Annotated in this window: 53 protein-coding genes (1 of these 53 running past the window's edge); 26 read left to right on the top strand and 27 right to left on the bottom strand. The window is 60.8% G+C overall.

Annotated elements, in window-relative coordinates; all coding sequences use genetic code 11:
- A protein-coding gene (leuS, locus tag J3364_RS06160; protein ID WP_349557832.1) for a leucine--tRNA ligase crosses the window boundary here: on the bottom strand, positions 1-2398 show its 5' portion. Its footprint begins 188 nt before the window's first position; only the first 2398 of its 2586 coding nucleotides appear in the window; its start codon is at positions 2396-2398; the stop codon falls past the left edge of the window.
- Positions 2399-2916: 518 nt separating this feature from the next.
- Here leuS and J3364_RS06155 point away from each other — a divergent pair.
- Entirely contained in the window at positions 2917-3483 is a 567-nt protein-coding gene (locus J3364_RS06155) for a zinc ribbon-containing protein (RefSeq protein WP_349557503.1), read from the top strand.
- Positions 3484-3494: 11 nt separating this feature from the next.
- Here J3364_RS06155 and lnt read toward each other — a convergent pair whose 3' ends face one another.
- Genes lnt through miaB form a run of 5 tightly spaced genes read right to left on the bottom strand, consistent with a single transcriptional unit; the run spans position 3495 to position 8725 of the window.
- Positions 3495-5036, bottom strand: coding sequence for an apolipoprotein N-acyltransferase (gene lnt / locus J3364_RS06150; protein WP_349557502.1), 1542 nt, complete (start codon positions 5034-5036; stop codon positions 3495-3497).
- Positions 5026-5871 (bottom strand): CorC family transporter, encoded by an 846-nt coding sequence (locus J3364_RS06145; RefSeq protein WP_203141712.1) that lies wholly within the window; start codon positions 5869-5871, stop codon positions 5026-5028. The genes lnt and J3364_RS06145 overlap by 11 nt, the downstream gene beginning before the upstream one ends.
- On the bottom strand, positions 5868-6326 hold the full coding sequence (gene ybeY, locus J3364_RS06140) for an rRNA maturation RNase YbeY (protein WP_502882487.1): 459 nt from the start codon (positions 6324-6326) through the stop codon (positions 5868-5870). Before ybeY ends, J3364_RS06145 begins: the two co-directional genes overlap by 4 nt.
- A gap of 11 nt (positions 6327-6337) precedes the next feature.
- Complete coding sequence (locus J3364_RS06135; protein ID WP_203141714.1) at positions 6338-7327, bottom strand: PhoH family protein; 990 nt, start codon at positions 7325-7327, stop codon at positions 6338-6340.
- A 57-nt stretch (positions 7328-7384) separates the two neighbouring features.
- Positions 7385-8725, bottom strand: coding sequence for a tRNA (N6-isopentenyl adenosine(37)-C2)-methylthiotransferase MiaB (gene miaB / locus J3364_RS06130; protein ID WP_349557500.1), 1341 nt, complete (start codon positions 8723-8725; stop codon positions 7385-7387).
- A gap of 189 nt (positions 8726-8914) precedes the next feature.
- Here miaB and J3364_RS06125 point away from each other — a divergent pair, with 189 nt between their 5' ends.
- Both J3364_RS06125 and trmH read left to right on the top strand, forming a co-directional pair.
- On the top strand, positions 8915-9244 hold the full coding sequence (locus J3364_RS06125; RefSeq protein WP_203141716.1) for a DUF1820 family protein: 330 nt from the start codon (positions 8915-8917) through the stop codon (positions 9242-9244).
- 18 nt (positions 9245-9262) lie between these two features.
- Positions 9263-10000, top strand: a complete 738-nt coding sequence (gene trmH / locus J3364_RS06120; RefSeq protein WP_349557499.1) for a tRNA (guanosine(18)-2'-O)-methyltransferase TrmH — start codon at positions 9263-9265, stop codon at positions 9998-10000.
- A gap of 4 nt (positions 10001-10004) precedes the next feature.
- On the opposite strand, the gene J3364_RS06115 is transcribed toward trmH, so the two are convergent.
- The 7 genes from J3364_RS06115 to gatC form a co-directional block, all read right to left on the bottom strand.
- Complete coding sequence (locus J3364_RS06115) at positions 10005-11033, bottom strand: nucleoid-associated protein (RefSeq protein ID WP_349557498.1); 1029 nt, start codon at positions 11031-11033, stop codon at positions 10005-10007.
- Between the two features lie 84 nt (positions 11034-11117).
- Positions 11118-12779 carry a sulfate adenylyltransferase subunit CysN gene (gene cysN / locus J3364_RS06110; protein WP_349557497.1) on the bottom strand — a complete coding sequence of 554 codons (1662 nt, stop codon included), beginning with the start codon at positions 12777-12779 and terminating at the stop codon, positions 11118-11120.
- Between the two features lie 41 nt (positions 12780-12820).
- Positions 12821-13768: a sulfate adenylyltransferase subunit CysD gene (gene cysD / locus J3364_RS06105; RefSeq protein WP_349557831.1), complete on the bottom strand. Its 948-nt coding sequence runs from the start codon at positions 13766-13768 to the stop codon at positions 12821-12823.
- Between the two features lie 224 nt (positions 13769-13992).
- Positions 13993-14382: a PilZ domain-containing protein gene (locus tag J3364_RS06100; protein WP_236012113.1), complete on the bottom strand. Its 390-nt coding sequence runs from the start codon at positions 14380-14382 to the stop codon at positions 13993-13995.
- Positions 14383-14637: 255 nt separating this feature from the next.
- Positions 14638-16089, bottom strand: a complete 1452-nt coding sequence (gene gatB, locus J3364_RS06095; RefSeq protein WP_349557496.1) for an Asp-tRNA(Asn)/Glu-tRNA(Gln) amidotransferase subunit GatB — start codon at positions 16087-16089, stop codon at positions 14638-14640.
- A 23-nt stretch (positions 16090-16112) separates the two neighbouring features.
- The gene (gatA, locus tag J3364_RS06090) at positions 16113-17561 is read right to left on the bottom strand and encodes an Asp-tRNA(Asn)/Glu-tRNA(Gln) amidotransferase subunit GatA (RefSeq protein WP_349557495.1); all 1449 of its coding nucleotides are present in this window, start codon (positions 17559-17561) and stop codon (positions 16113-16115) included.
- Between the two features lie 53 nt (positions 17562-17614).
- On the bottom strand, positions 17615-17902 hold the full coding sequence (gene gatC / locus J3364_RS06085; protein ID WP_203141721.1) for an Asp-tRNA(Asn)/Glu-tRNA(Gln) amidotransferase subunit GatC: 288 nt from the start codon (positions 17900-17902) through the stop codon (positions 17615-17617).
- A 295-nt stretch (positions 17903-18197) separates the two neighbouring features.
- On the opposite strand from gatC, the gene J3364_RS06080 reads away from it, so the two are divergent.
- From J3364_RS06080 to J3364_RS06050, 7 genes are all read left to right on the top strand, one after another.
- Positions 18198-19241: a rod shape-determining protein gene (locus tag J3364_RS06080; protein ID WP_004581576.1), complete on the top strand. Its 1044-nt coding sequence runs from the start codon at positions 18198-18200 to the stop codon at positions 19239-19241.
- Between the two features lie 159 nt (positions 19242-19400).
- On the top strand, positions 19401-20273 hold the full coding sequence (mreC, locus tag J3364_RS06075) for a rod shape-determining protein MreC (RefSeq protein WP_502882486.1): 873 nt from the start codon (positions 19401-19403) through the stop codon (positions 20271-20273).
- Positions 20270-20749: a rod shape-determining protein MreD gene (gene mreD, locus J3364_RS06070; protein WP_123632569.1), complete on the top strand. Its 480-nt coding sequence runs from the start codon at positions 20270-20272 to the stop codon at positions 20747-20749. Before mreC ends, mreD begins: the two co-directional genes overlap by 4 nt.
- 12 nt (positions 20750-20761) lie before the next feature.
- Positions 20762-21379 carry a Maf family protein gene (locus J3364_RS06065; protein ID WP_349557494.1) on the top strand — a complete coding sequence of 206 codons (618 nt, stop codon included), beginning with the start codon at positions 20762-20764 and terminating at the stop codon, positions 21377-21379.
- The gene (rng, locus tag J3364_RS06060; RefSeq protein ID WP_123632567.1) at positions 21376-22854 is read left to right on the top strand and encodes a ribonuclease G; all 1479 of its coding nucleotides are present in this window, start codon (positions 21376-21378) and stop codon (positions 22852-22854) included. Before J3364_RS06065 ends, rng begins: the two co-directional genes overlap by 4 nt.
- Positions 22855-22924: 70 nt before the next feature.
- Positions 22925-26809 carry a YhdP family protein gene (locus J3364_RS06055; protein WP_349557493.1) on the top strand — a complete coding sequence of 1295 codons (3885 nt, stop codon included), beginning with the start codon at positions 22925-22927 and terminating at the stop codon, positions 26807-26809.
- A 102-nt stretch (positions 26810-26911) separates the two neighbouring features.
- Complete coding sequence (locus tag J3364_RS06050) at positions 26912-27745, top strand: carbon-nitrogen hydrolase family protein (protein WP_349557492.1); 834 nt, start codon at positions 26912-26914, stop codon at positions 27743-27745.
- Positions 27746-27767: 22 nt separating this feature from the next.
- On the opposite strand, the gene yjgA is transcribed toward J3364_RS06050, so the two are convergent.
- From yjgA to J3364_RS05985, 13 genes are all read right to left on the bottom strand, one after another.
- The gene (yjgA, locus tag J3364_RS06045) at positions 27768-28295 is read right to left on the bottom strand and encodes a ribosome biogenesis factor YjgA (protein ID WP_349557491.1); all 528 of its coding nucleotides are present in this window, start codon (positions 28293-28295) and stop codon (positions 27768-27770) included.
- Between the two features lie 40 nt (positions 28296-28335).
- The gene (gene mgtE, locus J3364_RS06040; protein WP_349557490.1) at positions 28336-29697 is read right to left on the bottom strand and encodes a magnesium transporter; all 1362 of its coding nucleotides are present in this window, start codon (positions 29695-29697) and stop codon (positions 28336-28338) included.
- Between the two features lie 303 nt (positions 29698-30000).
- The gene (locus J3364_RS06035) at positions 30001-30270 is read right to left on the bottom strand and encodes an HPr family phosphocarrier protein (protein ID WP_349557489.1); all 270 of its coding nucleotides are present in this window, start codon (positions 30268-30270) and stop codon (positions 30001-30003) included.
- On the bottom strand, positions 30267-31157 hold the full coding sequence (rapZ, locus tag J3364_RS06030) for an RNase adapter RapZ (RefSeq protein WP_349557488.1): 891 nt from the start codon (positions 31155-31157) through the stop codon (positions 30267-30269). The genes J3364_RS06035 and rapZ overlap by 4 nt, the downstream gene beginning before the upstream one ends.
- 28 nt (positions 31158-31185) lie before the next feature.
- On the bottom strand, positions 31186-31653 hold the full coding sequence (gene ptsN / locus J3364_RS06025; RefSeq protein WP_123632560.1) for a PTS IIA-like nitrogen regulatory protein PtsN: 468 nt from the start codon (positions 31651-31653) through the stop codon (positions 31186-31188).
- Positions 31654-31681: 28 nt separating this feature from the next.
- Positions 31682-31990 (bottom strand): ribosome hibernation promoting factor, encoded by a 309-nt coding sequence (gene hpf, locus J3364_RS06020; RefSeq protein ID WP_123632559.1) that lies wholly within the window; start codon positions 31988-31990, stop codon positions 31682-31684.
- A 108-nt stretch (positions 31991-32098) separates the two neighbouring features.
- A complete protein-coding gene (locus J3364_RS06015) occupies positions 32099-33622 on the bottom strand; it encodes an RNA polymerase factor sigma-54 (RefSeq protein WP_349557487.1) in 1524 nt (507 codons plus the stop codon).
- A 287-nt stretch (positions 33623-33909) separates the two neighbouring features.
- Complete coding sequence (gene lptB / locus J3364_RS06010; protein ID WP_349557486.1) at positions 33910-34635, bottom strand: LPS export ABC transporter ATP-binding protein; 726 nt, start codon at positions 34633-34635, stop codon at positions 33910-33912.
- Positions 34635-35183, bottom strand: a complete 549-nt coding sequence (gene lptA / locus J3364_RS06005; RefSeq protein ID WP_349557485.1) for a lipopolysaccharide transport periplasmic protein LptA — start codon at positions 35181-35183, stop codon at positions 34635-34637. Before lptA ends, lptB begins: the two co-directional genes overlap by 1 nt.
- Complete coding sequence (lptC, locus tag J3364_RS06000; protein WP_349557484.1) at positions 35161-35754, bottom strand: LPS export ABC transporter periplasmic protein LptC; 594 nt, start codon at positions 35752-35754, stop codon at positions 35161-35163. The genes lptA and lptC overlap by 23 nt, the downstream gene beginning before the upstream one ends.
- Positions 35754-36302 carry a KdsC family phosphatase gene (locus tag J3364_RS05995; protein ID WP_349557483.1) on the bottom strand — a complete coding sequence of 183 codons (549 nt, stop codon included), beginning with the start codon at positions 36300-36302 and terminating at the stop codon, positions 35754-35756. Before J3364_RS05995 ends, lptC begins: the two co-directional genes overlap by 1 nt.
- Positions 36303-36348: 46 nt before the next feature.
- Entirely contained in the window at positions 36349-37317 is a 969-nt protein-coding gene (locus J3364_RS05990) for a KpsF/GutQ family sugar-phosphate isomerase (protein WP_123632555.1), read from the bottom strand.
- Positions 37318-37331: 14 nt separating this feature from the next.
- Positions 37332-38294: a calcium/sodium antiporter gene (locus J3364_RS05985; RefSeq protein WP_349557482.1), complete on the bottom strand. Its 963-nt coding sequence runs from the start codon at positions 38292-38294 to the stop codon at positions 37332-37334.
- 378 nt (positions 38295-38672) lie between these two features.
- Here J3364_RS05985 and J3364_RS05980 point away from each other — a divergent pair, with 378 nt between their 5' ends.
- The 11 genes from J3364_RS05980 to J3364_RS05930 all read left to right on the top strand — a co-directional run bounded on the left by J3364_RS05980 (position 38673) and on the right by J3364_RS05930 (position 47420).
- Positions 38673-39485 (top strand): ATP-binding cassette domain-containing protein, encoded by an 813-nt coding sequence (locus J3364_RS05980; protein WP_349557481.1) that lies wholly within the window; start codon positions 38673-38675, stop codon positions 39483-39485.
- Complete coding sequence (gene mlaE / locus J3364_RS05975) at positions 39482-40264, top strand: lipid asymmetry maintenance ABC transporter permease subunit MlaE (protein ID WP_349557480.1); 783 nt, start codon at positions 39482-39484, stop codon at positions 40262-40264. Before J3364_RS05980 ends, mlaE begins: the two co-directional genes overlap by 4 nt.
- The gene (gene mlaD, locus J3364_RS05970) at positions 40264-40713 is read left to right on the top strand and encodes an outer membrane lipid asymmetry maintenance protein MlaD (protein WP_349557479.1); all 450 of its coding nucleotides are present in this window, start codon (positions 40264-40266) and stop codon (positions 40711-40713) included. The genes mlaE and mlaD overlap by 1 nt, the downstream gene beginning before the upstream one ends.
- Before the next feature lie 27 nt (positions 40714-40740).
- On the top strand, positions 40741-41394 hold the full coding sequence (locus J3364_RS05965) for an MlaC/ttg2D family ABC transporter substrate-binding protein (RefSeq protein ID WP_349557478.1): 654 nt from the start codon (positions 40741-40743) through the stop codon (positions 41392-41394).
- Positions 41391-41717 carry an STAS domain-containing protein gene (locus tag J3364_RS05960; protein ID WP_349557477.1) on the top strand — a complete coding sequence of 109 codons (327 nt, stop codon included), beginning with the start codon at positions 41391-41393 and terminating at the stop codon, positions 41715-41717. Before J3364_RS05965 ends, J3364_RS05960 begins: the two co-directional genes overlap by 4 nt.
- A gap of 194 nt (positions 41718-41911) precedes the next feature.
- Positions 41912-42154, top strand: coding sequence for a BolA family protein (locus tag J3364_RS05955; protein WP_123632548.1), 243 nt, complete (start codon positions 41912-41914; stop codon positions 42152-42154).
- 72 nt (positions 42155-42226) lie between these two features.
- Positions 42227-43489, top strand: coding sequence for a UDP-N-acetylglucosamine 1-carboxyvinyltransferase (gene murA, locus J3364_RS05950; RefSeq protein WP_123632547.1), 1263 nt, complete (start codon positions 42227-42229; stop codon positions 43487-43489).
- Between the two features lie 20 nt (positions 43490-43509).
- Positions 43510-44154, top strand: coding sequence for an ATP phosphoribosyltransferase (gene hisG / locus J3364_RS05945; protein WP_349557476.1), 645 nt, complete (start codon positions 43510-43512; stop codon positions 44152-44154).
- A gap of 60 nt (positions 44155-44214) precedes the next feature.
- Positions 44215-45540 carry a histidinol dehydrogenase gene (gene hisD, locus J3364_RS05940; protein ID WP_349557475.1) on the top strand — a complete coding sequence of 442 codons (1326 nt, stop codon included), beginning with the start codon at positions 44215-44217 and terminating at the stop codon, positions 45538-45540.
- Positions 45537-46592 carry a histidinol-phosphate transaminase gene (gene hisC, locus J3364_RS05935; protein WP_349557474.1) on the top strand — a complete coding sequence of 352 codons (1056 nt, stop codon included), beginning with the start codon at positions 45537-45539 and terminating at the stop codon, positions 46590-46592. The genes hisD and hisC overlap by 4 nt, the downstream gene beginning before the upstream one ends.
- A 69-nt stretch (positions 46593-46661) precedes the next feature.
- Complete coding sequence (locus J3364_RS05930) at positions 46662-47420, top strand: Nif3-like dinuclear metal center hexameric protein (protein WP_349557473.1); 759 nt, start codon at positions 46662-46664, stop codon at positions 47418-47420.
- A gap of 63 nt (positions 47421-47483) precedes the next feature.
- Here J3364_RS05930 and J3364_RS05925 read toward each other — a convergent pair whose 3' ends face one another.
- The gene (locus J3364_RS05925) at positions 47484-47924 is read right to left on the bottom strand and encodes a Z-ring associated ZapG family protein (RefSeq protein WP_123632542.1); all 441 of its coding nucleotides are present in this window, start codon (positions 47922-47924) and stop codon (positions 47484-47486) included.
- A 367-nt stretch (positions 47925-48291) separates the two neighbouring features.
- Between J3364_RS05925 and zapE the strand changes: the two genes are divergently transcribed.
- The 5 genes from zapE to J3364_RS05900 all read left to right on the top strand — a co-directional run bounded on the left by zapE (position 48292) and on the right by J3364_RS05900 (position 57481).
- Positions 48292-49389: a cell division protein ZapE gene (gene zapE, locus J3364_RS05920; protein WP_349557472.1), complete on the top strand. Its 1098-nt coding sequence runs from the start codon at positions 48292-48294 to the stop codon at positions 49387-49389.
- An 83-nt stretch (positions 49390-49472) separates the two neighbouring features.
- Positions 49473-50657, top strand: a complete 1185-nt coding sequence (locus tag J3364_RS05915) for a thiolase family protein (protein ID WP_349557471.1) — start codon at positions 49473-49475, stop codon at positions 50655-50657.
- Between the two features lie 498 nt (positions 50658-51155).
- On the top strand, positions 51156-53021 hold the full coding sequence (locus J3364_RS05910) for a DUF1302 domain-containing protein (protein ID WP_349557470.1): 1866 nt from the start codon (positions 51156-51158) through the stop codon (positions 53019-53021).
- Between the two features lie 32 nt (positions 53022-53053).
- Complete coding sequence (locus J3364_RS05905; protein WP_123632538.1) at positions 53054-54415, top strand: DUF1329 domain-containing protein; 1362 nt, start codon at positions 53054-53056, stop codon at positions 54413-54415.
- A 357-nt stretch (positions 54416-54772) separates the two neighbouring features.
- A complete protein-coding gene (locus J3364_RS05900) occupies positions 54773-57481 on the top strand; it encodes a LuxR C-terminal-related transcriptional regulator (protein ID WP_349557469.1) in 2709 nt (902 codons plus the stop codon).
- Positions 57482-57671: the final 190 nt, after the last annotated feature.

The following is a 57671-nucleotide window of genomic DNA, read 5'->3' as shown; positions in this document are numbered from 1 at the left end:
TCGAGCGAACCATGGCGGATTCGTCGGCGTCCGGCCAGTTGGCATCCACCACCGCTTCGGGGTGACCCAGGGCCTCCCAGAGGCTGTGGCAGACGTGCGGCGTAATCGGCGACAGCAACAGCACCGCGGTATCCAGGGCTTCCTGGACGACGGCGCGATCCGAGTCCGCTGTCACTTCCAGCTTGCTGACTTCGTTCAGCAATTCCATCACCGCGGCAATGGCGGTGTTGAACGTCAGGCGGCGACTCACGTCATCGCTGACCTTGGCGATGGTTTCGTGCGTCTTGCGACGCAGGTTGCGCTGGGAGTCGGTCAGGTCTTCAACATTCAGGGGCGGAGCGCTGCCGCCGCTGGCGTGCTCGTGGACCATGCGCCACAGACGCTTGATGAAGCGGTGTGCGCCTTCCACGCCACTGTCGGACCACTCAAGCGACTGCTCCGGCGGCGCGGCGAACATGATGAACAGGCGAACGGTGTCGGCACCGAACTGGTCGATGATGGCCTGCGGGTCGATGCCGTTGTTCTTCGACTTGGACATCTTGGAAATGCCGCCGGATTCGACGGGTTGTCCATCCTGCTTGTGCTTGGCGCTGACGGGCTGGCCCTTGTCGTTGCGTTCGACTTCCACGTCGCTGGGCGAGATCCATTCCTTGCCGCCGTTGGCGTCGTCCCGGAAATAGGTCTCGGCCAGCACCATGCCCTGGCAGAGCAGGCGCTTGAACGGCTCGGAGCTCTCCACCAGACCCACGTCACGCATCAGCTTGTGGAAGAAACGCGCGTAAAGCAGGTGCAGGATGGCGTGCTCGATACCGCCGATGTATTGATCGACCGGCAGCCAGTAGTTGGCGGCGGCCGGGTCCAGCATGCCTTCCTTGTAGTCGGGGCAGGCAAAGCGGGCGTAGTACCAGGATGACTCCATGAAGGTGTCGAAGGTATCGGTTTCCAGGGTGGCCGGCTGACCGTTATAGGACGTCTTGGCCCATTCCGGATCCGCCTTGATGGGCGACTTCACGCCGTCCATTTCCACGTCTTCCGGCAGGCGGACCGGCAGCTGGTTTTCGGGGACCGGCATTTCGGTGCCGTCTTCCAGCGTCATCATCGGAATCGGTGCGCCCCAGTAACGCTGGCGGGAAACACCCCAGTCGCGCAGGCGGTAGTTGACCTTGCGCTCGCCGATGCCGGTTTTCTCCAGGTGATCCGCGATGTCCTCGAAGGCTTCCTCGCTGGTCAGACCGTTGTACTTGCCGGAATTGACGAGATAGCCCTTTTCAGTGAAGGCCGCTTCCTGGATGTCGATTTCCTTGTGGTCTTTCGAGGAAATCACCTGACGGATCGGCAGGCGGTATTTCAGGGCGAACTCGTGGTCGCGCTCATCGTGGCCCGGTACCGCCATCAAGGCACCGGTGCCGTAATCCATGAGGACAAAGTTGGCCACGTAAACCGGAATCAGGTCCTGGGTCAGCGGGTGCACGGCCTTGAAGCCGGTATCGATGCCCTGTTTTTCCATGGTCGCCAGGTCGGCTTCGGCCACCTTGCTGTTGCGGCAGCTCTCGACGAAGTTGCCGACTTCCCGGTTGCGTTCGGCCGCCGCCTTGGCCAGCGGGTGCTCGGCGGCCACCGCCATGTAGGTCACACCCATCAGGGTGTCCGGGCGTGTGGTGTAGACCCGCAGCTCGTCGTCACGGCCGTCGAGCGGGAACGTCAGCTCGACACCGGTGGATTTGCCGATCCAGTTGCGCTGCATGGTGCGCACCTGTTCCGGCCATTCGTTCATGGCGTCCAGGTCGTCCAGCAGTTCTTCGGCGTAGTCTGTGATCTTGATAAACCACTGGGGAATTTTCTTTTGCTCCACCAGGGCACCGGAGCGCCAGCCGCGACCGTCGACCACCTGCTCGTTGGCCAGAACCGTCTGGTCCACCGGATCCCAGTTGACGGTGGCCATCTTCTTGTAGACGAGGCCTTTCTCGTAAAGCTTGGTGAAGAACCACTGCTCCCACTTGTAATAGTCCGGCGAGCAGGTGGCCAGTTCCCGCTTCCAGTCATAGCCGAAGCCCAGCTGGCGCAGCTGGTCTTTCATGTATTCGATATTGGCGTAGGTCCACTTGGCAGGCGCGGATTTGTTCTTCACCGCGGCGTTTTCCGCGGGCAGGCCGAAAGCATCCCAGCCCATCGGCTGCAGGACGTTCTTGCCCTGCATGCGCTGGTAACGGCTGATGACATCGCCGATGGTGTAGTTGCGGACATGCCCCATGTGCAGCTTGCCGCTGGGGTACGGGAACATGGACAGGCAGTAGTACTTCGGTTTGCCGGGCTCTTCCTTCACCGAGAAGGTTTCATTGGTTTCCCAGAACTGCTGGGCCTTTTTCTCGATTTCCTGCGGGCGATATTGCTCGTCCATTCCTGCCATTACTGAGGTTACCCTGTTGTCGGTCGGTGTTGGCCATATCGGTTCAATACGCGTGACGCTGGCGTTTCCGTCACGGGGAGACCGCGCATTTTAACGCACACGAGGCCCGACAGGTAGCCTGCCGCGTATGATCCGGCTCCCATACCGCAAAAGGGCCTCGGCAGTCGCGCATGGAGTGTGCCAAACTTAAGGAGCCTCCACTCATCTCCTGAATCGCCTCTGGCATTCAGAGCGATTCACAATCGAGGCGCAACTTTGAAGTAAGGCCGATCGCCTTTCAAAAAGTTGCAACGTGGAGTGTGTGTCGCTCTGAAAGCCCCGGAGGGCACGTTCTGAAGGCTGTATCTGCTACGTTGTGATTCTTGCAAAGGGCTGCGGCCATTCACTGCGAACCACGCCTTGCACCTACAGCCTTCAGAGCGTGCAGAGACGACTCAGGAGATGAATGGAGGCTCCTGGATGCCAAGAAGGGTGTATCCACTGATGGTTTTCCGTGCGAGGAGATGGTCATGAGTGAGAACGAGAAACCGGCCTTTACCGGACAGGCTCTGAAAGTCTACAACCGCATGCTTGAGCGCGTGGTGAATCGCCTCAATCAGATGGAGCGCAAGAGCTGGGACAGTTTGCGTGACGCGGTTGACGAGGCGGTGGAATTCGAGAACGGCCTGGAGGAGTTGACCCGGGAGGAGGTTGACTTGCTCGCGGCCTATGTCCGTCGGGATGTTTCCCACCTCATGCACTTCGTGGGTGAAACCGGTGAGGGGGTCGGGGAGTGGTTGCGACTGGACCTGGCGCTGATCGAGCATCAGTTGCTGGATCTGCTGTTTTCAGTGGCCGACAAGACCCGTCTGGATACCCTGGAGCTGGACCACAAGCTGCATCATCAGCCGGGACAATACATCAGTGGCGAGATCGCCACGGCCGGGGTGCTGCGTTGCGTGTCTTGCGGTCACATGGTCTGCCTGGTTGAAACCAGCCACATCGAGCCTTGTGAAGCGTGTGGCTCGCACTACTTCGAGCGGGTGACCGCGCGCTGGCCCCACGATCCGGAGGTCAGCGGCGATACGGCAGAGTAGTCCTTGGCGTCTCAGCCGGCATGGGTCTGGCGACTCGGCTCCGGTATGATCCGGGGCCGGGCAAACACCACCAGGATCATGGCCAGGATCAGGATCGGCCAGGACCCGGTCGTCATGAAAGGCGTGGCACCCGTCACCGGATAGACCTCCCCGCGCATAATCCCTTTCTTGAACTGTGGAATCCGATCAACGATCTGGCCGCGATCATCGATGATGGCGGTCACGCCGTTATTGGTTCCACGAAGCACAAAACGACCGGTTTCCAGCGCGCGCATTCGCGCAATCTGAAGATGCTGCAGCGGTCCGATGGAATGGCCAAACCAGCCATCGTTGCTGATGGTGATCAGCAGGTCGGTGTCGGCGGCGTTGCGCGCCACGAAATCCGGATAGGCAATCTCGTAACAGATGAACGGCATCACCCGGTGGCCGTTGGCGATCAGCGGTTGCTGGTCGGACGGCCCCGGTGAAAAGCTCGACATGGGCAGGTCGAAGAAGCCGATCAGCCCGCGCAAATATTGCTGCAGTGGGACGTATTCTCCGAAAGGCACCAGCTTCTGCTTGTAGTACATGCCGTTGCCATTACCGATCGCCATGATGCTGTTGCGGAAGGTGAAGTCTTCCAGCTTGTCACTGAAACCGTACCAGGGAATGCCGGTAATCAGCGTGGATTTGGGCCCCAGTCGGCTCGCCAGGTTTTCGATCAGCGGGCCGGCCTGGTCCTGGGTCACGGGAATGGCGGTTTCTGGCCAGAGAATCAGGTCCCGGTTCCAGTCGTCCTCGGTCAGATCCAGGTAAGTGGCAATCTGTTTCTTGAGGAAGTTCGGATCCCATTTAATCTGTTGCGGGATATTGCCCTGCACGGCCGTGATCCCCATCGGGGTGTCGTCCCGCTGGGTCCAGTTGAGCCCAGCCAAGGCCGGACCCGCGATCCAGGTCAATATGGCCAGAACGGCGGTGACCGCGGCGGCGGCCATGCGACGGTGGGCCAGCATTATGGCGGCGCCGAACAGTGCTGTTGCCGAGGCGACAATCAGGAACGTCACCCCATGCACGCCGGTTACTGGCGCATAGCCGGCGAGAGGGCCATCGACCTGTGCCGTGCCGAGGTAGAGCCAGGGGAAGCCGGTCAACAGCCAGCTTCGGACCCAGTCGCCAATAACCCAGAAGGCGGGAAACAGAATCAGTCGACGGGCCGGGTGGTCACCGGCCAGCTTGCCCCAGGCCCAGAAGGTAAGGGCCGGAAATAGGGCAAGCCCGGCTGCGAACAGGGCGGTAAGCACTACTGCCAACGGCGCCGACGTGTTGCCGTACTGGCTGATGGAAATATAGACCCAGGAGGCGCCACTGCCGAACAGGCCCAGCCCGAACAGCCAGCCTTTCAGGAACAGCCGGTGCGGGCCGCCGGGCATGACGGCAGCAAGGATCAGCAGGATCGACAGCGGTGCCAGCCACTCGTAGCCGAAGGGCGCAAACGTTAGCGTCTGAAGCCCGCCGGCCACCACCAGCGCCAATAATCGGAGCGTTCGTGCGACGGGATTTGTGTCAGGACTCACGGCGGCGGACCTGAATCAGTCGTATGACACGATTGTCCGCGTTCAGGATGGTGAACTGGAAACCGCCAAACTCAATTTCTTCGCCGCGCCGGGGCAGGTGGCCGAATTCCCGGAGGACGAGGCCGCCAATGGTGTCGAACTCCTCTTCGTCCAACTCCGTGTCGAAGAAGGCGTTGAAGTCATCTACCGGCGTCATGGCCTTGACGGCATAGCTGCCATCGGCCCGGGCCTTGATGTGGGTTTCCTCGTCGAAATCGTGTTCGTCCTCGATCTCGCCGACGATCTGCTCCAGCACGTCCTCGATGGTGATCAGGCCAGCGGTACCGCCGTACTCATCCACCACGATGGCCATGTGGTTGCGAGTTTCCTTGAATTCCTTGAGCAGCTGGTTCAGCCGCTTGCTCTCGGGCACAAAGGTGGGCGGACGCAGGATCTCGCGGATCTTGTTCCAGGTCAGGTCGTTGTTCATGGCCAGCGGCAGCAGGTCCTTGGCCAGCAGAACGCCAATCACGTCGTCCTGGTTGTCGCCAATGACCGGGAAGCGGCTGTGAGCCGATTCGATGATGTCGTTGAGGAACGTCTTGGGCTCGGCGCTGGCCTTGACGGTGACCATCTGCGAGCGGGGGATCATGATTTCATCGACACGCATGTCGGTGACCTGCATGGCCCCTTCGATGATGCTCATGGCATCGGCATCGATGATGTTTTCGGATTCGGCATCCCGCAGGACTTCAAGGATGTCGGTGATGGATTCCGGCTCGTTGGAGAAAGCCTGGGAAATGCGTTCCAGCCAGGACTTGTTGCCCTGACTGCGACTCGAGTGATCGTCGCTCATGAGTCTTGATCCGTGTCCTCTGCAAGATAGGGGTTGCTGAAGCCCAGTTCCGCAAGCAGGCGGATCTCCAGGGTTTCCATGATTTCAGCATCCCGGTCATCGATATGATCATACCCCTGAAGGTGGAGCATGCCATGAATCACCATGTGTGCCCAGTGGGCGTCCAGGGTTTTGCCCTGTTCCGCGGCCTCGCGGGCCACGACGCCCGCGCAGACCACCAGATCGCCGGCCAGAGGAACGGTGATCCCCTCTGGCTGCTCGAAAGGAAAAGACAACACGTTGGTCGGGCGGTCTTTCTGGCGATACTGGCCATTCAGCGTGGCGCTCTCGTCCTCGTCGACGATGCGCAGCGTCACTTCCGACTCATCCTCGCTCTGCCAGCCCTGGTTGGCCCAGCTGGTCAGGCTTTCGACGTCGGGAAGGCCCGATTGTTCCGAGACGACCTGGATATCCACCGCTAATCGTGTCACGAGGTCTTGCCTCCGGCGGTGGCTTCATCGTGATCGTCATAGGCCTCCACGATCCGCTGGACCAGCGGGTGGCGCACGACGTCCCGGGCGTCGAAGCGGGTAAAACCGATGCCCGTGACTTGGCTCAGTACGGCGGCTGCATGCACAAGGCCGGAATGCTGGCCACGGGGCAGGTCCACCTGAGTGGTGTCACCGGTAATCACCGCCGTTGAGCCGAAACCGATCCGGGTCAGGAACATTTTCATCTGTTCCCGGGTGGTGTTCTGGCTTTCGTCCAGGATGATGAACGCATTATTCAGGGTTCGGCCGCGCATGAAAGCCAGTGGCGCGATCTCGATCACGCTCTTCTCGATCAGCTTGGTGACCTGCTCGAAACCCAGCATCTCGTACAGGGCGTCATAGAGTGGGCGAAGGTACGGGTCCACCTTCTGTGCCAGGTCGCCCGGCAGGAAGCCCAGCTTCTCGCCCGCTTCTACCGCCGGGCGGACCAGCAGGATGCGCTTGACCTGTTCGTCCTTCAGCGCTTCCACGGCACAGGCCACCGCCAGCCAGGTCTTGCCGGTACCGGCCGGACCGATACCGAAGTTCACGTCGTGGGAACGGATGCTGTGAACGTAGCGCTGCTGGTTCTTGCCGCGCGGACGGGCCTGGAGCTTCGGCGTCTTGATAATGATCTGGCTGCCATCGAAGGCCTTCTCGTCGGGCAGGCGCTCAAACCCGGATTCCCGGATATACAGGTGCACCATGTCCGGGGAGATATCGTCCAGCGCCTCGGTTTCCCGGTACAGGTGGCGCAGGACTTCCGCGGCGGCGCTGGCGTGTTCGGCTTCGCCTTCGACCCGGAAATGGTGGCCGCGGTAGCCGATGCGCACGCTCATGCGCCGCTCGATGTGTTTCAGGTGCTCGTCGAACTGACCGCACAGGGTGGCCAGCCGGCGGGGATCGGCAGGTTTCAGATCAAACTGTTTCGCGTCGTCGCTGTTCAAGCAGTCCTCACGGATAGAAAAGTGGATGACCGCACCGGTTGGTGCGGCGCGGATCGATCAGTACAACCGGTCGTCCACCGGTCTGCCCCTTAATGAATTGGGGAGCGCTTCGACAATTTCAACGTCAATGAAATGGCCCACCACGTCGGGATTGTCGGTGCGGAAGTTGACGATCCGGTTGTTCTCGGTGCGCCCGGCGTATTCGCCCGGATCTTTCTTGGACAGCCCGGTGACCAGGATGCGCTGGGTCGAGCCCACCATCCGGCGGCTGATTTCCTGGGCCTGCTGGTTGATGCGCTGCTGCAGGATGCTCAGGCGCTGCTTCTTGACATCCATCGGCGTGTCGTCCGGAAGGTCGGACGCCGGCGTGCCCGGGCGCTGGCTGTAGATGAAGCTGAAGGACACATCGAAGCCAATGTCCTCGATCAGCTTCATGGTGGCCTCGAAGTCCCGGTCGGTCTCGCCGGGGAAGCCGATGATGAAGTCTGATGAAAAACTGATGTCCGGCCGGATCTTGCGCAGGCGGCGCAGCTTGGATTTGTACTCCAGCGCCGTATGACCACGCTTCATGGCCGCCAGGATGCGATCCGAACCGCTCTGGACCGGCAGATGCAGGTGGCTGACCAGCTCGGGCACGGTTTCGTAGACGTCGATCAGTGCATCGGAGAATTCCACCGGGTGGGAGGTGGTGAAGCGGATGCGGTCGATGCCGTCGATGGTGGCGATCATGGTGATCAGCTCGGCCAGGTCGATCGTGTCGCCGTCGTAGGTTTCGCCCTGGTAGGCATTGACGTTCTGGCCCAGCAGGTTGACCTCACGCACGCCCTGGGTGGCCAGGTGCGCGACTTCGGCAATCACGTCGTCCACCGGGCGGCTGACTTCCTCGCCGCGGGTGTAAGGTACGACGCAGAAGGTGCAGTATTTGGAGCAGCCTTCCATGATCGACACGAACGCCGAGGCGCCTTCCGCCCCCGGGGAGGGCAGGTTGTCGAACTTCTCGATCTCCGGGAAGCTGACGTCGACCACGCCCACGCCGCCCTTGCGGGATTCCTGGATCAGTTCCGGCAGGCGGTGCAGGGTCTGCGGGCCGAACACCATGTCGACATAGGGCGCCCGGTCGATAATCGCCTGACCTTCCTGGCTGGCCACGCAGCCGCCGACGCCGATCACCAGATCCGGCTTGCGGGACTTGAGCTGCTTCCAGCGCCCCAACTGGTGAAACACCTTCTCCTGCGCTTTTTCGCGGATCGAGCAGGTGTTCAGCAGCAGGATGTCTGCATCGTCCGCGTTGTCGGTCATTTCGACGTCTTCGCCGGATTTCAGCAGGTCGGCCATACGTGATGAATCGTACTCGTTCATCTGGCAGCCGTGGGTCTTGATAAACAGCTTCTTGGTCATGGAACTCGACAGATCGTTGGATGAAGGTAAACGGGCTATTATAACGGTCTGATCAAACGGCAACCAGAGGCGACAGGGTGATTACGTACAGGCCCTCTCCGGAGAGCGCCCGTTGCCGCGGCATCGTGTTACCATACGCGCCCTTTTGTGGGCCCGAAAGTGGGCGTGAACATCGCCGGAGTTGTCTGAATGGTTGCCAAGAAGTGCTACAAGATCATTTTCTACAATCAGGACGAGGTCTTCGAGATCTACGCGGGGCATGTGTATCCCAGCGAAATGTTCGGCTTCCTGGAAGTGGAGGCGCTGACATTCGGTGAGCGCAGCCAGGTGCTGGTGGATCCTTCCCAGGAAAAGCTGCGGACCGAGTTCGAGGGTGTCCAGCGCACCTACATTCCCATGAACGCCATCGTGCGGATTGACGAAGTCGAACCCGCGGCGGCGGAGCATCCGCTGGGGCGGGTCAAGAGTGGCGTTACGCCGTTCCCCGGGAACCCTGGCCACAACCGCAACAAAGACTGAGCGACGCTGTCACCTGCCATGACCCCTGAAAGACTCGCCCGCATCAAGGGCACCCTCGAACGCCGTCAGCCGGACCTGCACGTGCTCACGGACCAGATCCATAAGCCACGCAACGTGTCCGCCATCATACGCTCCTGCGATGCCTTCGGCGTGGCCAATATGCACGCGGTCTGGCCGCGGGAAGGTTATCGCGCCTTTCGCAAGACCGCCGGCGGCAGCCACAACTGGGTGACAACGCATACCCATCCGGATATGGCGGCCGCAATCGGTGAGTTGCGCGGCAAAGGTCGACGGATCTATGCCGCACAGTTGTCCGAGCGGGCCATCGATTATCGGGATGTCGATTTCACGGTGCCTTGCGCGTTGGTGCTGGGCAATGAGCTGGATGGCGTGTCGGCAGAAGCGGCGGCTGAAGCGGACGAGCACATCGTGGTGCCGATGATGGGGATGGTGGAATCGCTGAACGTGTCGGCGGCGTGCGCCATTATCCTGGCAGAGGCCCAGCGACAGCGCTCCGAGGCGGGTATGTTCGATTGCCGTCGGATGCCGGACGACGAATACGAGCGCCTGCTGTTCCGCTGGTGTCAGCCGCAAATCACCCGCTACTGCGACGATCGCAATCTGCCGTATCCGCCTTTTGACGTGGAAACGGGGGAGTTGATCGACGGGGTGGGCTGGATGACCGAAGTCCGGGATATCCGGCGCAACCGGGAGCGGGCGCGGCCTGAAGATTTCGCCACGCCGCCCGGCAAATAATCCACTATTCGCCTTTCTCTTCGCGGTTTTCCAGATACCGCTGCAGCTGTTCCCGCAGGGCTTTGGGCAGGCGTGTGATGGTCAGCGCGTCGCTATCCCGGTCGTAGTAAACCGCCTGGTTCACCAGATCCGAAGAGAACGACACGCTCATCCCGCCGCCGGACCCGGAGATTCTCACCAGCTTCTTGACCTTGCGATGATCCGGGTGCAGCACCGCATCGTTGGGGATTTCCTGGGTTTCCGACGCGAACTGGCGGAAGCGATCGGGCTGCTCTTCGTCCAGGTAGCCCGACAGGGCATCGATGGCTACCGGCTCGCCCAGGGCGTGTTGTTCCTTGCAGAATTCATAGGCCTTGGACCGGACCTGGCCGGCTTTCTCCGGCTCCTCGGTCTGGGCGGCGAAGGCCTCGACGGCGTTCAGGAACGTCGTGGTTTCCTTCTCGACGTCCACCTGATTGGTGAAGCCGCCCAGGCGGATGAACAGTTCTCCCGGCTCAGCCGTGCCCCGGGCGTGGACCAGCGTCAGGAAGTTTTCCGAAGGATGGTCCCCGAGCCAGTCGTCCACTTCCAGGCGCAGAGCCAGGTTCAGGCGTGACAGGCTCAGCACGTCCATGGCGTCCAGGTTCTGCTCGTGGTCCAGTCGCAGGGCGCTGTCGCTCTCCAGCGCAAACAGGTAGATCACTTCGCCGTCGGCCAGGGCTTCGTGGACCAGCATCAGGTGACCGAAGTATTCCTCCTGACAACCGGTTAGCAGCTCCTGCCACTGGCCGAACAGTTTGTCGGTCAGGCTCTCGAAGGTCTGCTTGCCTTCCAGGTAGTCCCGGAACCAGGCGCTGGCCGGGCTGGTGCCAATATCGTCGGTAAAGCGACCGTATTTCTTGCCGGGTTTGGCGTTGAACAGGCGCTTGAGCTGTTTGTGCAGGCCCTCGTAATCGCCGCCGGGCTCTGACAGGGTTTTGCCGGGGCGCACCTGGGCGTCGTGCCCGGGCTGCATCTGACTGGCAAAGGTGATTCGCAGCTGTTTAATCGCCATGGGTGTCCTCTGGAAACGCAAAACGGCCATGACCTGTCGTAACCGGTCATGGCCGTGTTCAGTATCGTCTGGGGCGAGAGCTTATCAGATCCGCTGCTTGCTGATCAGCTCCTGAACCAGTTTGTCGGCCGTTGCGGCGATGTCGCTCTCGGCGTCGGCCGATGCGCCTACCGCGGCAATGTCGTCGCCAATGTTGACGGCAACGGCAATCAGGCCGTGTGCGGTGAGGACCTGCGCGCCCCGACGACGATCATCGGCGTTGCCTGCATTGTCTTCCGTCAGCACGACACTGGTTTTGCCCAGGTCGAACAGTTTGCGCTCGATGGCTCGTGCCAGTTCCGGCGCCTGGCTGCCGGTGCAGCCGATGATCAGCGGCTTCTGGGACAGGCGACGCTCGCGTTCCTCGGCAGTCACCGGCTGCAGGGCGTCTTCGCTGGACCTGGACAGTCCGCTGATCATGCCCGCACCAATGGTGACGTTGGTCAGGCGGTCGATGATGATGAACGCGCCCGTCGCGCGGTTGCGCGGATACGGATCGAACGCCACCGGTTGGCTCAGGGTGACTTCGCACAGGCCAATTTCGTTCAGTTCCAGGTTGTCGCGGTCGCTGTCCTTGTCGAGCGTGTTGACATCGATCTGATGATGCACGGACGTGACCGAGCCGGACGTAAAGTTCGGTCCCAGCTTGATGTCATACAAGCGGTTTTGGGCCATCGGCTGGTCGATCATCCACACGATGTGGGCGTCGAACTTGTTGCTGACCAGCGGTTCGTCTCCCGGCTTGACCAGCATGTCGCCACGGCTGACGTCGATCTCGTCTTCCAGGGTCAGGGTCACAGCCTGATCAATGTAGGCGCTGTCCAGGTTGCCGTCGAAGGTGACGATTTCCTTGACCTTGCTGGTGCGACGTGAGGGCAGGGCCATGATGTCGTCGCCCGGGCGAATCACGCCGGAGGCGATGGTGCCGCTGAATCCGCGGAAGTTCAGGTTGGGCCGGTTGACGTACTGCACCGGGAACCGGAAGTGCTCCATGTTCTTGTCGCGGGAGACTTCCACGGTTTCCAAGATTTCCATCAGCGGCTGACCGGTGAACCAGGGAGTGTTTTCGCTACGGTTGACGACATTGTCGCCTTCCAGCGCGGAAATCGGCACGAATCGGATGTCCTGCAAACCCAGCTTTTCGGCAAACTCGAGGTAGTCTTTCTTGATCTCCTCGAACCGCTCTTCGCTGAAGTCCACCAGGTCCATCTTGTTGATGGCGACCACGATGTGCTTGATGCCCTGCAGGGACGCGATGAACGAGTGGCGACGCGTCTGGGTGAGTACCCCGTGACGGGCGTCGATCATCACCACGGCCAGCTGCGCGGTGGAGGCGCCAGTCGCCATGTTCCGGGTGTACTGCTCGTGGCCTGGAGTGTCGGCGATGATGAACTTGCGCTTGTCCGTAGAGAAATAACGGTAGGCCACATCAATCGTGATGCCTTGCTCCCGCTCTGCCTGCAGACCATCCACCAGCAGGGCCAGGTCCAGTTTTTCCCCGGTGGTGCCCAGCTTGGCGCTGTCTGCCTTGAGGCTGGCCATATGATCTTCGTAGATCATCTTGGTGTCGTGGAGCAGGCGGCCGATCAGGGTGCTTTTACCGTCATCCACACTGCCGCAGGTCAGCAGGCGCAGCAGTTCTTTCTCTTCATGCTGTTTCAGGTACGCGTGAATATCTTCAGCGATCAATTCAGACTGGTGTGACATGATTCTTTTCCCGTAGATGCTGTCTGTCTGGCGGTGCCGGTTTAGAAGTAACCTTCGCGTTTCTTCTGCTCCATGGAGCCCGCGGAATCGTGGTCGATCACGCGGCCCTGGCGTTCGGAGCTCTTCGCCAGCAGCATTTCCTGGATGATGTCGGTCAGGGTGTCGGCCTTGGACTCGATGGCGCCGGTCAGCGGGTAGCACCCCAGGGTCCGGAAGCGAACCGATTTCATCATCGGTTTCTCACCATCTTTCAGCGGCATGCGGTCGTCGTCCACCATGATCAGGGTGCCGTCGCGCTCGACGACGGGGCGTTCGGCGGCGTAGTACAGCGGAACAAGCTCGATGTTTTCGAGATAGATGTACTGCCAGATATCCAGCTCAGTCCAGTTGGACAGCGGGAAAACCCGGATGCTTTCACCCTTGTTGATCTTGCCGTTGTAGATGTTCCACAGCTCGGGACGCTGGTTCTTGGGATCCCAGCGATGGTACTCGTCCCGGAACGAGTAGACCCGCTCCTTGGCGCGGGATTTTTCCTCGTCGCGACGAGCGCCCCCGAAGGCGGCATCGAACTTGTACTTGTTCAAAGCCTGCTTCAGGGACTGGGTTTTCATCACGTCGGTGTGCTTGGCACTGCCGTGGGTGAACGGACCGATGCCGGCATCAACGCCTTCCTGGTTGATGTGGACGATCAGATCCAGATCGTACTTTTTAGCCTGCTCGTCCCGGAACTTGATCATTTCCTTGAACTTCCAGGTCGTGTCTACGTGCATCAGCTTGAACGGGATCTTGCCCGGATAGAACGCCTTGCGTGCAAGGTGCAGCATCACTGAGGAGTCTTTGCCGATGGAGTAGAGCATGACCGGGTTATCGAATTCAGCGGCCACTTCCCGAATGATGTGGATGCTTTCAGCTTCCAGTTGCTTGAGATGCGTCAGGTTATAGGTGGTCATGATCCAGTTACCGGTTGCATGAGATGCCTTTGATGATATGCGATTCGGAACGTCATCCGATGACAGCGGGTCAGGTTCCCGTTTTTCGCTGGAACAGGCGCGCTGTGTGGGCCGGGTATTCCAGGAGCGGATGTGTCCAATCTTGGAGCGAAACTATACCAGAGTTGAGGTCGCTATAAGAAGGCGAGGGACTATAGTTTAGAGATATAACAATATGCCCGTTGGCGAGCTGTCATCCCGGCAAAAGCAATGGCGGAACCGAATCAGTCGTCGGCCAGTTTGCGGCTGACAAACTGGTCCACGTAGTCGTGCCCGTTGCCTTCAAAATGACTGAATTGCAGGCCCAGGTGGAACAGCTTGCGGGAGATCCGGCGCAGGTGCACCACATGGCAGCGGGCGGCCACGTTCACGGATTGAACGGTGACGACCGGGACGGAGAAGTGGACGTCCAGGGCCACGGGATCCTTGGGGGCAATGGTTCGGCGGTCGCTGATCAGGGCATCAATCCGGTCGCTTTCACACTCGACCATCATGCCGGCCCGGGACAGGTTGGCCGTTTGGCAGGTCAGGCTGTTGCCTTCCTCATTGGTGACGGTGACGGACAGCCGGGTTGAGATGCGTTGCTGTTGTCTCAGGTTTGGTTTGCCACCCATGGTTTTTAGCCCGCCAAGTGTAGACGGAAATGGATCTAGTGCACTGCCCATAATGCGCTCTGAATTCCGGATCGACGTGCGGACCGATCTCAGTCGTCTTTGCATGTCGTCTTATTTTACAAATCGTCGCTAACAGCCTGAAAGCATAGACCCGTCTGCAAAATTGGGCAAGAAGTGTGTCGTGAACGCCGTCGCATTTGAGGGTGGGCAGAGGCCGTAATGACGAAGGCCCGCCCGATTGGGCAGGCCTTCGGCTCATCCTTCCAGCTTCTTCTGCAGGATTTCGTTGAGCAGCTTGGGGTTGCCCTGGCCTTTAGAGGCCTTCATCAACGGGCCCATGAACCCGCCCATCAGCTTCTTGCGCTTCTTGGGATCGTCTTCGGCGCGATACTGTTCGATCTGGTCGCCCATGTCGGCCAGCACGCTGTCCACCAACTTTTCCAGTTCTCCGGTATCGGACACCTGCTTCAGGCCTTCCCGATCGATGATGGTGTCGACGTCGGCCTCATCGCCGTTCCAGAGCGCTTCGAAAACCTTCTTGGCGCCGGATGAGGACAGGGTGTTGTCGGCAATGCGCTGTACCAGCGCGCCCAGGCGTTCGGCGGATACCGGGCTTTGCTTGATATTCAGCTCGGCAGCATTGAGCCGCGCGCTGAGCTCACCCAGAATCCAGTTGGCGGCCAGCTTGGCGTCGCCGCCCGTCTTGACCGTTGCCTCGAAGTAATCGGCCGTCGCGGCGTTGTTACTCAGCAGGCCTGCATCGTAGTCGGAAAGGCCGTAGTCCGCCTTGAAACGAGCTTCCTTGGCGTCCGGCAGTTCCGGCATGGCCGCTCGGAGGCTGTCGATGAAGGCTTCATCGATCTCGACCGGCAGCAGGTCGGGGCAGGGGAAGTAACGATAGTCGTTGGCTTCTTCCTTGGTCCGCATGGAGCGGCTTTCGTTCCGGTCGCCATTAAAGAGCCGGGTTTCCTGGACGATCTCGCCGCCGTCTTCGAGGATATCGATCTGGCGTTCGACTTCGTGATGGATCGCGGCTTCCATGAACCGGAACGAGTTCAGGTTTTTGGTCTCCGTACGGGTGCCCAGTTGATCGGTGCCCTGCGGTCGAATCGAGACGTTCACGTCGAAGCGCATCGAGCCCTGGGACATATCGCCGTCGCAAATGCCCAGCGAGGTCACCAGGCCATGCAGTTTGCGGGCGAAAGCGACAGCCTCTTCGGCAGAGCGCATATCCGGCTCGGTGACGATCTCGATCAGCGGTGTGCCCGCCCGGTTGAGGTCGATGCCGGTCATGCCGTGGAAATCCTCGTGGAGGGACTTGCCGGCGTCCTCTTCCAGGTGCGCGTGGTGGATGCGAACCCGCTTCTCGGCGCCGTTTTCCAGACGGATGTCCACGTGGCCCGGTCCCACGATAGGCTGTGCCAGCTGAGTGGTCTGGTAGCCTTTGGGCAGGTCCGGGTAGAAGTAGTTTTTCCGTTCGAACACGGAGCGGCGGTTGATCTCTGCGTCGATGGCCAGGCCGAACATGGCGGCATAGCGGAACGCCTGTTCGTTGGCGACCGGCAGGGTGCCGGGCATCGCCAGGTCAACGGCGCTGGCCTGGGTGTTGGGCGCCGCGCCATAAGCGGTGCTGGTGCCGGAGAAGATTTTGGTCTGGGTGGCGAGCTGAACGTGGATTTCCAGCCCGATCACAACTTCCCATTGCATGATGTGTCGTCCTTCCTTCTGGTTCAGCCCGCAGGCGTCAGGGTGTGCCAGTCAGTGGCTTGCTGGAACTGATGGGCGGCGTTGAGCAGGCGAGCCTCATCGAAGTAGTTGCCGATCAGTTGCAGGCCTACCGGCAATCCATCGATCTGGCCGGCCGGCACCGACATGGCCGGCACGCCAGCCAGGTTGATGGCGATGGTGTAGATGTCTTCCAGGTACATCTTGACCGGATCATCGGTCTTCGAGCCAATGCCAAAGGCCGGGGTTGGCGCCGCCGGGCCCATGATGATGTCGACGGATTTGAAGGCCTCAACGAAGTCCTGCTGGATCAGTCGGCGGACTTTCTGCGCCTTCAGGTAATAGGCGTCATAGTAGCCGGCAGACAAGGCATAGGTGCCGACGAGGATCCGGCGCTTGACCTCTTCCCCGAAGCCCTCGGCGCGGGTGCGGGTGTAGAGGTCCATCAGGTCCTTGGGGGCCTCGCAGCGGTACCCGTAGCGCACGCCGTCAAAGCGCGACAGATTGGCGGAGGCTTCGGCCGGCGCAATGATGTAGTAGGCGGCGATTGCCAGGTGTGTGTTGGGCAGCGAGATTTCCTGCACTGTGGCGCCCAGCTTTTCGTATTCGGCGATGGCGGCGCGCACCTGCCCGGCCATCTTGTCGTCCAGCTGCTCCGTGAAGTATTCCTTCGGCAGACCGACTTTCAGGCCCTTGAGCGGCTCGTTCAGGTTTGCCGTGTAGTCTGGCACCGGACGATCGATGCAAGTGGAGTCCTTGGGATCGAAGCCGGCCATCACGTTCAACATCAGGGCGTTGTCTTCGGCCGTGCGGGCCATGGTGCCGCCCTGGTCCAGGCTGGAAGCGAAAGCGATCATGCCGTAGCGGGAAACGCGGCCGTAGGTCGGTTTGAGGCCAGTGATGCCGCACATGGCCGCCGGCTGGCGGATGGACCCGCCGGTATCGGTGCCGGTCGCCGCGGGCACGAGTCGCGCTGCAACAGCCGCTGCAGAGCCGCCGGAAGAGCCGCCCGGAACCAGATTGTCACCCCAGGGGTTTACCGTGGCGCCGTAGTAGCTGCTTTCGGTGGAGGAGCCCATGGCGAACTCGTCCATGTTGGTCTTGCCCAGGCACACGGCGCCCGCGTCGCGGAAGCGCGCGGTCACGGTGGCGTCGTAAGGCGGAACAAAGTTCTCCAGCATGCGCGAGCCACAGGTGGTGCGAACGCCGTCAGTGCAGAAGATGTCCTTGTGGGCAAAGGGAATACCGGTCCAGGGCGTGGCTTCGCCCCGGGCGCGACGTTCGTCGGCTGCCCTGGCGTCTTTCAACGCTTCGTCTTCGGTGACCGTAATAAAGCTGTTGTAGCGGGTATCGTCCTGGCGGATCCGTTCGAGGAAGTGCCGGGTCAGTTCGACGCTGGAAACGGTGCCCTGCTCAAGGTCGCGGGCCAGTTCAGCAACAGTTTTGTCGTGCATAAAAAGTGTCCGTAACAGTCTGAGTCGTCATTCGGCTGGCAATGGGCGGCGCATCACTCGATCACGCGGGGCACCAGGTACAGGCCGTCCTCGGTTGCCGGGGCAATGCGCTGGAAGGCGTCGCGCTGGTCGTGTTCGGTGACTTCATCCGCGCGCAGTCGCTGGGTGGCGTCCAGCGGGTGAGCCAACGGTTCGACCGACGAGGTGTCGGCGGACTGAAGCTGGTCCACCAGATTCAGGATGTTGCCCACGTCCTTCTCCAGGGCGCCGACCTGGTTGTCTTCCAGGCGGATGCGTGCCAGCAGGGCGACTTTTTCAATCTCCTCGCGGGATATGGCCACGTAACGTCTCCACTTAACGGTGAACTTATGGATGCTGAACCGGTCCAGGGACTCTGGTTGCGCGCCCCGGTCTAATTCAGGCATTTGTTTAATGGCGCAGTATGGTAACAGATTGCGGCGCGTTCGGGAGGCGGTGAGCGGCAGATTCCGGTGATGCGACAGGCCGTGGGGAGCAAGCAGTAATCCAGATATGACGCTGCTTCCGGCCTGTTATGAGCCTTGCCTGTATACCGGCCCACTGCTAAAGTTGCCGCATTCATTTCGCGACTGTTTGTCTCAGGTTGAAAATACGCTAATGCTCATCAAGAAAATTCGTGGTCTTTTTTCCAGTGATTTATCCATCGATCTGGGGACGGCCAACACCCTTATTTATGTCCGTGACCGCGGTATTGTCCTGAACGAACCGTCTGTAGTGGCGATTCGCACCAATAATGCCCAGAAGATGGTTGCTGCCGTTGGTGGCGAGGCCAAGCGCATGCTGGGCCGTACACCGGGCAACATTACCGCCATCCGACCGTTGAAAGATGGCGTGATTGCCGACTTCGTGGTCACCGAAAAAATGCTGCAGCACTTTATCCACAAAGTGCACGAAAACAGCTTTATCACACCGAGCCCACGAGTTCTGGTCTGTGTGCCGAGCAAATCGACCCAGGTGGAGCGTAAGGCCATTCGCGAATCTGCCATGGGCGCCGGCGCACGAGAAGTGTTCCTGATTGAGGAGCCGATGGCCGCGGCCATCGGCGCCGGCCTGCCGGTGGAAGAGGCCAGCGGTTCCATGATTGTCGACATCGGCGGCGGCACCACGGAAATTGCCATCATCTCCCTGAACGGCATCGTGTATGCCGAATCCGTTCGGGTGGGTGGTGATAAGTTCGACGAAGCGATTGTCACCTACGTGCGCCGCAACTACGGCAGCCTGATTGGTGATTCCACCGCCGAGCGGATCAAGCACGAGATCGGGTGCGCCTATGAAGGTGTCGAGATCCGTGAGATCGACGTGCGCGGACGCAATCTGGCCGAGGGCGTGCCCCGAGCCTTTACCCTGAACAGCGAAGAAATCCTGGAAGCCCTGCAGGAGTCCCTGGCGCAGATCGTTCAGACCGTGAAAAGTGCGCTGGAACAGTCTCCGCCGGAACTGGCGTCGGATATTGCCGAGCGTGGTATCGTCCTCACCGGTGGCGGCGCTCTGTTGCGCGGCCTGGATAAGCTCCTGAGCGAAGAGACCGGCCTGCCGGTGATTGTCGCCGAAGATCCGTTGACCTGCGTGGCACGGGGTGGCGGCAAGGCGCTTGAGGTCATCGACCGGGGCGGCATTGGCATGTTTTCACACGAAGGCTGATACAGCCTTCGCGAGCAGAAATTAGCGATGCGATGAGGCATCGCCTCTGGCCGCCGCTGTCGATTCGTCGCAGCGGCGGTTGTCGTTTTAAGCGGGGAGAATTGAGCTATCAAGACGCTGTTTGCAAGGGGGCCCATCCCGGGATTCCGGTTGTTGCTGGTGGTCGTTCTGTCGCTGGTGCTTGTGGTTCTGGATTCCCGCTTCGGGCGGGTCGACGAGCTGCGAAGCTGGCTCAGTTCTGCTTTGACGCCGGTGGTATGGCTGGGCCACGTTCCCGACAGTCTCTCGGACTGGGGGGCTGATGTTTTCACCAGTCGGGATGACCTGATCGAGGAAAACGAATCCCTGCGTGCCCGCCTGCTGGTACTCGAACGGCGCTCCATCAAGTATGCGTCCCTGGCTGCAGACAACATTGAACTGCGCAGTCTCAACGGCGTGGCCACACAGCTGGACGAGCGGGTTGTGGTGGCCGACGTCATTGGCGTCTCTCCCGATCCCTTCTCCCATGAACTGATCATCAACAAGGGATCCCGCGACGGGGTCACCGAAGGTCAGGCTATCCTGGATGCCAATGGCCTGATGGGGCAGGTTATCCAGACCAGCCGCTTTACGTCCCGGGTGCTGTTGGTGTCTGACAGCAGCCATGCGGTGCCCGTGGAAGTCCTGCGCAGCGGCGTCAGGGCGATCCTGCTGGGCACCGGAAATCCCGACACACTCGATCTGGTGCATGTCCCCGACACGGCGGATATCCGCGAGGGCGATGAGCTGGTCAGCTCCGGCCTGGGCGGTCGTTTCCCGAAAGGGTACCCGGTCGCCACAGTCACTCGTATCCACAGCGAGCCCGGCGAGCCCTTTGCCGATATTCAGGCCGAACCCAAAGCCAAGCTGAATCAGAGTGACTTGGTGTTGGTGGTGTTTCAGCCGCAAGTGCGCCGTGGCGACGACGACTGCCCCCCGGGTGAGGTTGACTGCGCACAGGCGGCCGCCGAAGCGGAATCCGGAAGTGCTTCAGACAGTGAGGGGAGCGAATGAGTCTATCCGTCATCAGTTACCCCGTGTTTGCGATCAGTGTCCTGATCTCCCTGGTCCTGAGCATTTCCCTGTTTCCGGTGGACTGGCTGGTCTATCGCCCCGAATGGTTGGGGTTGATGGTGTTTTACTGGACATTCCGGGCCCCCAGCCGGTTTGGTGTGCTGGTGGCGTGGGTGCTGGGGCTGTTCCTGGACGTGCTTGAGGCCAGCACACTCGGGATCAATGCCCTTGCCATGGCGTTGGTGGCGTTTCTGGTGCTGACCACGCATCAGCGGCTGCGCATGTTCCCGATGCCACAGCAGTGTCTGATGGTGTTTCTGCTGCTGGGCATCAACCAGATGTTCGTGCACTTCGTGAATCAATTGTTGGGCGCCGACAATCCGGGTTTCACCTATTTGCTGCCGGCAGTGACCAGCACCCTCGTATGGCCGTTTGTCTGTGGCATTCTTGATCGACTGAATCTGAAGCTGGCATAGCGCGAGGACATCATGAGTACGACGCGGCCCGTTATTCTGGCATCTGCATCACCCCGCCGCCGGGAACTGCTGGCGCAGATCGGACTCTCATTTTCGGTATGCCCGGTGGATATCGATGAAACCTGCCTTCCCGGCGAGCGCCCCGAGCATTACGTGGAGCGCCTGGCCCGGGAAAAGGCCGAGGCGGGTCTGGCCCAGGCCGAAGATTCTGCCAGTCTGGTCATTGGTTCGGACACCACAGTGGCCTGCGAAGACCGGATCATGGGCAAGCCGACCAATGCGGCCGAGGCGGCGGACATGCTCCGCCATCTTTCCGGTCGCACGCACAAGGTGATGACCGCAGTGGCGCTGGCGGGCGAGTTTGGCTGCTACGCCCGGCTGGCCGTGACAGAGGTCCGCTTCAGGGCGTTGAGCGACGAAGAAATTCATGCCTACTGGCAGACCGGTGAGCCCCGGGACAAAGCCGGAGGCTACGGTATTCAGGGCAGGGGAGCCGTTTTCGTTGACGGCCTATGGGGTAGCTACAGCGCCGTAGTCGGCCTGCCCCTGCAGGAAACTGCGGAATTGTTTGCAGAAGCAGGGCAGCCGGTCTGGAAGACCTGGCTGCCGTCGGCGGAGAAGTCGGTATGAGTGAGGAAATCCTGATCAACGTGACGCCGGTCGAGACCCGGGTGGCCCTGGTCGAGAACGGCATGTTGCAGGAAACCTATATTGAGCGCACCAGCCGCAAAGGGATCGTTGGCAACATCTACAAAGGCAAGGTGGTCCGGGTCCTGCCCGGGATGGAAGCCGCGTTTGTCGATATTGGCCTGGAGCGGGCCGCTTTTATCCACGCTTCCGACGTTCTGGTGGTGGGCAACGGTGAGGAGTCCGCTTCCGACACGCCCAAGGCGGTGCCGGACATCCGCTCGCTGCTGCGTGAAGGGCAGTCGTTGGTGGTCCAGGTCACCAAGGACCCGATCGGCACCAAAGGCGCGCGTCTGACCACGCAGCTGTCGATTCCCTCCCGTTATCTGGTGTTCATGCCAGAAGTCCAGCACGTCGGCATTTCCCAGCGGATTGAAGACGACACCGAGCGCGAGCGCCTGCGTAGTCTGGTCCAGGAAGGCGCGGAAGCGCTGGAGGCCAGTGGCGGCTACATTATCCGGACGGCTGCAGAAGGTGCCTCCCGCGACGATCTTCTGGGGGACATGACCTACCTGCACCGCCTGCACCAGTCGGTTGTGGAGCGCAACGCCACCGGTAAAGCGCCGTCGGTCATCTATCAGGACCTGCCGCTGTTTATTCGTACCATCCGGGATCTGGTGCGCCCGCAGACCGAAAAAGTGCGCATCGACTCCCGGGAGAGCTACCAGCGGGTCATGGAGTTCGTGGAGGAGTTTGTCACCGAGTTCTCCGACAAGGTGGAGTACTATCCGGGCGAGCGGCCGATTTTCGATCTGTACAGCGTTGAGGATGAAATCCAGAAAGCCCTGAGCCGCAAGGTGCAGCTCAAGTCCGGCGGCTACGTGATCATCGATCAGACCGAGGCGATGACGACGATCGATATCAATACCGGCGCCTTTGTGGGGCACCGTAATCTCGAAGAGACTATTTTCAAGACCAACCTGGAGGCGGCCCGCGCAATCAGCCGACAGCTGCGGCTGCGCAACCTGGGTGGGATCATCATCATCGATTTCATCGACATGGAAGACACCGAGCACCAGCGCCAGGTCCACCGGATGCTGGAGAAAATGCTCGAGCGGGACCACGCCAAGACCAAGATCACCGGTGTATCGGAGCTGGGCTTGGTGGAAATGACCCGTAAGCGGACCACCGAAAGCCTGGGGCAGGTGCTGTGCGAATCCTGCCCGATCTGTGACGGGCGTGGCTTCCTGAAAACCCCCGAAACGGTCTGCTATGAGGTGTTCCGCGAGATCATGCGGGTCAACCGGGCCTATGAGGCTGAAAGCTATCTGGTCATGGCCTCCCAGTCCGTGGTTGATCGCCTGCTGGACGAGGAATCCGATAACGTCGCGGATCTGGAAACGTTCATTGGCAAGAGCATTCGCTTCCAGGTCGAACCCTTTTACAGTCAGGAACAGTACGATGTGGTCCTGCTGTAACGTGAATCGCCGTCGCTGCTACCTCCCGACGGCGTTTACCCCGGTTCAGGACTAGGCCGGCGGGCATTGCATGGACGTATCTGACCCGAAAGCCCGTCGCCGGGAAACGCCTCCCGACACCTCCCTGCCATTGCGCTGGCTGATCCGCCTGGCCAATCTGGTCTGGATGGCCGTGTTGGCGATTCTGATCGTCATTGCGCTCTATGTGGTGATCGGCCGGCAGCTGATGCACGCCGTCGATCGCTATCAGGCGCAGATCGAAGCGGTGCTTTCGGAGCGCCTGGGCCAGCCGGTGCATATCGATCAGTTGCATGGGCAATGGAAGGGCATGGATCCGGTGCTGGATCTTTCGGGCATGGAGATCCGCGATCCGGAACAACCGGAGAAGGTCATTGCCCGGGTCGAGCGTGTGGACATCCGGCTCGATTCGGTGGCTTCGCTGGTGCGACAGCGCCTGGTCTTCAATGACCTGGTCGCCAGCGGCATGGACCTGACGCTCGCGCAGAGCCCTTCAGGGGCCATCACCATCGAGGGGCTGACACTGCCCCAGGCCGACGCCTCTGACGCGGCGGGAGACGAATCCGGGCCCCGAGCCTGGATCAATCGCCTGGGCGAGGTGCTGTCCGATCCTTCGGTCCAGCTCAATCAGGTGCACCTGGGCCTCAAGGTGCCTGACGAACCGCGTCGGACGTTCTTCATTCCACAAGTGGACCTGCGCTATTGGCGTGGCACCTTCAGTGCTTCCGGCCGTGCGATGCAGCCTGGCTCCACGACCCAGTTGGCCCGTTTCTATCTTGAGGGTGAGCACTTCTTCCGTGGCGATTTCGACGGCACGCTGTTTGTCGATGTGGATTCCGGTCGCCTGTTTGATGCCTTCCTGCAGCGTTATCAGTGGCAGAACCGTTTGATCGACAGCGTGGATGCCGGTGGTCAGGCGTGGCTGCGCTTCGCCGGTGGTGAGCTGGAGCGAGTCAATGCCCGCCTGTCGGTGCCGCACGTGCAGATTCGGGCCGACGGCGAGACTCAGGCGCCGGTTGAATCGGTCCAGGCCCAGGTGGGCTGGCAGCGAACGGGGGATGACCGCTGGCGTCTGGATGTTCAGGGCCTGGGCTGGGACTGGGCCGGGCAATCGGCGCGTAACATCGATCTGCGCATCATCCGCGATGACGGCTGGAGCGTGGTCGCTTCAAAAGCCCCGCTGGGCATGCTGTCCGGCATGGCACAAGCCATCGCACCCCTGGATGACGAGTTGCGCAACGCGCTGGCGCACTACCAACCCGGTGGCGAGTTGCAAGACCTGACACTCCGGGTGCCGGAAACGGCTGATGATTTCCAACTGACGGGGCAATTGACGGGCGTGTCCGTGCAGGCCTTCGATGGCGCGCCGGGCGTGCAGGGATTGAATGGCCGTCTGACCCTGTCCCGCTCGGCCGGTCAGGTGTCCGTGGACACGGACGACGTGACGCTGGGATTCCCGCAGGAATTCATGAACGCTTGGTCACTGGCGCATCTCCGGACCCAGGTTCACTGGCAGATTGATGGCCCCCGCAAACGCATTTGGTCCGACCGTATTGATATCCAGTATCAAGGCAAGACGCGACTTGCCGGCGCTTTCGATCTGAAGCTGCAGGAGCCCGGCGAGGATACGCTCTCGATGCGAGTTGAAGCATGGGATGCAACGGCGCCGATGTTGGCGGATTTCGTGCCGGGCAAGGTCGTGGATCCCGGTTTCTACGACTGGATCACCAGCGCTGTTGAAAGCGCAGACATTGACCACGGTGTCTTTTACGGTCACGGGCAGGTGAACAAGGGGTCACCGCCGGGCAGTTTCACTACCAGCCAGCAGTATCAGTTTACCAACGCCCGAATCCAGTACGACGAGCGCTGGCCTGTTGTCACGGGCGCGTCTGGGCAAGTGGTGGTTCAGGGGGCAAAAGCCCGTATCCGGGTGGACCAGGGCACAACCGGAGGCCTGACCCTCGAACCAACAACGGTTCATGTGGACGGCGATGCCGAGCCGGCAATGTTGCAGGTCCATACGGCGGCGCCTTTCAAGGGGGAGCAGGTGGCCGACTGGCTGGACCAGTCGCCGCTGGGTGAGTTCGCCGGTTCCGCCGCCACGTCGCTGAGTATCGGTGGCCAGTATCATCTGGATCTCGATCTGGATATCGGGCTGGCCGACGATGCGAAGACCCACGTCAAAGCGGATCTGAAAGCAGAAGAAGGTCGCATTGCCTACAACGACTCGTCAGCAGTTTGGGAGCAGTTGAACGGCATCGTGCACTACGATTCTGAAACCGGTTTTTCCGGCAAGCCGCTGTCCGCCCGCTTCCTGGGCAGTCCTGTTGAACTGTCCCTGGCGCGGGATGGGGCCGACGCGCCGCTGAAACTGACCCAGACCGGGCGCATGAACCTGGATGACCTTGCGACCCGTTTTGGGATCGGCAACCTGCCAGGGATTGAAGGGCGTGCCGGCTATCGGGCGGAAATGGGGGTGTCTTCGGCGGGGGCGTCGTCTCTGAGACTGACGTCATCGCTCTCGAACGTTACGATCGATTGGCCGGAACCTTTGCACAAGGCCATGGGCCAGCCGGTTCCCCTCAGTATGGTGATCAGCTGGGGCGATGATGGGGGCCTGATGCTGTCCGGTCACTGGTCGGATCGACTGGCTTTCCGTTTGCGTTGGCTGGATCAGGTGTTTGATCGAGGGCGGATTGAGTTGGGTGCCCAGTCCACGTCGGTGTCCGGTGCCACGGGACTGGAGATTACCGGCCACCTGGCTCAACTGGATGCAGAGATTTGGCAAGATGCCCTGGAGAGCCACAACCTGGGTTCGGCGGGGTCCAGCTCCGGGTCGGGCAAGCAATGGCTGAATCGGGTGGTGTTGTCGGTCGACCGCCTGCAGGCCGCCGGGCAATCGTTCAGCAAGGCGCAGGTGACGGCGATCCCGGATACTAAGGGATGGCGCGTTACGTTCGGCGGCCCTGACCTTGCCGGCCAGTTGCGGCTGCCGTCCGGGAATGATCCCCTGAGCGTGGATCTGGATCACATTGTTCTGGCGACCGGGGAGGACGACGGCGACGTGGATCAGGCGCCGGTGTCGTTTGCCGAACGCGGCGTCGGGCAGTGGTCCGATGTGGACGTCACCATCGACAGCGTGCAAGTCGACGGTCGGGATTACGGCCAGTGGTCGTTCCTGCTGAGACCGGCTGCCCGGGCCCTGAAAGTCGACAAGATCAAGGGGCAGGTCGGCAGTTTGGCGTTTGACGGCAACCTGATCTGGACAGCGGGAGAGAACGGCGAACAGACCCAGATCAATGGTGTGCTGGCCGGTAAAAACCTGGCGGACATCAGTCCCTGGATTGAGGGCAGTGTTCCGCTGCGCAGTAACAAGACCCGCGTGGAAATCGATCTGGGCTGGGATGGGCCGCCAGAAGCGGGCTCGCTGGAAACGGTCAAAGGAACGTTGGGGTTCCGTATCGATGACGGTGTGATTCTCGAGCGCAGTAACACCGCCCAGATTTTCCGAGTGTTTGGCATTCTCAACTCGGACACCCTGCTGCGCCGTCTGAAACTCGATTTTTCGGATCTTTACGAGGCGGGCGTGGCGTTTGATGCCATATCCGGAACGGCGCGCCTGGCGTCGGGAACGCTGAACTGGGATCCGGAGCTGCAGATCGTCGGTCCATCGGGGGCTTTCAAGCTCACAGGCTCCGCGGATCTGGTGAAGGAAATGCTGGATATGCGGTTGGTAGTGGTGTTGCCGCTGACCCAGAACCTGCCGTTGGCCGCGATCCTGATGGGGGCCTCCGCGCCGATCGGCGGTGCGCTGTTCGTCCTGGACAAGGTGCTGGGCGATCCACTGAGCCGCCTGACCAGCGCGACTTATTCCGTCACCGGTTCGTGGGACGATCCCAAGGTGGAACTGCGCAACGTGTTCGATACCGGGAAGTGACAGAAGCTTGACGACCCCCGGGGTTTCACGGTTTATTCAGGGCAGGTTGATCGTCGTCGTTGATGAGACGTCGACATGGAAAACGCCTCAGGAGGCAGCGCTATGACTCAAGAAAACCGCGTCGCGGTATTGCAGATGGTCAGTGGGCACGATCTCGACCAGAACCTGGCGGATACCCGGGAGCTTCTGCAGCAGGCCAGCGACAAGGGGGCCCGGATTGCCGTGTTGCCGGAAAACTTTGCGGTGCTGAGTACCCGTCAGATGATGGAGCGGGGCCTGCTGGAGCGCGACGCGTCCGGACCGATCCGTTCTTTTCTCGCCGAACAGGCCCGGCGCCTGGGCATCTGGATTGTTGGTGGTTCCCTGCCGATTGCCGCGCGCCCGGATGGAACCGAGCTGGACAGCCGCGTGCGCGCGGCCTGTGTGGTGTTCAACGATCAGGGCGAAGAAGTGGCCCGTTACGACAAGATCCACCTCTTCGATGCGCAGGTAGAGGATGCCCAGGGCAGCTATCGCGAATCCGATACATTCGAGCCCGGCGAGGCCGTTGTGGTGGTGGATACGCCGGTCGGCAAATTAGGGCTGGCCATCTGCTATGACTTGCGCTTCCCGGAGCTGTTCCGACAGTTGCGGGGCAAGGGCGCCGAGTGGGTGACCTTGCCCAGCGCCTTTACCTACCAGACCGGATTGGCTCATTGGCACCCATTGGTGCGGGCCCGCGCGATCGAGAACCAGTTCTGGATGGTGGCGGCCGGACAGGGCGGTGAGCACGATGCCAAGCGGCGGACCTACGGGCATTCCATGGTGGTGGACCCTTGGGGTGCTGTGGTCACCGAGCTCAGTGAGGGGATGACTCTGACGACCGCTGATCTGGACCCGAGTAAGCTCTCACTGACCCGGGGCCGCATGCCGGTGTGGTCTCACCGGCGACTGTAGCAGCAAAGTAACCGGGCGACACTCAGGCGCCCGGTGTTTCCTGCTGATCCACACACTCACGCAGGTAACGAAACAACTTCCGGGCATGGCCGGTATTCTTGTCTTTCTGCGCGTCCCGGCGAGCATTGCGGGCGAGATTGCGCAAGTGCTGGATATCGGCTTCCGGGCAGTAGCCGAGAAACTCGCCTACCGCCGAATCCCCTTCTGACACCATGCGGTCGCGCCAGCGTTCCGCCAGGTGATGGCGACGGGTATGTTCCGCACTGCCGGTATCGAACGCTTCGATGGCCCGGATAACCTCCTCCAGCTGATCCTCCTGACGCATCACCTTGCCGATATACTGCAGATGGCGACGCCGGGCTTCGTGCTGGCGAATACGCTTGGATTCCTCAATCGCGGCCCTTAATCGGTCACTGATGGGGAGGGGGTCGACTTGATCAGGCGTCAGTTCCAGCAGGCGTTTGCCGATGTCCTGTAGCGCATGCATCTCGCGCTTGAGTTCGGACTTGCTCTTGTAGTCCTCGTCGTCCTGGTAGTCGTCGTCGATCATGGTCTTTTCCGGGTTGTTGCAGATCGCCCTGGCGAAGCCATCAGGCGTATATCACGGTGGCCAGTCCCAGGAAGGACAGGAAACCCACCACGTCGGTTACGGTTGTCAGGATCACGCCACCGGCCAGGGCCGGGTCGATGTTCCTTGATTTGAGAAACAGGGGCAACAAGGTGCCGGCCAGCGCTGCCGCGATCAGGTTGATGATTAGCGCCGCGGCAATGATAACGCCGATCATCGGATCCTGGAACCAGATCGTGGCCGCGATCGACACCACGACGGCCCAGAGGAGGCCATTGAGCACGCCGGCCATGAATTCCCGATTCAGCAGCCAGCGCACGTTGGCGCCGCTGATCTGGCCCACCGCCATGCCCCGGATCACGAGAGTCAGCGTCTGGCTGCCGGCAATCCCGCCCATGCTGGCCACGATGGGCATCAGGACCGCCAGGGCCACCACTTTGGCAATGGTACCCTCGAACATGCCGATCACAGAGGATGCAATAAACGCCGTAATCAGGTTGATGCCCAGCCAGACGGCCCGGCGTTTGGTGGTCTTCATGATCGGCGCGAAGGTATCTTCGTCCTCGTCCAGACCGGCCATGCTCATCAGCGAGTGGTCAGCGTCTTCACGAATAACGTCGACCACGTCATCGATGGTGATCCGGCCCAGAAGCTTGCCTTCTTCGCTGACCACCGGTGAGGAGATCAGGTCGTAGCGTTCGAACAGGGTGGCGACCTGGGTGTCGGACAGGTTGACGGGAATCGGCTCGATGTCGGTGTCCATCACTTCCCGCACGGTGGCGCTGGGGCTTGAGACCAGCATCTTGGTAATCGGCATGACGCCAATGTATTCGTCGCGGCGGTTAACCACGATCAGGCTGTCGGTCATCGGCGGCAGGGAGCGGTGGCGGCGAAGATAGCGCAACACCACGTCGATGCTGAGATCCGGACGCACCGTGATGGTGTCCGTATTCATCAGGCCGCCGGCGGTGTCTTCCGGGTAAGCGAGGACTTCCTCCACCCGTTGGCGATCCTGGTCGTCCATGGTGTCGAGGACTTCCTGGATCACCGTGTCCGGCAGCTGCTGCAGCAAGTCGGCCAGGTCGTCCGACTCGAAGTCTTCGATGATGGACGCCAGTTCCTGGGCATTCAGCTTGCTCAGGAAGTAGCTTCGGATGTCGTCGCTGAGGTACTGGAGAACTTCCCCTTCCAGGCTCTTGTCGACCAGGTTCCAGAGCAGGGCGCGTTGGCGTGGCGGAGAGGATTCCAGCAGGTGAGCAATATCGCTGGGGCTCAGGCCACCGTTGAGGATGCGCGCGACCTGCTGCAGGGCACCGCTGTCCAGCGCTTCGCCCAGGGTGCGGAGGCGCTGCCGGGCCTGGCTGTTTTCGACTGCGTCTGACATGACTTACCCATGAATCCGGATCAGGACGGTCGGCGCGTCCTGCGGCTGATTCTCTGGCGGGCAATCCGGGGACTGCTGCGCCATCCTGTCTCGTTCTGTGGGATTCCTGGATAAGTCCTGAAATGTCTCGTCACCGAGCCGAGCGTAAGTGGTCGGCCATGATCACCCTGAGGCGCTCCAGGACTTATTCAGAAGTTCCTAAGTATAGCGGACTTACGTTGCAGACGTGAGAATTCAGTGTAGGTGAATTCCACCGGCTTTGGGGCACGCCGAGAGGGGCCGCGCAGCGACATTCGCGAACCCCTATTCGCCTTCACCGAAGTAATCGTTGATCAGCGCGACCAAGGCGTCCCGGGCCGCCTGCTCGTCGGGCCCGTCCAGCACCAGCTCGATTTCGGTGCCGCAGCTGGCGGCCAGCATCATGACGGACATGATGCTCTTGCCGTCTACCTCTCGGCCCTCCTTTGCAATCAGCACCTGGCTGTCGAAATCCGACGCCGTGCCGACCAGCTTGGCCGCCGCCCGGGCATGCAGTCCGAGCTTGTTGATGATGGTGATCGGCTGGCGAATCATGACGGATCGTCAGTCGACGCTGGGTGAAGGTGCGGCAGCTCGGTGTGGCGAACCTGGACATTGGTGTACTTCTGGTTGAAGTAGCGGCCCAGTTGATCGCACATGTAAACCGAGCGGTGCTGGCCACCGGTACAGCCAATGGAGATGGTCATGTAGCTGCGATTGCTGGCCTGGAACGAGGGCAGCCAGGTTTCCAGGAAGCGGGTGAGGGTATCCAGCATCTCCCGGGTTTCCGGCTGGCTCTCCAGGAACGCCTGCACCTCTGGATCGACACCGGTGAATTTACGCAGGTTGGCGTCCCAGTAGGGGTTGGGCAGGCAGCGCACGTCGAACACGTAGTCGGAGTCGACCGGTACGCCGTGTTTGAAGCCGAAGGACTGGAACAGCAAGGCCAGTTCCTGTTCCCGGCGGCCGACGATACGCTGCTTGATCATGTCCCGTAGCTCGTACATCGACAGCTCGGTCGTGTCGATATACAGGTCGGCCAGCTGCGCCAGCGGCTCAAGCAGGTGTTTTTCGTCCGTGATCGCCTCGCGCAATGACGTTCGCCCATCGCTGAGTGGGTGTTTGCGTCGGGTGGCGTGGAAGCGCTGCAGCAGAGCCTGGTCGGTGGCATCGAGGAAGACGATTTCGACCTTCATGCCGCAGGTGGATAGGCGCTCGTGGATGGCCTCGAAATTGGCGATCTCATCGGACAGGTTGCGCGCGTCGATGCTCGCTGCAATGTTGCGCAACTTGTTTGGCGAGGCGTTGCCCGCCTCCTCGACCAAGGGAAACAACAGGCCGATGGGCAGGTTGTCGATGCAATAGTAGCCCAGGTCTTCCAGAACGTGCAGGGCCGTGCTCTTGCCAGAGCCGGAGCGCCCGCTGACTATAATCAGTTTCATGCCGTGCCTTCGCCGATCAGCAGATGATTCACTCTGATTGCGTCATGACCTCAAACAGCTGCGACGCATCCTCACAGCGTCGCAGACGCTCGCAGAAAGAGCGGTCATTGAACTTCTCGGCCAGCTGGCTGAGAAGCTCCAGGTGTTCACTGGTGGCTTCCTTGGGAACGATCAGGACGAACAGGAGATCGACCGGCTGGTTGTCGATGGCATCGAAAGCCACGCCTTCTTCCAGGGTCAGAAGGGCGCCGACCACCTGATGACAGCCTTCCAGCCGGCAATGGGGGATGGCAATACCCTGTCCGATCCCGGTGCTGCCGAGCCGCTCGCGGGACACCAGATTGTTGAAAATCTGGGTCTCGTCGAGTTCCGGATAGCGCCGGGCGACATTCTCGGCGATCAGTTCCAGGATGCGTTTCTTACTGGTTCCCGGCACACCACAGAGGGTGAGCTCGGGAACCAGGATGGATTGGATGGTTAGTGGACTTTCCGTCATGGATGGAATGCTTTCCCTTTATGAACCGCTAGCGGCTGGTCGCGCCGTGCATTCGATCGACCGTCTTTTCCTTGTGTTTCAGGATCTGGCGATCGAGCTTGTCTAGGAGTCCGTCAATGGCCGCGTACATATCTTCGTTTTCAGCCTTTGCATGAATTTCACCACCAATAACGTGCAGGGTTGCTTCGGCCGTCTGGCGGAGCTTCTGCACGGACAGGGTCACCTGACAATTGCTGATGTGGTCGAAATGGCGTTCGAGTTTTTCGAACTTTTCGGAAACATAGGTTTTCAGAGCGGGAGTCAATTCGACATGGTGACCTGACATATTGATTTGCATAGGCTTCTCCTATTGTCGACATGCCCGGATAACGTCTCCGTTTCCGGCGTTGAGCCCGTCGCGTGCGGCGGACGCTTGAAAATCCTGCTCTTCCGTTCCCTCCGGCGATTACACCAACCGCTTGCGCTCGTTGGAAGGCGGAATATGCATGGCTTCCCGATACTTGGCCACGGTACGTCGTGCGACCTGGATCCCCTGGTCACCCAGCAAAGCGGCAATCTTGCTGTCGCTGAGTGGCTTCTTGGGTGTTTCGGCGGCAACCAGTTTCTTGATCATGGCACGAATTGCCGTAGACGAACACTCGCCGCCTTCGTTCGTGCTGACATGACTTGAGAAGAAATACTTGAGCTCGAAGATGCCGCGCGGTGTGTGCATGTACTTCTGAGTGGTCACTCGCGAGATGGTGGATTCATGCATCCCGACGGCCTGGGCGATGTCTGACAGGATCAGCGGCTTCATCGCTTCTTCGCCCTGGTCGAGGAATCCCTGCTGATGCTCGACAATGCGTGTGGCGACCTTGAGCAGGGTTTCGTTACGGCTCTGCAGGCTTTTGATGAACCACTTGGCTTCCTGTAGCTGATCGCGCAAATAGGTGTTGTCGGCGCTGTTATCGGCCCGACGGATCAGGGCGGCGTAGCCGGCATTGACGCGAATGCGCGGTGCGATTTCCGGGTTCAGCTCCACGCGCCAGCGGCCCTTTATCTTGGACACCACCACATCGGGCACCACGTAGTCCGGTTCGGCGCGATCGAGTGAGTCGCCGGGGCGTGGATTCAGGGTCTGGATCAGCGCCAGCACGGATTTGAGCTGTTCTTCCGAGAGGCGGCTGCGGCGCAGCAGCTGGGCGTAGTCCCGGTTTCCCAGCAGGTTGATGTAGTGACTGACCACCAGTCGGGCCTGCGGCAACCAGGGGGTGTCCGGCGGCAGCTGGTTGAGCTGGATCAGCAGGCATTCCTGCAAATCACGGGCGAAGACGCCTGGCGGATCAAAATGTTGCAGTCGACGCAGGACCGCCTCGACCTCGTCCATTTCCAGCGGATCTTCGTCCGCCTCATCGACCAGGCCGGCGTGGATGTCGTCCAGGGACGTCACCAGATAGCCTCGCGGGTCCACCGAATCGAGCAGGGCATGGGCAATGGCACGGTCCCGATCGCCCATGGGCGTCAGGTTTAACTGCCAGAGGAGATGATCCTGCAGGGTTTCGGTGGGGGAGTTGCGGGATTCAAAATCGGTGTCGTCATCGTCTTCCCCGCGTGAGGCGGGAGCGGGTGCGGACTGGTAGATGTCGTCCCAGGCCGTGTCGACGGGCAGGTCGTCCGGAATGTCCTGGTTGGTTTCTGTGTTCCAGTCCGGTTCGTCAGCGGGCTCGTCCCAGCTGGTGTCTTCCTGCGACGCGTCGGAGTCGTTTTGCTCTTTGGAGCTGCTGTCGTCGGTATCGCCGTCGTTCTCGGCGGCGTCGTTACCGTCCTCCTCCTCGGAGGTCTCCAGCATGGGGTTGGATTCAAGCGCCTGCTGGATTTCCTGTTGCAGATCCAGCGTGGACAGTTGCAGCAGGCGAATGGCCTGTTGCAACTGGGGTGTCATGGTGAGCTGTTGACCCAGCTTCAGCTGAAGCGAAGCTTTCATTACCATCGATTTAGTCCCGTCACCCTATGCCTGTCGGCTGTACTTTTGTTGCCTGGTTTTCGCGGATCGCGCCACGCCCGGTATCGATAGGGCCTTGAAAGTTAACATGTCGAATGACGATTTGGCGCGACAAGCAAATTCTTTGCCGAAGTTTACTGCTATGGGTGTCCAGATGACAACGTTTTGACCGTCAGGGCGAGTTGTTCGCCGTCCGGTCCTGATTTTGAGTTTAGCGTCTCGGGCCGATTATGCGATAGCCCCGGGCGCACTTTGGCCGGATTTGTGACCGTTTTTCACAATCGGAACTCATTGCCGAGGTAGACCTCCTTGACCTGCTGGTTGGCCAGGATGTCGTCGGCGTGACCGGAGGCAATGATGTGACCCCCACTCACGATGTACGCATTCTCGCAGATATCCAGGGTCTCTCGCACGTTGTGATCGGTAATCAGCACGCCGATCCCCTTATCCCGCAAGTGCCGGATGATCTGCTTGATGTCGCTCACCGAGATCGGGTCGACGCCGGCAAACGGTTCGTCGAGCAGAATGAACGCCGGTTCCATCGCCAGCGCCCGGGCGATTTCCACCCGGCGCCGCTCGCCACCGGATAACGCCATACCCAGGCTGTCCCGGATATGGGTGATGTGGAATTCTTCCAGCAGGTTTTCCAGCTGCGTCTCGCGCTCGGCCTTGGTCAGTTTCTTACGCGTTTCCAGGATCGCCATGATGTTGTCGCGAACACTGAGTTTGCGGAACACGGACGCTTCCTGCGGCAGGTAGCCGATGCCAGCGCGGGCCCGGCCATGCATGGGCAGGGGGGTGATGTCCCGCTCGTCGATGGTGACGCGGCCGTTATCGGCCGGCACCAGGCCGACGATCATGTAGAAGCAGGTGGTCTTGCCGGCGCCATTGGGCCCCAGCAGTCCGACGATCTCGCCGCTGCGGATTTCCAGGGACACATCCTTGACGACCTTGATCTGCTTGTAGCTCTTGGCCAGGTTGTTTGCGCGCAGGATCGCCATCAGTTGCCGCTCTCCCCGCCGGTTTTCTGGCGCGGCTGAATGACCATCTCGACCCGACCGTCCTGATCGTTACCGTCGCGACTGCCGCTGGCGGTGACCACGCGGGTGGCAGTGTCGTAGTTTATTTCCTCACCCTTGAAGACGTTGCCGTCCTGGTGAATGACGGCCTTTTCGATGAAGGTGATCCGGTTTTCGCCGGCCGCATAGATGATGGTCATAGCTTCAGCATCGGTCTTGGCCGTATCGGCGGTCTTGGGCTGGGTGTAGTGGGCCGGTTTACCGTGCGCCTCGATGCGATTCAGTGCGCCTTGTTCCCGATACAGGACGACCTTGTCGGCGGTCAGTTCGGTGCCGTCCTGGCGGACCACCACGTCACCGGTGTAGATCGCGGTGCCCTTGGCGTCGTCGAGACGCGCCTGGTCCGCGCTGACCTTGATGGGGCTGTCGGAGTTGAGGTCGAAAGCCTGGGCTTGGGATGCCAGCACCAGCAGGGCCGCGCCTGCGATGCGTCGCAATAGGCGGGGCTTATTGCGAAGATGACAATTCATACTGTCCTTCCACCTGTGATTGGAGTTGCACGATCCGTTGGTCGATCCAGGCTTTCATGCCGGTGGCCCGGGTGGTGCCGCGCGGATCCCGGAGCAGCACCGGGGCGTCAGTGTGCACAATGCGCTTTTGGTTATCCAGTGTCAGATGCGTGGTTTCCAGGCTGCCTTCGGATCCCGAGGCCAGCACGCGGCTGATGACCACGTTGCCGGAAAGGTCAATCACATCGCGATTGGTGCGGTAGTTGCCCTCGTCGGCGCGCATGTGCCAGGGCTGGCCGGAGTCCGCATCGATCATGGTGGCCCTGGGCTGCTTCATGTGGGCCCGGTTCTGTGCGTCAAACTGTTCGATGCGGGGGCTGCTGATCACGGTGGTCAGCTTGCCCTGCTCGTCAAAGGACCGGTATTCGCCATTGACCACGAAGCTGTCCGGCTCATCCGGGCCGCGCAGTTCCTGGCCGATGGTGGGGCCTCCCTGATCGTCGCTGCGCCACAGCAGGCCAATCAGCACCGCCGACAGGACAGCCAGGGCCAGGAAGCGCAGGCGCGGATGGTTCAGGCGGCTCAGCAACATCAGGCGCCCCGTGCGTGATAGGTGAGGTGCAGATCCGCCAGTTTGTTCTGGGCCTGCAGGATCAGGTCGCAAATTTCCCGGACAGCGCCTTCGCCGCCGGCCGTTTCGGTCGTGTAATCGGCCTGTTCGCGAACGTACCAGTGGCCGTTGGGCACGGACAGACCCAGGCCGGCGTGCATGATGGCACCCAGATCCGGCAGGTCATCGCCCATGTAGGCGGACTGCTCGGCGGGCAGGTTCAGTTCCTGAAGGAGTTCGCGCAGGGCGATTTCCTTGTCTTCGCGGCCCTGTTGCAGGTGCTTTATGCCCAGATCGCGCGCCCGTCTTGCGGTGAGCGGTGAGTTGCGACCGGTTATGATGGCGACGTCGACTCCGGCCCGCTGGAGCTGCTTGATGCCATGCCCATCGAGGATGTTAAAAGCCTTCATTTCGTCGCCCTGGGCCGTGAAATAAAGACGGCCATCGGTGAGGACGCCATCCACATCAAGGGCCAGCAAGCGAATGCCGGCGGCTTTGCTGATCAGGTCGTCGGGCAACGGACGTTCCATGAAGGGTTCCTTTAACATCACTTTCAGGTTAACGGATTCTGGCGCCTCAGAGTACGCCGGCGCGCAACAGGTCGTGCATATTGATCGCGCCCACCAGGTCGCCGTTGCGGTCGGTGACCGGCAACGCGGTGATCTTGACCTCGTCCATGATTTTCAGCGCCTCGGCGGCGAGCTGTTCTTCGCAGATGCGCTTGCCGCCTACCGTCATCACGTCGCGGACGGGCGTGATGTGAACGTCCAGGTTGCGATCCAGTGTGCGGCGCAGGTCCCCGTCGGTGAAGACGCCGATCATCTGACCGTTGTCGTCCACGACGGTAGTCATACCCAGTCCCTTGCCGGAAATCTCCAGCAGGGCCTCACTGAGCAGGGTGTCCGGAGACACACGTGGAACGCGATCGCCGGTGTGCATGATGTCGGAAACGCGCAGCAGCAGGCGTCGCCCAAGGCTGCCGCCCGGGTGCGAAAAGGCAAAATCCTCGGCGCTGAAACCGCGGGCCTCGAGCAGGGCGACGGCGAGGGCATCGCCCATCACCAGCGTTGCCGTGGTGCTGCTGGTGGGTGCCAGGCCCAGCGGGCAGGCTTCCCGTGGAACGCTCACGTCCAGGTTGGCTTCGGCCTCCCGGGCGAGTACGGAATCCGGCTCGCCGGTCATGCTGATCAGCGGGGCGCCCATGCGTTTGATGAGTGGCAGGATGGTCAGTACTTCGGCGGTCTGGCCGGAGTTGGAGATAGCCAGGACCACGTCGTCGCCCGTGATCATGCCCAGGTCGCCGTGACTGGCTTCACCGGGGTGGACGAAAAAAGACGGGGTGCCTGTACTGGCCAGGGTGGCCGCAATCTTCTTACCGATATGGCCGGATTTGCCCATGCCCGTCACCACAACCCGACCGTTGCACTGCATCACCAGTTCGCAGGCTTTCTCAAAGGTGTGGTCGATGCGATCGGTGAGGGCGTCGATGGCCTCGCGCTCAATGGCGATGGCCTGGCGGGCCGATTCGATAAAGGAACTTCTCATGGGCCGGGCGATCCTTAACGTGCTGCGTGGTAGAGCACGACGGTGTATGCAATGTATCCGGCCAGCAGTATACCACCTTCAAAGCGCGCCAGTTTTCCCTTTTTCTGCATGCCGTAAGCGAAGGCGGCAAGCAGCAGGGTCAGTCCGGTCATGGTGCCGTAATCCCGGTAAAGGACATCGTTGTCGATGGCCAGCGGGTTGAGCAGGGCCGGCATCGCCAGTACGGCCAGGAGGTTGAACAGGTTGGAGCCGACGATGTTGCCCAGCGCCACGTCATGGTGGCCCTTGAGGGCACTGGCGACCGAGGCGGCCAGCTCGGGCAGACTGGTTCCAATGGCGACGATGGTCAGGCCGATGATTAGCTCGCTGACGCCGAGAGACAGGGCCATTTCGGTGGCCCCCCAGACCAGAACCCTTGAGCTGAGGATCAGCGCGGCGAGGCCTACGACGAACCAGATCGTGGCCCGCTTCGTACTCATGACCGGCATCTCCTCCAGCTCTTCAAGGAATTCCGGCGCTTCCCCCGGCTTGTTGCCGCGGCTCATCAGGAAAAGCGACAGGGCCAGCATGGCCAGGAAGATGAGACCGTCGCTGGGCGAGAGCTCGCCATCGAGCAGGAGTGGGAACACCAGGATGGTCACGCCCAGCAAGACCGGGAATTCGCGGAACAGGACGGTGCGTTTGAGCGGAATCGGCGCTATCAATGTGGTTATGCCCAGGACCAGGCCAATGTTGGCGATGTTGGAGCCCAGCGCATTACCGACAGCCAGCGCCGGTGCGTTGGTGAGGGCCGCCGTGGCGGACACCAGCATCTCCGGCGCCGAGGTGCCGAAGGCGACGATGGTCAGACCGATCATCATTGGCGACATACCCAGGGTGCGGGCCATGGCCACGGCGCCTTCGACAAAGCGGTCGGCACTCCAGATCAGGAGAACAAGGCCGGCGATGATGGCGCCGATGTAGGGAAGCAGGGACATACCGTCATTCCATGGATCGCTGAACAAGGCGGGAAATTGTGATGGAGTTGCGGGGCGGTCGCAACCGGGAATGGTGCAGGTGTATGGATCGGCAGGATTAATTGATACGTCGCATTGGTGCGGGCTGCATTTGAGCTTCCCGCCAAGTTGTCATACTGTAGCGCCTTTTGTGGTCGACCGTGTCCGCAGGGACGTCAGATTTTTCGGTATGGCATGGATTTAACGACACATTAATGTGTCCGACGTGAATATCTGGAACAATGCCGTGCAGACAGGGATGAAGACGATTGCCGAAGGGCAAACGGTCCTCCCGGCAAAGAGCCGGTGCGGCGCCCCGCTATCCCGGTTGTCAGGGTGCCTCCAACAGGAAAGGTCTCGATGACATCAGAGTCCACTTTTATCGATATCCAGAACCTCGTTTTTCTGCGGGGCGAACGTCGCATCTTCGATGGTCTGTCGTTGCAGATCCCCCGGGGGAAGGTGACGGCGATTATGGGGCCGAGTGGGACCGGCAAGACCACCCTGCTCAAGCTGATCGGCGGTCAGTTGCGCCCCGAAAGTGGCCGCATCACCGTGGATGGCATCTGTGTGCACAAACTGCGGCGCTCGGCGCTGTATGACTTGCGTAAGCGGATGGGCATGCTGTTCCAGAGCGGTGCCCTGTTTTCAGACATCAGCACCTACGAAAACGTGGCCTTTCCGCTACGGGTTCACACCAAGCTTCCGGAAGACATGATCCGCGATATCGTGCTGATGAAGCTGGAAGCGGTCGGGCTGCGCGGTGCGCGGGATCTGATGCCGTCGGAATTGTCCGGCGGGATGACCCGGCGTGTGGCACTGGCCCGCAGCATCGCCCTGGATCCTGAGCTGATTATGTACGACGAGCCCTTCACTGGGCAGGATCCGATCGCCAAAGGCGTTCTGGTAGAAATGATCAGTAAGCTCAATCGTTCGATGGGCCTCACCAGTGTGCTGGTGTCGCACGATGTTCCCGAATCCCTGAGCATCTGCGATTACGCCTGTATCGTGTCCAACGGGCAGGTGATCGGTGCCGGCTCGCCGGAGGAGCTGCAGGACAATCCATCCGAGCGCGTGCAGCAATTTCTGCAGGGTAAGCCCGACGGCCCTGTTCCTTTCCATTATCCGGCGGAGCCGATCGCCGAGGACCTGGCAGGTGGGGCACAACGATGATTGACCGTCTCGCAACGATCGGACGTGGCACTTTTGATATCCTGGCCTCCCTGGGGCGGTCCAGTGAATTTCTCGTGCGCAGCCTGATTGCCGTGCCGCGCCCAGCGACGGGGTTGCCGCTGCTGGTCAAGCAAATCTACGCGGTCGGCGTGCTGTCGCTGGCCATCATCGTGGTCTCGGGGCTGTTTATCGGCATGGTGCTGGGGCTGCAGGGCTATAACATCCTGACCGACTATGGCTCGGAGCAGGCGATCGGTCAGATGGTGGCCCTGACCCTGGTGCGTGAACTGGGGCCGGTGGTGACGGCGCTGCTGTTTGCCGGTCGGGCCGGTTCTGCCCTGACGGCGGAAATCGGTTTGATGAAAGCCACCGAACAGCTGTCCAGCATGGAGATGATGGGGGTGGATCCGCTGCGCCGGGTCATCGCGCCGCGGTTCTGGGCCGGATTCATTACCATGCCGCTGCTGGCAATGATCTTCTCCGTTGTGGGTATCTGGGGCGGTATGCTGGTCGGCGTTGACTGGCTGGGCGTATTCGAAGGGTCATACTGGGCCAACATGCAATCGTCGGTCGACTTCGGCGAAGACGTCCTAAACGGCGTGGTCAAAAGTATTGTATTTGGTTTCGTCTGCACCTGGATCGCGGTTTACCAGGGCTACGACAGTGTGCCGACCTCCGAGGGGATCAGTTCGGCGACCACCAAGACCGTGGTCTACTCCTCGCTGGCGGTGCTCGGTCTTGATTTCATTCTCACTGCGGTGATGTTCGGAGATATCTGATGCGTCAGAGAACAATGGAAATAGTGGTAGGTGCGTTTGTGCTTGCCGGATGTGGCGCCCTGCTGTTCCTGGCGCTCCAGGTGAGCGGCCTCACGCCGCAGGCGGCGGAACCGACCTACAAGGTCTACGCCAACTTCAACGACGTTGGCGGTCTTGCGGTGCGCGGTCAGGTGTCGATGGCCGGGGTTACGATTGGCCGGGTCACGGGCATCAAACTCGATCCCAAGACCTACCAGGCGCGCGTCGAAATGGAGATCAACAAGTCCGCGGAAATCATTCCGACCGACAGCTCGGCGATTATCCGCACCGCCGGTCTGCTGGGCGAGAAATACGTGGATGTATCCGTTGGCGCCGATTCGTCGTACATGAAAGACGGCGACACCTTTTACGGCACCCAGTCGGCGCTCAATATTGAACGTTTAATCAGTAACTTTGCCTCAGGGAAGTAAGAGGCCAATTCAGTCAGGAGCCGGGTTATGAAAGCAGTCCGACAGGTCTGGGGCAGTCTTATGGCAATGCTGGTGGTCGTAGCGGCGATGCCGGCCTCAGCAGACAGCGATTCGCTGCGTCAGTACGTGGATGACAACACGCAGGCGCTGGTCCAGGAGCTCAACGAAAAACGGGGGCTCTACAACTCGGATCGCGAGGCGTTTTACGAGCAGATGGAATCGGCGCTGTCGAACTTCGTCGATTTTCGCCGTATCGCGGCCCGGGTCATGGGCCGTTACGCACGGCAGGCGTCACCGGAGCAGCGGGATGCTTTCGTTGAGAAATTCAAGCGCAGCCTATTCGACAGCTATGCCAAGGCGCTTGTCGAAGCCGACCACTTCACCATCAGCGTGGGCGATGCCACGATCAATCCGAGCAACGAGGAGCGGGCGTCCGTGGAACTGCAGGTCACCACGGCCTCCGGCAATCGTTATCCGGTGGTCTATTCGATGTACCTCAACGACAACGACCGCTGGATGATGGAAAATGTGATTGTCGAAGGGGTGAACATCGGCCTGGCGTTCCGTGATCGTTTTGCACAGGAAATGGAAGAAAAACGCAACAACGTGCAGGCGGTGATCGACGGCTGGACGGATACGGTCAAGGAACTGGATCTGGACAAGAAGGTGGATCAGTCGTGACCGGGCAGGCTCAGGCTCAAGCTGTCAACGCGGCCGGTGACACGCTGCCCACGTTTCAGTTGGCTCCTGAGCTGCTGGACCGGGATGTTCTTGCGCTGCGCAAGCAGGGCGAGGGCTTCCTCGCCGAGCAGGGCGGCAGTGCCTGTCGTATGGATCTGGCCGGCATCGATCGGGCCAGCAGCGTGCTGGTGTCGCTGATGCTCTGTTGGAAGCGTCAGGCTGAGCAGCAGGGCGCAGCGCTCGATTTTACCGGCGTCAGCGATCGCCTCGTTGAACTGGCCCGAATGGGCAACGTGGCCGATTATCTCGGGCTTGCCGACTGACCCGCCGTCGTCGGACGGCCGCTCCGATCACATCCATTGACAGCTTTCATCCATCCGTTGTTTAGCCTTCCGCCGGAATTCGATACAATTCCGCTTCTGAAATTTCGATGCTTGCCGGAGACCGTTGCTTCGGGAGCTTAGTAGATTGGAGTCGCCGGACGGCTCTCATTCCCCCAATCGATTGAGGTACGCACATGCAGGCGGAGGACGTGGCAGAGCTGGTTCGTAAAGAGCTGCCCGACTGTGAGATCCAGGTCCAGAATGACGGCAACCACTATCTGGTTGTGGCCATCGGTGATCGATTCGAAGGCATGTCGCCGGTCAAGAAGCAGCAGCTGATCTACGCTGCGCTTAACCCGCAGTTGTCTGACGGTACTATTCACGCCCTGACCATCAAGGCATTCACTCCGGCTCAATGGCAGGCCCGCCAGGGCTGATCGGGTGGGGTGGCCTGATTCCGTTCAGGCCCCGACCGGGACCCTGCGACCCACATTAACAGGACAAGATTCGTGGACAAATTGCTCATCCGCGGCCGTAAGCCGCTAGACGGGGAAATCCGGATTTCCGGCGCCAAGAACTCCGCGCTGCCGATTCTGGCTTCGACACTGCTGGCTGACGAGCCGGTGACCGTTGGCAACCTGCCGCACCTGAACGACATCACCACCATGATCGAGCTGCTGGGCCGCATGGGTATTGAGCTGATGATCGACGAGAAGATGAGCGTCGAGGTGCACGCCAACACCATCAAGGAATTCCATGCGCCGTATGAACTGGTCAAAACCATGCGCGCGTCGATCCTGGTGCTGGGCCCGCTGGTGGCTCACTTTGGTCAGGCGGAAGTCTCCCTGCCGGGTGGGTGTGCGATCGGCAGCCGGCCGGTCAACCTGCATATCCAGGGGCTGGAGCAGATGGGCGCCGAAGTGAAGGTCGAGAACGGCTACATCAAGGCGCGTAGCAATGGCCGTCTGAAGGGCGCCCACATTTTCCTCGACACCGTCACCGTGACCGGCACCGAGAACCTGATGATGGCGGCCGCATTGGCGGACGGGAAAACCATCCTGGAAAACGCGGCGCGTGAGCCGGAAGTCGTGGACCTGGCCGAGTGTCTGATTGCCATGGGCGCAGACATCAAGGGTGCGGGTACGGCGACCATCGAGATCAACGGGGTTGAGCGCCTGCACGGCTGTCACTACGACGTGCTGCCGGACCGCGTCGAGACCGGCACCTACCTGGTGGCGGCGGCAGCGACCGGCGGTCGGGTCAAGCTGAAGGACACCCGTGAAGATCTGCTGGAAGCCGTCCTGCTGAAGCTCAGTGAAACCGGGGCGCACATCTCCACCGGCAAGGACTGGATCGAACTCGACATGAAGGGCAACCGCCCGCGCGCGGTCAGCTTGCGGACGGCGCCGTATCCGGCCTTCCCGACCGACATGCAGGCCCAGTTTGCCGCCATGAACGCTGTGGCCGAGGGCAGTGGCGCCATTACCGAAACGGTGTTCGAAAACCGCTTCATGCACATCCAGGAACTGAGCCGGATGGGTGCGGACATTACTCTGGAAGGCAACACCGCGATCATTCGCGGCGTGGAAAAACTGAACGGTGCGCCGGTTATGGCCACGGACCTGCGGGCTTCGGCCAGCCTGGTCATCGCCGGTCTGGTCGCCGATGGCGATACCATTGTCGACCGTATCTACCACATCGACCGTGGTTACGAATGTATTGAAGAGAAGCTGCAGTTGCTTGGGGCCAGTATCCGCCGACTGCCTGCCTGATCCCGGACTTTGGACAGACTATGACAGACAGCATCACCATCGCACTCTCCAAGGGGCGGATCCTCAAGGAAACCCTGCCGTTGCTGGCGGAAGCGGGCATTGAGCCGGTCGACGACATCGACCGCTCCCGCAAACTGGTTTTTCCCACCACGGATCCGGCCGTGCGCCTGCTGATTATCCGCGCGACCGACGTGCCCACATACGTCCAGTACGGCGGTGCCGATCTGGGCGTGACCGGCAAGGACGTCCTTATGGAGCACGGCGGCGCCGGTCTGTATGAGCCGCTGGACCTCAACATTGCGCGCTGCAAGCTGATGACCGCCGGTCCGGTCGGGCAGGCGTCGCCTGAAGGGCGCGTTCGAGTGGCGACAAAATTCGTCAATCTGGCGCGTCAGTATTACGCCTCACAGGGCCGCCAGGCGGATATCATCAAGCTGTATGGGGCCATGGAACTGGCGCCCATTCTTAATCTGGCGGATGAGATCGTGGACATTGTCGACACCGGCAATACCCTCAAGGCCAATGGCCTGGAGCCGCGCGAACTGATTACGCACATCAGCACCCGCCTGGTGGCCAACCGCGCTTCCATGAAGATGAAGCACCGGGTCCTGCACCCTATCATTGAAAAACTGGGTGAGGCGGTCGATCGTCGTCGCGAGGCCTGACGGCCGCCAAGCCCCTGCCGAACCCAACCAGTCTTTGTCCGTATCCCGAGAGGATGTGTTATGACCGAGGTTACCGTAAAACGCCTGTCCGCCAATGCGGCGGATTTCGATGTCACCCTGGAGCGCCTGCTGGCGTGGGATGACAGCGTCGATCATCAGGTCAATGAGTCGGTCCGGCATATCCTGCATGAAGTGCGCACCCGGGGTGACGCAGCGCTGCTGGAATTCACCGAGCGCTTCGATCGCGTCACGGCAAGCGGCGTGGCTGAACTGGAAGTCTCCAAAGCGCGCATGGCCGAAGCGGTCGACTCGATTCCTGACGCCCAGCGCGAGGCGCTGGAGTCCGCCGCGGCCCGTATTCGCGATTACCACGAACGCCAGAAGGCGCCGTCCTGGCAGTATGAAGAAGCGGACGGCACCGTACTGGGCCAGAAAGTGACCCCGCTGGATCGGGCCGGGCTTTACGTGCCCGGCGGCAAGGCCGCCTATCCCTCATCCGTTTTGATGAACGCCATTCCAGCAAAAGTGGCTGGCGTGGGTGAAGTGGTGATGGTGGTGCCCACGCCCGGTGGGGCGGTCAATGATCTGGTGCTGGCTGCGGCTGGTATCGCCGGCGTGGACCGGGTTTTCACCATCGGCGGCGCTCAGGCGGTAGCCGCGCTGGCGTATGGCACCGAAACCGTGCCGCGGGTCGACAAGATCGTCGGTCCCGGCAATATCTTTGTCGCCACCGCCAAGCGCGAAGTGTTCGGCACCGTGGGGATCGACATGATTGCGGGTCCGTCGGAGATTCTGGTGATCTGCGACGGCCAGACCGATCCGGACTGGATCGCCATGGACCTGTTCTCCCAGGCCGAGCACGATGAACAGGCCCAGTCGATCCTGATCAGCCCGGACGCTGACTTCCTCGACCGGGTTGAAGCCAGTATCCGCAAGCTCCTGCCCACCATGGAGCGGGCCGAGATCATCGCCACATCCATTTCCGATCGCGCGGCCCTGATCCATGTCGACGACCTGGCCCAGGCCGCTGCGGTCAGCAATCGCATTGCACCGGAACACCTGGAGTTGTCGATAGCGGATCCGGAAAGCTTGCTGCCGTCCATCCGGCACGCCGGCGCCATCTTTATGGGCCGTTTCACGGCGGAAGCCCTGGGCGACTACTGCGCGGGACCCAATCACGTACTGCCGACATCCGGCACGGCGCGCTTCTCGTCGCCGCTGGGTGTCTACGACTTCCAGAAGCGCTCGTCCATCATCGGCTTCTCTGCGGAAGGCGCGAGCGAGATGGGGAAGGTCGCTTCCGTACTGGCTCGTGGCGAGGGGCTGACAGCGCACGCGCAGTCCGCCGAGTACCGTATCCGGGATAAGAGTTGGGAGGCATCATGAGCCGATTCTGGAGCCCCCGGGTCAAGGAACTGACTCCCTATGTGCCCGGCGAACAGCCCAAACTCAAGGATCTGGTGAAGCTCAATACCAACGAGCACCCGCTGGGCCCCTCCCCGAAAGTGCTGGAAGCCATTCGTGCCGAAGCGGGCGATAACCTGCGTCTCTACCCGGACCCCAATGGCGATGTCCTTAAAGCCAAGCTGGCGGATTACCACGGGGTGTCGGCAAAACAGGTGTTCCTGGGCAACGGGTCCGACGAGGTGCTGGCACACATCTTCTTCGGCCTGTTCCAGCACGGCAAGCCGGTCCTGTTTCCGGACATTACCTACAGTTTCTATCCGGTCTACTGCGGCATCTACCACATCGAGGCCCGGGCGATCCCGGTGGCGGAGGATTTCTCGATCCGTCCGGAGGATTATTCGGGCGATTGTGGCGGCATTATCTTTCCCAATCCCAATGCGCCTTCCGGTCGGGCACTGGCCTTATCCGACGTCGAGCGGATTGTGGCGGGCAACCCGGATGTGGTCGTGGTGATTGATGAAGCCTACGTGGATTTCGGGGCTGAGAGCGCCATAAAGCTGGTGGATCGTTATCCCAACCTGCTGGTGACGCAGACGCTGTCCAAGTCACGCTCGCTGGCCGGTCTGCGAGTGGGTTTCGCCGTAGGTCATGAGGACTTGATCGAGGCGTTGGAGCGCGTGAAAAACAGCTTCAACTCCTACCCACTGGATCGTCTGGCACTGGTTGGGGCCGTCGCCGCCTACGACGACGAAGACTATTTCCGCCACGCGACCGACTATGTGATCCGCGAGCGCCAGCGGGTGACGGACGGACTGGAACAGTTGGGCTTCGACGTGGTGCCGTCAGCCGCCAATTTCGTACTGGCTCGCCATCCCGACCACGCCGGCGCGGATCTCGCTGCGGCATTGCGGGAACGCAGCATCATCGTGCGCCACTTCAACAAGCCGCGTATCGAGAACCACCTGCGCATTACCATCGGTTCCGAAGCACAGAACGACGCCCTGCTCGGGGCCCTGCCTGATATCGTTTAAGAACGAGGCTGGCGATCTCTCGGGTCGCCGGCCTGCCATTTTCTCAAGCATCCGCTCCGGAGGTCTCCCATGACGACGAGCACGACCCGTGACAAGGTGGTCAGCCTTGTAGAATCGTGGCTTGAGCCCGGTCGATTCCAGGATTACTGCCCCAATGGCCTGCAGGTCGAGGGGCGAGAGTCGGTGGCGCATGTGGTCACCGGCGTCACCGCATCCCAGGCGTTTATCGATGCCGCGATCGAGGCGGGCGCCGACTTGCTGCTGGTGCACCACGGTTACTTCTGGAAGGGTGAAGACCAGCGCATTCGCGGTATGAAAAAGCGGCGCCTGCAAACCCTGTTGCGCCAGGACGTCAGTCTGCTGGCTTACCATCTGCCATTGGATGATCATCCCGAGCTGGGCAATAACCGGCAGTTGGCCAACGTGCTGGATCTGCGCGACGCCGCACCGTTGCAGGCGGGTGGCCTGGTGTGGATCGGCGACCTGGCGTCACCGATGACAGCGACCGAGCTGTCCGGTCTGCTGGAAGAGCGCTTGCGCCGAACGCCCTTGCACGTAGGGCATGGCGCCGACCCAATTCGTCGGGTGGCCTGGTGTACCGGAGCCGCCCAGGGGTTCATCAACCAGGCCCTGGAAGCCGGTGCCGACGCCTTTATCAGCGGTGAAATTTCAGAACCCACCGTGCATACCGCACGGGAAGATGGCATTCACTATTTCTCGGCAGGTCACCACGCAACGGAGCGTTACGGCGTTCAGGCGGTAGGTGAGCGTCTGGCACGGGAGCTGGGGATTCGTCACACCTTTATCGATATCGATAATCCGGTGTAGGGAAGGGCGGTGGCAACCGGTTGTCGGGTTGCCACCGTCTGGTCACGTCGGAACGTGGCCGTCTTATTCGGTTTTGCTTTTCTCGCGCAGGCCGTAGTCTTCGGCCAGGGTGCCTTTTTCCTTGGGATCGCTTTTGGGTGCGTAATCCCGGGGCGGTTCAAAACCGGAGTCGCCTGACTTGGCGTCCCCCAGACGGGCGGTGTCGTCTTTCTTCTCCAGTTCATGGAGCCAGTCTTCATCGTGGCACAGCCGGTTGGCGCCGCGGGCCATGTGCTGGCTGACGTCCCGGTAGACATCGTTGAGCCGGCGCATCAGATGAGCGGATTCCATGAAGTGCTCGTTAACCTGGGCCTGATACCGGGTATATTCGCTGCGCAACTCGTCGATCTGCTGCTCCAGACGGCGCTGGCGCAAGCTGGTGCTCTGGCCTGAGCGGCCGACCAGTACGCCGACAACGAGCCCGATGACGAGGGTGGCTAAACCGATGAGAATGAGTTGCGTCATACTGTCCCTGACCCTGAATTCGAGAATGAGTATGTAAGACGCCGATGGTGGCGTCCCGGTGCCTTAGTGGCGGTTGATTACCCTGACTGCCCAGTCTTGCACCCTGGCGGCGCTCACTGTTTGGAGACGCATCGCAGGGTATGAACGCGGGCACCCTAAGTATACCGGCTGACCGGTATATCGCCCATGCCTGTTCGGCCCTCCAATCGTCGCATAGACCATCGACTGACCGGTATCGCCTTTAACGGGCGCGGAATCCGGGGGCGGTCTTGCCGCCTGCGAGCCGACACAATGGAGAAAAGGGACAAAATCAGCGACAATACGCCGCTTTATTGACCAGCATTATCCAGCGAGACAAGAGCAACGCATGACCCCGTGGGAACGCTATCAGCAAGACCTCCAGAAAGACGGTTTCGAGAAGGATGCCGCTCAGGCGGACGCGGTACAGCGTCTTCAGGCACTGTACGACAAACTGGTGGAATCCGAAAGCCAGCGACAAAAGACGTTCACCAAGCTGCGGCGTAAGCTGCGTGGCGGCCGTGAGGAGCCCATCACGGGCCTGTACTTCTGGGGCGGAGTCGGTCGTGGCAAGACCTACCTGATGGACACGTTTTTCGAATCGCTGCCTTTCGAGCGCAAGATGCGGGTTCATTTCCATCGCTTCATGCAGCGGGTGCACAACGAACTCAAGACACTCAAGGGAACCAAGAATCCCCTGGAAACCGTTGGCGAGCGCTTTGCCGAAGAAACGGCGGTCATCTGCTTCGATGAGTTTTTCGTGTCGGACATTGGTGATGCCATGATCCTGGCTACGTTGCTCGATACGCTGTTCAGCCACGGCGTGACCCTGGTTTGCACCTCGAACATCGTGCCGGACGGTCTCTACAAGGACGGCCTCCAGCGCGCCCGATTCCTGCCAGCGATTGACCTGGTCAAGAAGTATACGGACGTCGTCAACGTCGATGGCGGCGTCGATTATCGTCTGCGGACGCTGGAGCAGGCCCGCCTGTTCCACACGCCATTGGGACCTGAAGCTGCCGAGAGCCTGCAGTCCAGTTTCGAACGGCTGTCGGTGGACTCCACCGGTCACTCGCTGAATCTGGAAGTGAACGGCCGCAAGATCCCGGCCATCGGTCACGCCGACGATGTGGTCTGGTTCGACTTCAAGGCCCTGTGCGACGGGCCGCGCAGCCAGAATGACTACATCGAGCTGGCGCGGGAGTTCCATGCGGTGATCGTCAGTGATGTGCCGGTTCTCGGCCGTGAAAAGGATGATCAGGCCCGGCGCTTCATCAATATGATCGATGAATTCTACGACCGTCACGTCAAAGTCATCATTTCGGCTGAGGCGCCGATCCACGAGCTCTACGCCGGTGGGCGGTTGGGCTTTGAGTTCGAGCGGACCGAATCGCGTCTGCTGGAAATGCAGTCGAAAGAATACCTCCAGGCACCGCATAAGCCCTGATCCGGCGGGCGGAGCCGACGAAACACCAATAACAAGCCCGTACCTTCCAATAAAGCGGGCTCGACCACAGATGAGGAAATACCATGAGCAACGATAACGTCGTCATCGTCAGCGGTGCCCGCACGCCGATGGGCGGTTTCCAGGGGAGCCTTGCGGCGGTCAGTGCCGTCGAGTTGGGTGCGTTGACCATTGCCGAGGCCGTGCGCCGTGCCAAGCTGCAACCGGAAGACGTGCAGGAAGTCATCATGGGTAACGTGTTGCCCGCCGGCCTCAAACAGGGCCCCGCGCGCCAGGCGATGCGTCAGGCCGGTCTGCCGGACGGCACCGGCGCTACAACGATCAATAAGCTGTGCGGCTCGGGCATGAAGGCCGCCATGCTGGCCCACGATCTGATCAAGGCCGGCACCAATGACATCATGGTGGCCGGTGGCATGGAAAGCATGTCTAACGCGCCTTATGTACTCCTTGGTGCACGCCAGGGCTATCGGATGGGACCGGGTCAGGCGCCGCAGGACCACATGTTCCTGGATGGACTGGAAGACGCGGAAACCGGTCGTCTGATGGGCGCATTCGCCCAGGATATGGCCGACAAGAAGGGCTACACCCGTGAGGAGATGGACGACTACGCCATCAACTCGCTCAAGCGGGCCCAGCAGGCGATCAAGGACGGCGTGCTGAAAGACGAGATCATTCCGGTTACCGTCAAGACCCGCAAGGGCGAAACGGTGGTCGAGGATGACGAGCAGCCCATGACGGCAAACCTGGAGAAGATCCCCACGCTGCGGCCTGCCTTCAAGAAGGACGGCACGGTGACGGCTGCCAACGCGTCCTCGATTTCCGATGGCGCCTCAGCGCTGCTGTTGATGCGTGAGTCCGAAGCGGAACGTCGCGGTCTCCAGCCCATGGCACGGATCGTCGCCCATTCGACTCATTCCCAGCATCCCTCGGAGTTTACCTGTGCGCCGGTCGGTGCGATCAAGACCCTGTTCGAGAAAACCGGATGGGCCAAGGATGATGTGGACCTGTTCGAGATCAACGAAGCGTTCGCCATGGTGGCGATGATGCCGATCCGGGAACTGGAACTGGATACGGCCAAGGTCAACGTTCACGGGGGCGCGTGCGCTCAGGGTCATCCGGTTGGTTCCACCGGCTCCCGTCTGGTGGTCACCCTGATGCATGCGCTCAAACGCCAGGGCAAATCCCGGGGTATCGCTGCGCTGTGTATCGGTGGGGGCGAAGCCACCGCCATGGCCATCGAGATGCTTTGATCCCCGCATCTGCGGGTCATTAACCTGCAGAATGTCCTCCCAAGCCCGGGCGATGGTCGTGCCCGGGCTTGCCGGATTCCCTCCTGACCGATTCCGTTCCCTTGCAGTGCATCACAAATATCCTGCCGTCGGGCCTGAAACCGGTTTGCCTGCGCTGGTTGCCCCCTGTTTTACCGTCTATATTGAGGGTGCTTTGCGAGAAGTCTGCAGCGGGCGGTAGCGTCCGGCTATAGGGAGCAGGCTGTTTCGGCGATTTGGGCCGGCCAGGACAGAAAACCGGCATGCAGCACAAAAAGGGTAATCCGCAGGGGCGGTGCCGCGATGGCATCACGGGAGACCCGGCGGTGAGGGGGCCGCAAAATCATACTTTTGATCGATCAAAGCGTCCCGGGGCCTTAGCTATAGTGCCATCATCACGAGCACTGTGCGTGGAGTCTCCGACATCGTGAAAACAAATAACTAGAGCGCGACTCAGAACAACAATGGAGTAGCTTTCCAATGACAAGAAAAATCCAACAGCGGCAACAGTGGGTCAAACTGCCCCTGGCAGCAGCCATCACGGCCACACTGTCGACACCTGCCGCCGCCTTTCAGTTTTACCTGGGCGACGTTGAAGCTTCCTTTGACACCACACTGACAGCCGGTGTGGGCTGGCGGGTAGAAGACCGGGACAAGCGTCTGATTGCGCAGGGTAACCTGGGCCCGTCCTACGCGCCGGGCGGCGCCAACGCCAACATCGGTGCGTCGACCAACAACTATGACGACGGCAACCTGAACTTCGAAAAGGGCGACACTTACAGCAAGATCGTCAAGGGCACCAGTGAGCTGTACCTCAACTACAACGTGGACAGCGAATACCTGACCCGTGTCGGTGGTTTCCTGCGTGGCCGTTACTGGTACGACTTCGAGCTCAAGGATGAATCCCGCGCGACCGACTACGTCGGCCAGCAGCGTGAGCTGAATGATGATGCCAAAGACAACGCCTCCGGCGGTGAGTTCCTGGACGCGTACGTTTTCAGTGACTGGTACTTCGGCGAAACGCCGGTCAGTGTCCGTTACGGCAAACAGGTCCTGAGCTGGGGTGAAAGTACCTTCATCCAGGGCGGCATCAACGTCATCAACCCGGTCGACGTTAACGCCATCCGGGCGCCCGGTGCAGAATTGAAAGATGCACTGCTGCCGGTCGAGATGCTCTATTCCTCCATTGGTCTGACCGAGAACGTCACCCTGGAAGCCTTCCTGCAGACGGACTGGGAAAAGGTCCGTCCGGATGACTGTGGTACGTTCTTCTCCACCAACGACTTTGCCGCTGATGGCTGCGGGCCGGTCCTGCTGGCCGGCCAGCTGCCCGACTCCCAGGCCTATGCTCAGGGCTTTATCTCGCCGCGTGTTGGCGACAAGGAACCGGACGACCGTGACCAGTTCGGTGCCGCCATTCGCTGGTACGTGCCCGCGCTGAACGATTCCGAGCTGGGCTTCTACTACATCCGTTACCACAGCCGTCTGCCATACGTGAGTGGCGTCGTGAACGACGAGGACAACGGCAAGCAATTCCCGAGCTACTACATCGAGTATCCGGAAGGCATCAACCTGTACGGTGTCAGTATCAACACCACGATTCCGGGTGGTTGGTCACTGGGTGCCGAGTACAGCTTCCGTGACAACATGCCGCTGCAGTGGAACGCCTTTGAGCTGATCTACGGTGGTCTGCAGCTGGATAATCCGGAAACCGGCGAAGCGGCCAGTTTGCTGCAGCAGCAGCGTGAGGCGGAAGCCAACGGTGCGGATCTGTCCGGTTCCGAGGTGAAAGGTTATGACCGCTTCAAGGTTTCCCAGGCGCAGTTCACCCTGATCAAGTTCTTCGATCAGGTGATGGGCGCGAGCCGTCTGACCTTCGTCGGCGAAGTGGGCGCAACCTACGTTCACGGTCTGCCTGATTACGACGAAGCCCGTTACGGCCGTTCTGGTACCTACGGTATCGGTCAGCTGCCCGGCGGTGCCTGTGACGGATCCGGCTCAACCGGTGCGGCGCTCAACATCAACACCAACTACTGCAACAACGAAGGTTTCACCACATCCTTCTCCTGGGGCTACCGCACCCGTTTCGTGTGGGACTACCCCAACGTGTTTGCCGGTGTGAACCTGAGCCCGCAGCTGGCCTTCTCTCACGACGTACAGGGTTACGCGCCGTCGCCCGGCGGTAACTTCCTGGAAGGCCGCAAGGCGATTGGTCTGTCGCTGACCGGTGTCTACCAGAACCGCTACAGCGCGAACGTTGGCTACACGAACTATTTCGGCGGTAAACCGTACAACGAACTGACCGACCGGGATTTTGTCAGTGCCAGCGTATCGGTCTCCTTCTGATCGGGCCTGAATTTGTATTACGAGGTATAACAATGAAACTGAACAAGACACTAATCGCCACCGGCATTCTGGCTGCGTCTCTCTACGGGGGAGCTGCCAGTGCCGCTGTTTCTGCTCAGGAAGCGGCGAAGCTCGGAGACACGCTCACGCCGATCGGTGCCGAGAAGGCCGGTAACGGCGGCGCCATCCCTGCGTGGGACGGCGGCCTGCAGACCATTCCGGCGGGCTACAAAGGCGATGGTATCTACGTCAATCCGTACCCGGATGACAAGGAGGAGTTCCGCATCGACCAGAGTAACGTCGATCAGTATGCGGACAAGCTGTCTCCCGGCCAGGTGAAGATGATCAAGAAGTACGACGATTACTTCATCCCGGTCTATCCGACCCATCGTCCAGCGGCGTACCCGCAAGACATTTACGATGTGACCAAGCAGAACGCCACCCAGACCAAGCTGATCCCCAGCGGCAACGGTATGGAGAACTACACCAACGGTGTGCCGTTCCCCATTCCGCAAAACGGTCTGGAAGTCATCTGGAACCACATCACGCGATATCGTGGTGGCTCGGTGACTCGTCACGTCGGTCAGGTGACTCCAACGGCGGATGGCAACTTCAGCGTTGTCCACTTCCAGGATGAGCTGACCTGGCGTGCGGCGCTGGAGGATTTTGATCCGAAGGAAGACCAGAACGTCCTGTTCTACTTCAAGCAGGCGATCACCGGTCCGGCCCGTCTGGCCGGTAACGTCCTGCTGGTTCACGAGACCATCAACCAGGTTCAGGAGCCGCGCCGGGCATGGGTCTACAATGCGGGTCAACGCCGGGTTCGCCGGGCACCGCAGGTGGCCTATGACGGTCCGGGTACCGCTGCCGATGGTCTGCGTACGTCTGACAACTTCGACATGTACAACGGCTCGCCTGACCGCTACGACTGGGAACTGATCGGTAAGCAGGAAATGTACATTCCGTACGACTCCTACAAGCTGGTCGACCGTGACCTGGACTACAACCAGATCATCAAGGCCGGTCATATCAATCAGGCGCTGACCCGGTATGAACTGCACCGCGTGTGGCACGTGCGGGCGACCCTGAAGAAAGGGGAGCGTCACGTCTACGCCCGTCGTGACTTCTACATTGACGAAGACACCTGGCAGGCATCCGTCATCGATCATTACGATGGTCGTGGCGAACTGTGGCGAGTGGCTGAAGCCCACAGCATGTACTTCTATGACCACAAGGTGCCCTGGTACGCCATCGAGGTGCTGTACGATACCCTCTCCGGTCGTTATCTGGCCCTGGGTCTGACCAACGAAGAACAGGATCCGTACGAGTTCGGAACCAAGCGTAACTCTCGCGAATACACGCCGGCCGCACTGCGCCGCGCAGGTACTCGCTAAGATCGGATATCGTTCTGGAAAAGCCCCGGCCCTGGCCGGGGCTTTTTTGTTTACGGCGGCGTAAATGGGTCCAGCGGCTCTGCATACGTAACAAATTGTATCCAGCACGCTGAAATTACGAGATTTTTGCCCTTATGGTCCAAACTGTATTAATCTAGTCGCAAAGTAGAACCGGGCACGTCCAGTGCGACATAACCGGTCGGAGACAACAATAAAAACAGGGAGAACAACAACAGGAGTCTCTGGATAATGCGTGGATGATGACAGTCCGCTGTCATCGGGAGCATGGGACAGAAGACCAGACGCAACACCACACCCGCGATTGGCCTGGATCGCGACGTTTGATTGGGGCATATCTTGAAAACAATTCTCGACGTACAGGCGGCGAACGACGATTTCGCCGATCAGGCCCGTGCCGTACCGTCCGGCGAGCTGATCCGGGATCTGCTCGGTCACCGGATCAGGGTACCGGCTGCACCCACCGACTTCCTGGCTCGACCTGGCCTGCAACAAACGATCGCGCAAGCGCTGCAGCCCGGCAGAACCCTGTTGCTTGAAGCGCCCGCAGGCTATGGGAAAACGCAGGCGTTACGGGAATGGGTCGTGGCCGCTGAGGCTGACCGGGTGGCCTGGCTCAGCATCGAATCACGAGACAATGACCCCCGGCGCCTGATGGCCCTGTTGGGTCTCGCCCTGGGGCAGGATCAGCGGCAGGCCCAGGGGGCATTGCAGCGTGATCTTTATCCCGACCTCCTCAGTCTCTTGTTGCAGCGCTATGCCCGGGAATTTGCCAAGAATCCTGACAAGCTGCCGACCTGCATCGTTCTCGATAATGTGCACTGGCTGGCCCATCCAGATGCCCGGGATCTGATTGAGCAGCTGGTCGCCGAGTTGCCGGAAACACTCGCGCTGGTGCTTATTTCCCGAGAACAGGTCACTTTCTCCACGCACAGTGCAGCCCTGAGCGGTCGGCTGACGCGGCTGGGTGCCGAGCATCTTCGTCTTTCTCTGGCCGAAACCGAGGCCCTGTTTGCGGGGGAAATGCAACAGGAACGCATCCGCCCGGCGGACGTCGAGCAGGTGCATCATCTCAGTGAGGGCTGGATGACGCCACTGCAGTTGTTCCGGATGGAGCTGCAGGGCGACTCTGACACCCCGCGAACCATATTGGAAAGCCCGTCGGTTGCCCGTTTCTTTCGCGACGGTCTTCTGAGCGGTTACAGCACCGTCGCCCAGGTGATGTTGTTCCACATGGCTGAGCCGGAACTCATCAGTGACGCGCTGCTACAGTCCCTTAATGAGGCGCTGTTTGATCTGGAGCTCACGCCTTCCATGGCCTGCCAGCGGGGGTTGCCGATCTGGCCGGTCTCCGGTCAAGGGCGCTGGTACCGGTTTAATCCCCTGTTCCGCGACTGGCTGCTGGGCAGGGAGCTGCATGGCCGGCAGGCGCGGGCGCTGCGTGCCAGTCACTGGTTCGAAGCCCGGGGTGACCGTACCGAAGCACTGACACACGCGTTACGAGCCCAGGACGCCGACCGTGCCCTGGAGATCGCCGCCAGCGGGTCCGAAGCCTTGTTAGCCGGCCAGAACACCGGCGAATTATTGAGCTGGCGCCAGCAGTTGCCGGCCCACCTGGTCGACAAGAGTCCTCGCCTGCGTCTGGTCTACGGCTGGGTGCATGCGATTGGTGGGCAGTTCAGTCAGGCAGAGAAGTTGATCGACGGCCTGCCAGAAGCCGAACGTGATGCGTTGGGCGGCCGGCTGATGACGTTGCGTGCGTTTATCCTGCGCGGTCGCGGTGTGATCGAACCGGCGCTTTCGGTTGTCGATCAGGCGCTCGCCGATGCCGCACTGTCTGATCACGCCCGACTGATGGCGCTGTGGATTCGCTCCAGTGCCCTTTGCGCCGGTGAGCGCTATGCCGAAGCGCGCAGTGCCAATCGACATGCCGCGCGGCTGGCCCGTGAATCCGGTGATCCGGGCAGCGAAATCCTGGCGGTATACGATCATGCTCGAATTGAGTTGGGCAAAGGCTATCTCAAGCGCGCCGAGACCCTGATTCGTCGCGGTATGGACGTAGCGCTCAACGCACCGTACCAACCTCCGCGAGTCGGGGAGAGCCGTTTGCAGCTCAGCTTGGCCCTGCTGCTCTGGCACCAGGGCCGCTGGCAGGAGGCCGAAGCCTGTCTGGTGCGCGCCGCGCGCCAGGCCGAGCACTGCCGCGATCTCGGGGTGCTGATGAACCTCGCATTGCGTGCGTTGATTGCCAAATCCCGCGGCGAGCTGGAACAGGCTTTCAGCTGGATCGGGCAGGCCGAGCGCACCATGCAATTGTGGCAGGTGGATGATGTGGCCTATCGTCCGGTTCTGGAAGCGTTGAAGCTGTCCTGCTGGCTGCAGGGTGACCAACTGCAGCGCGTGGATTCCGCTCTGGGGTCTCTCGCGGTTGAGGGCCAGGAACCCTGCGTGCCCGAGCTTTTCCCCATGCTGCCCGGCTTGGTGGAAACCCTGCGGATTCGTCAGGAGATTGCGCGGGGAGACCTGGCCGCCGCCCAGGATCGCCTGTCGGCCTACAGCCAGGCGGTCGACGGTCTCGAGTTGCCGCTGGGACGGCTGATATACGGGCGGATTCTCCGGTCCCTGATCCACGACAAGGCCGGCAAACCGGACAAGGCCCTCGTCGCTCTACGCGAAGCACTGCAAGAGGCGGCGCGTGAGGAATACGTCAGTCCGTTCATCGAAATGGAGAGCGCATTGCGCGAACTGCTGCCCAAGGTCCTGGCGTCCGCGGGGGAATCGCCCTTCTTTGACCGGCTACGGGCCTATTTCCGGGTCGAGAAACACCAGGCGTCGAAAGCCGGTGGCGAACTGGCTGAGCCCATCAGTGATCGTGAACGGGGTGTGCTCGAGCTGATTGCCATTGGCCTGTCCAACCAGGACATTGCCGATCGGCTGCATATCTCGCTGCATACGGTAAAAACCCACGCAAGGCGCCTCAACGCCAAACTGGGCGTGCGTTCAAGGACCCAGGCCATCGTCCGCGCGCGGGAATTGGGGGTGCTTTAGAGCGCTTCATGAAACCAATGGCATCCATTGTTTCGTACTCCCGTAGGTTGGGCTGACGCAGGAAGCCCAACCTTGTATCTGTCCATGAACTTTGGCTAGCTACCAGAGTTCACCTGGAAGCCGGGTATATAGCGCCCAACCTGAGGGCATAGACCCTGCGTTGTAGATGTAACCCGGCTTCCTCTTTATC

The sequence above is a fragment of the Marinobacter sp. NFXS9 genome, from assembly GCF_040148665.1.
Taxonomy (GTDB): Bacteria; Pseudomonadota; Gammaproteobacteria; order Pseudomonadales; family Oleiphilaceae; genus Marinobacter_A; species Marinobacter_A mangrovi.
The sequence above is the reverse complement of the archived record's forward strand: the minus strand, read 5'-3'. Positions and strand labels throughout refer to the sequence as shown.

Excerpts from the sequence above, each read along its gene's own strand:
- J3364_RS06155 (WP_349557503.1), top strand. The coding sequence starts at position 2,917 with ATGAGTGAGAACGAGAAACCGGCCTTTACCGGACAGGCTCTGAAAGTC.
- J3364_RS06145 (WP_203141712.1), bottom strand. The coding sequence starts at position 5,871 with ATGAGCGACGATCACTCGAGTCGCAGTCAGGGCAACAAGTCCTGGCTG.
- miaB (WP_349557500.1), bottom strand. The coding sequence starts at position 8,725 with ATGACCAAGAAGCTGTTTATCAAGACCCACGGCTGCCAGATGAACGAG.
- J3364_RS06125 (WP_203141716.1), top strand. The coding sequence starts at position 8,915 with ATGGTTGCCAAGAAGTGCTACAAGATCATTTTCTACAATCAGGACGAG.
- trmH (WP_349557499.1), top strand. The coding sequence starts at position 9,263 with ATGACCCCTGAAAGACTCGCCCGCATCAAGGGCACCCTCGAACGCCGT.
- J3364_RS06115 (WP_349557498.1), bottom strand. The coding sequence starts at position 11,033 with ATGGCGATTAAACAGCTGCGAATCACCTTTGCCAGTCAGATGCAGCCC.
- cysN (WP_349557497.1), bottom strand. The coding sequence starts at position 12,779 with ATGTCACACCAGTCTGAATTGATCGCTGAAGATATTCACGCGTACCTG.
- J3364_RS06100 (WP_236012113.1), bottom strand. The coding sequence starts at position 14,382 with ATGGGTGGCAAACCAAACCTGAGACAACAGCAACGCATCTCAACCCGG.
- gatB (WP_349557496.1), bottom strand. The coding sequence starts at position 16,089 with ATGCAATGGGAAGTTGTGATCGGGCTGGAAATCCACGTTCAGCTCGCC.
- gatA (WP_349557495.1), bottom strand. The coding sequence starts at position 17,561 with ATGCACGACAAAACTGTTGCTGAACTGGCCCGCGACCTTGAGCAGGGC.
- J3364_RS06080 (WP_004581576.1), top strand. The coding sequence starts at position 18,198 with ATGCTCATCAAGAAAATTCGTGGTCTTTTTTCCAGTGATTTATCCATC.
- mreD (WP_123632569.1), top strand. The coding sequence starts at position 20,270 with ATGAGTCTATCCGTCATCAGTTACCCCGTGTTTGCGATCAGTGTCCTG.
- J3364_RS06065 (WP_349557494.1), top strand. The coding sequence starts at position 20,762 with ATGAGTACGACGCGGCCCGTTATTCTGGCATCTGCATCACCCCGCCGC.
- rng (WP_123632567.1), top strand. The coding sequence starts at position 21,376 with ATGAGTGAGGAAATCCTGATCAACGTGACGCCGGTCGAGACCCGGGTG.
- J3364_RS06055 (WP_349557493.1), top strand. The coding sequence starts at position 22,925 with ATGGACGTATCTGACCCGAAAGCCCGTCGCCGGGAAACGCCTCCCGAC.
- J3364_RS06050 (WP_349557492.1), top strand. The coding sequence starts at position 26,912 with ATGACTCAAGAAAACCGCGTCGCGGTATTGCAGATGGTCAGTGGGCAC.
- yjgA (WP_349557491.1), bottom strand. The coding sequence starts at position 28,295 with ATGATCGACGACGACTACCAGGACGACGAGGACTACAAGAGCAAGTCC.
- mgtE (WP_349557490.1), bottom strand. The coding sequence starts at position 29,697 with ATGTCAGACGCAGTCGAAAACAGCCAGGCCCGGCAGCGCCTCCGCACC.
- J3364_RS06035 (WP_349557489.1), bottom strand. The coding sequence starts at position 30,270 with ATGATTCGCCAGCCGATCACCATCATCAACAAGCTCGGACTGCATGCC.
- rapZ (WP_349557488.1), bottom strand. The coding sequence starts at position 31,157 with ATGAAACTGATTATAGTCAGCGGGCGCTCCGGCTCTGGCAAGAGCACG.
- ptsN (WP_123632560.1), bottom strand. The coding sequence starts at position 31,653 with ATGACGGAAAGTCCACTAACCATCCAATCCATCCTGGTTCCCGAGCTC.
- hpf (WP_123632559.1), bottom strand. The coding sequence starts at position 31,990 with ATGCAAATCAATATGTCAGGTCACCATGTCGAATTGACTCCCGCTCTG.
- J3364_RS06015 (WP_349557487.1), bottom strand. The coding sequence starts at position 33,622 with ATGGTAATGAAAGCTTCGCTTCAGCTGAAGCTGGGTCAACAGCTCACC.
- lptB (WP_349557486.1), bottom strand. The coding sequence starts at position 34,635 with ATGGCGATCCTGCGCGCAAACAACCTGGCCAAGAGCTACAAGCAGATC.
- lptA (WP_349557485.1), bottom strand. The coding sequence starts at position 35,183 with ATGAATTGTCATCTTCGCAATAAGCCCCGCCTATTGCGACGCATCGCA.
- lptC (WP_349557484.1), bottom strand. The coding sequence starts at position 35,754 with ATGTTGCTGAGCCGCCTGAACCATCCGCGCCTGCGCTTCCTGGCCCTG.
- J3364_RS05995 (WP_349557483.1), bottom strand. The coding sequence starts at position 36,302 with ATGGAACGTCCGTTGCCCGACGACCTGATCAGCAAAGCCGCCGGCATT.
- J3364_RS05990 (WP_123632555.1), bottom strand. The coding sequence starts at position 37,317 with ATGAGAAGTTCCTTTATCGAATCGGCCCGCCAGGCCATCGCCATTGAG.
- J3364_RS05985 (WP_349557482.1), bottom strand. The coding sequence starts at position 38,294 with ATGTCCCTGCTTCCCTACATCGGCGCCATCATCGCCGGCCTTGTTCTC.
- J3364_RS05980 (WP_349557481.1), top strand. The coding sequence starts at position 38,673 with ATGACATCAGAGTCCACTTTTATCGATATCCAGAACCTCGTTTTTCTG.
- mlaE (WP_349557480.1), top strand. The coding sequence starts at position 39,482 with ATGATTGACCGTCTCGCAACGATCGGACGTGGCACTTTTGATATCCTG.
- mlaD (WP_349557479.1), top strand. The coding sequence starts at position 40,264 with ATGCGTCAGAGAACAATGGAAATAGTGGTAGGTGCGTTTGTGCTTGCC.
- J3364_RS05965 (WP_349557478.1), top strand. The coding sequence starts at position 40,741 with ATGAAAGCAGTCCGACAGGTCTGGGGCAGTCTTATGGCAATGCTGGTG.
- J3364_RS05955 (WP_123632548.1), top strand. The coding sequence starts at position 41,912 with ATGCAGGCGGAGGACGTGGCAGAGCTGGTTCGTAAAGAGCTGCCCGAC.
- hisG (WP_349557476.1), top strand. The coding sequence starts at position 43,510 with ATGACAGACAGCATCACCATCGCACTCTCCAAGGGGCGGATCCTCAAG.
- hisD (WP_349557475.1), top strand. The coding sequence starts at position 44,215 with ATGACCGAGGTTACCGTAAAACGCCTGTCCGCCAATGCGGCGGATTTC.
- hisC (WP_349557474.1), top strand. The coding sequence starts at position 45,537 with ATGAGCCGATTCTGGAGCCCCCGGGTCAAGGAACTGACTCCCTATGTG.
- J3364_RS05930 (WP_349557473.1), top strand. The coding sequence starts at position 46,662 with ATGACGACGAGCACGACCCGTGACAAGGTGGTCAGCCTTGTAGAATCG.
- J3364_RS05925 (WP_123632542.1), bottom strand. The coding sequence starts at position 47,924 with ATGACGCAACTCATTCTCATCGGTTTAGCCACCCTCGTCATCGGGCTC.
- zapE (WP_349557472.1), top strand. The coding sequence starts at position 48,292 with ATGACCCCGTGGGAACGCTATCAGCAAGACCTCCAGAAAGACGGTTTC.
- J3364_RS05915 (WP_349557471.1), top strand. The coding sequence starts at position 49,473 with ATGAGCAACGATAACGTCGTCATCGTCAGCGGTGCCCGCACGCCGATG.
- J3364_RS05910 (WP_349557470.1), top strand. The coding sequence starts at position 51,156 with ATGACAAGAAAAATCCAACAGCGGCAACAGTGGGTCAAACTGCCCCTG.
- J3364_RS05905 (WP_123632538.1), top strand. The coding sequence starts at position 53,054 with ATGAAACTGAACAAGACACTAATCGCCACCGGCATTCTGGCTGCGTCT.